Below are 57,267 nucleotides of genomic sequence, written 5' to 3'. Positions count from 1 at the left end.
GGCCGCATCACCCTGGACCAGGACCTGATCCTGTACCTGTTCGGCACCCCCGGCCAGGACCGCTTCTGGTTCATGTGGGACGACCTGGTCCGCGGCGCCATCGGCGCCATCGTCCTGGTCGACACGAGGAGGCTCGCCGACTGCTTCCCCGCCGTCGACTACTTCGAGAACAGCGGCCTGCCGTTCGTCATCGCCCTCAACGGCTTCGACGGCCAGCAGCCCTACTCCCCGGACGAGGTGCGCGAGGCCCTGCAGATCGGCCCCGACACCCCGATCATCACCACCGACGCCCGCCACCGCGCGGACGCCAAGAGCGCGCTGATCACCCTGGTGGAACACGCCCTGATGGCGCGCCTGCGGTAGGCCGGACGCCCGGGCCGCCCCGGTGTGCGCGCCGGCCGCGGGTGGTCGGCGCGACGTGCGTGCGAAGACCCCGCGCCCCTTCTGGGGGGCGCGGGGTCTTCGCGTACCCCACCGACGCCGACGGCCGCGCGCACGGCCTCGCGGACAGCGACCCGCACAGCACCGCGGACCGCCAGGCGGCCAGGCGGACGGGCGGACGGGCGGACGGGCGGACGGGCGGACGCGCGAGCGGACAGCCAGGCGGGCGGTCGGACGGGCGGGCGGCCAGGCGGACGGACGGGCCAGCCAGGCGGGCGGGCTGGCGGACGGGCGGACGGACGGACGCGCGAGCGGACAGCCAGGCGGGCGGACGGACGGGCGGACGGACGGACGCGCGAGCGGACAGCCAGGCGGGCGGACGGACGGGCGGACGGACGGACGCGCGAGCGGACAGGCGGACGGACGGACGCGCGAGCGGACAGCCAGGCGGGCGGACGGACGGGCGGACGGACGGACGGACGCGCGGACGGACGGGCGGACGGACGCGCGGTCGGACGGGCCAGCCAGGCCGGCGGGCTGGCGGACGGGCGGGGGCGGTCGGACGGGCTGGCGGGCGGGGGTGCGGGGGCCGGCGGGGGTGCGGAGGGTTTGGTCGGCGCCGGTCGGGGGCCGCGGTGCGCGCCGGGACCGCGCACGCATGCTCCTCGGCCGGGGATCCGGGCGGGCGGCGTCCGCCCGGGCAGGACGCCGACCACGCCGGCGCGCTGTACGCGGGGGCGCTCCGCACGAACGGACCTCGGCCGGCCTGCCGCCGGTGCCGGACGGATCGGGGATCGGCGGGCCGTCCGGTCGCCGCGCGGGCACGACGAGAAGGGCCCCTCCCGCGGGAGGGGCCCTTCCGGTGCCGGTGGTGTCGCGCGGTCTAGCCGTGCCAGCTGTGCGGTGCGCGGAAGCCGCCCTCGCGTTCCAGGCGGCGCCAGCCCGCCTTCGCGCGGCCCCGGTGGGTCTGGGCCGCGGGGGCGGGGCGGGCCGCGGCGCGGGCCAGGAGGACGGCCGTGATGGCGGCGACCTCCTCGGGCTCGGCGTGGCCCTTCTCGACGCGGATGTCAGGCGTGTTCATGGATGTCGGTCTCCGTGAGAGAGGGGTCCGCGGGGTCGCCGCGGCGGGTCCGCAGGGTCACTGCGGGGGGTTGCCGTGCTTGCGCGAGGGCAGGTCGGCGTGCTTGGTGTGCAGCATCGCCAGGGACCTGATCAGCACCTCGCGGGTCTCCGAGGGGTCGATGACGTCGTCGACGAGGCCCCGCTCGGCCGCGTAGTACGGGTGCATCAGCTCGGCCTTGTACTCCTTGACCATCTTCTGACGCATGGCCTCGGGGTCCTCGGCCTCGGCGATCTGCCGCCGGAAGATGACGTTGGCGGCGCCCTCCGCGCCCATCACGGCGATCTCGTTCGTCGGCCAGGCGTAGGTCAGGTCGGCGCCGATCGACTGGGAGTCCATGACGATGTAGGCACCTCCGTACGCCTTGCGCAGGATCAGCGAGATCCTCGGCACGGTCGCGTTGCAGTAGGCGTACAGCAGCTTCGCGCCGTGCCGGATGATTCCGCCGTGCTCCTGGTCGACGCCCGGAAGGAACCCGGGGACGTCCAGGAAGGTGACGATCGGGATATTGAAAGCGTCACACATCTGGACGAAACGCGCAGCTTTTTCGCTGGCCTCGATGTCCAGGACGCCCGCCAGCACCTGCGGCTGGTTGGCGATGATGCCGACCACCTGGCCGTCGAGGCGGGCCAGGGCGCAGATGATGTTGCGGGCCCAGCGCTCGTGGACCTCCAGGTACTCGCCGTCGTCGACGATCTCCTCGATGACCTTGGCCATGTCGTACGGCCGGTTGCCGTCGGCCGGGACCAGGTCCAGCAGGACGTCGCTGCGGCGGTCCACCGGGTCCGTGCACTCCACCCGCGGGGGGTTCTCGCGGTTGTTCTGCGGGAGCAGCGACAGGAGGTAGCGCACCTCGGCGATGCACGTCTCCTCGTCGTCGTAGGCGAAGTGGCAGACGCCGCTCGTCTCCGCGTGGACGTCCGCGCCACCCAGGCCGTTCTGGGTGATCTCCTCGCCCGTCACCGCCTTGACCACGTCCGGGCCGGTGATGAACATCTGGGAGGTCTCGCGGACCATGAAGACGAAGTCGGTCAGGGCCGGGCTGTAGGCCGCGCCGCCCGCGCACGGGCCGAGCATCACCGAGATCTGCGGGATGACACCGCTCGCCTTGGTGTTGCGCTGGAAGATGCCGCCGTAGCCGGCGAGGGCCGAGACGCCCTCCTGGATGCGGGCCCCGGCCCCGTCGTTCAGCGACACGAGGGGGGCGCCGGCCGCGATGGCCATGTCCATGATCTTGTGGATCTTGGTGGCATGGGCCTCGCCCAGCGCGCCGCCGAAGATCCGGAAGTCGTGCGCGTAGACGAAGACCGTACGGCCCTCCACCGTGCCCCAGCCGGTGACGACGCCGTCGGTGTACGGCTTCTTCGCCTCCAGGCCGAAGCCGGTCGCCCGGTGCCGGCGGAGCTGCTCGACCTCCTGGAAGGACCCGGGGTCGAGGAGCAGCTCGATCCGCTCACGCGCCGTCAGCTTGCCCTTGGCGTGCTGCGCCTCGGTCGCCTTCTCGCTCGGACCGGCCACGGCCTGGGCGCGGATGCCGTGCAGTTCGGCGACCCGTCCGCGCGCGTCCGTCGGCTCGCCGGCCGGCTCACCCGTCGTCTCTTCCAAAACGGTCATGTAGCGACCTTACGAAGGAGACCGCGGAATGCGAGCCGTCCACTCCGTACAGTCTCCGGCCCGTTTTCCTGGTGCCAGTGAACAGAACCATGGCCGCGTGCAGCCGTTCCGACTGCTCAGGAGGCCACGTCGTTGTAGATGTACCACAAAGCCGTCACCTGAGAGCCACCTCACATTCGTGGGTGGAACATGCCACCCCCGGAGTGACACGGAGCCTCAGACGGCGGTCGGCCGAACGGACCTCCACGGTGTCGTCGGCGCGGACGACGGCGCGCACCGGCCGGTCCCACACGAGCTCCAGCGGGGCTCCGGTGCGGGGCGGCTCGCTCGCGCCGATGACGGCCGTGCGTCCCCGGCGGACGACGAGCACGCTCGCGCCGGCGGAGACGGTCAGGGCCCCCACGGTACCCGCCCGCCAGAAGGTGGCCGCGGTCAGGCCCAGCCGGGGCACGGCGACGGCCTGGCGGGCGCAGTCGTTGGCGAGGAGGGCCGGCCAGTGCCGGTCGGCGGCCCGGGCGGCGGTCTCGGCACGACTGGCGCCGGGCAGCAGGACGTAGGCGTAGCGGGCGGCCACCGGGTCGGTGCCGTGGTCGAGCCACAGGGTCTGCCAGCGCCGGGTGCGCCGCTCGCCGCTGCCGCCGGTGTTGATGTCCGACCAGGCGCCGGTGCGGTCCTCGCGGAGGGTGCGCAGGTCGCCGCCGCACGGCAGGATCCATCCGCCGTGGCCCTCCAGGTGGGCCCAGTCCCGGCCGTGCGTGCGGCCGCGCACGAACGCCGGGGCGCCGCCTTCGCCGAGGGTGCGGTTGTCCACGACGGTCTCGACGGGGACGCCGTCGGCGCAGCGGATCCCGGCGCCGAGGCAGACCACCGCGTCGGGCAGGAAGAACCACGACTTGCGGGCCTCCAGAGTGGATCCGAGGCCCTTGAGGTGCTGGCCGACGGCCGCGTGGACGCCGTCGGTGGCGCCGCCGACCCAGCGGACGTCCGGCACGGGGGCGCCCCACTCGCCGCCCGCCCGGTCGGGTAGGCGGCGGGTCGAGACGGTGGTGCCGGGCAGCCGGTACCAGTCGACGGTCGGCCAGTACCAGTCGGTGTACTGGTCGCCACGGCCGCGCGGCCACCAGGAGAGCATGCCGGACCCGGTGTGCCAGCCGCGCGGGTTCTCGCCGTTGCCGCATTCGTAGTGGGCGATGCGGTCGCTGGCCATGGCCAGGGCGGCGGTGAAGCGCGGGGCGCGGTGGACGGCGCGGTCCATGGCCGCGAAGAGGCGGTGGCCGAGGGGTTCGGGGGCCGCCGGTCCGGGCGCCTCGGCGATGGCGTGCAGCCGCGCGAGATCGGCGACGCCGAACTGGGGGGCGGTCAGGACGGGGGTCACGGTGTCGCGTTCGATCCAGCCGCGGACACGGGCGTGCCATCGCTCCCGCTCGGCCGGTCCGGCGGCGGCCGCGAGGAGGGCGATGGCGGCGATCAGCATCTGCCCGTGGTAGTGGTCGCCGCGCAGCACGTGCGGGTCGTCGCCGCGCAGGAGGCCCCGGCTGACGGCGCGGCCGTTGACGCAGTCCATCACCAGGCCGTCGTGGATCAGGGGCGCGTAGGCGTGCTCGACGCTGTCGAGGATGTTCTGCCGGGCGGGGTCGGTCACCTCCCACGGCGACCCGGCGAGCAGGGTGAACAGCCGCCCGAGGCCGTCGAGCAGGACCTGGCCGTAGGTGCCCGAGTAGGCGACCCGGGTGTGCTGGACGAAGGAGCCGTCGGCGTAGAGGCCGTCGCCCTCGGTGACGTACGGGAAGACGGGTGAGAGGGCGTCGCGGGCGAGGGAGACCTTCTCCGGGTCCCGCCCGAGGATGCCGCGCAGGGCGACCGACCGGCACAGGTCGACGCGGTTGGCGCCGGTGGAGGTGCCGGAGTAGTCGGTGAGCGCGGAGTCCGGGACGAAGTGGTCGACGGCCGCGCAGGCCGCCGCGACCCGGGCCGGGCCGAGGGGTTCGCACAGGGCGGCCGTGATGTCCGTCAGCAGGCGGGGGCTGCCGATCTGCCACTCCCACCAGTTGCCGTAGGGGGTGGTCGAGGGGTGGTAGACGGTGGCGGAGAGGTGGTCCAGGCCGCCCAGCACGCCGGCGAGGAGGCCGGGGTCGCCGGTGGAGCCGGTGCCGGCCTGGAGGTACGCCTGGGTCATGGTCCACAGCCGGCCGTAGCTGAAGGTGATGCCGGACGGCGGGTCGAAGGGGTGTCCGGGCCACAGGGAGGCCGAGGCCGGGGCCATGGCGGCCCGGTACGAGCGGGCGCGTTCGCCGAGCCGGGCGAGGCGGGAGGCGTACGGCTCGGCGGCCGGGTCGTACCCCGTGCCGAGGGCGATGCCGAGCCAGCGGCGGCGCAGGGCGTCGTACGGGTCGCCGGCCGCCCGTGCGCCGGGCGCGGGGGCGGCGGCGAGGGCGGCGGCCAGCAGCAGTGCGCGTCGGGTCATGCCCAGGGGGCCGGTCACCGCCGTTCCCCGCCCGGCTCAGCAGCCGCCGCAGTTGTAGTAGAGGACGTCCCAGTGGTTGCCCTCGTCGGCGTAGACGTTGCCGGAGCCGGACTGGTACTGCGGCGCGCCGTCCCCGCGCAGGCCGATGTACGCGAAGGTGTTCTTGACGTACGAGGTCACGCAGGTGTTCTTGCCGTAGTCGAGCTTGTAGCCGTTCCAGTGGGAGTAGGTGCCGGAGGCGTGGCCGGTCTCGGTGCCGCCGGTGATGTTGAGGGCGCAGCCGCTGGCCCGTTTGAGGGTCTGGGCGCCCTGGGCCGTGGCGAGGTTGAGCTGCTCGAAGGACGTACAGCTGGAGTTGTTCCGGTCGGAGCAGTTGCCGGAGGACGACCAGGTGATGCCGACGTCGCGGAACATCTGGGTCGCGGTGGCGTGACTGATCTTGGTGACGGCGAAGGCGTCGGTCGCGGTGCCGACGACGGCGACGCCGGGGGCGACGACGAGAGCGAGCGCGGTCAGGAGGGAGCGGACCTTCATGGGGAGCCTTCCTGCGGTGGGCCGTGCTGCGAGTGGGGTCGGCTGTGCAGGCGGTGCAGGCAGATGGTGCCCGAGAGCTCCCCGGGTGCGCCAGAGGGCGGGAGGGGTGACTCGGGGTGACACTGTGAACACACGACCGATGATGTTGAAAGTTGAACCGGAGGGGTCTACCGTCGGAGTCATCGAGTTCGTTCAACGTTCAACAAGGAGCGCGTCATGGGCATCTTCGACCGCAAGGACACCACCCCCGCCGCCGCCGGCCCCACCGCCACCGGCGCCGACCTGGCCGCACTGACCGGCGACTACACCGTGGACCCGGCGCACAGCACGATCGGCTTCGTCGCCCGGCACGCCATGGTCACCAACGTCAAGGGCGGTTTCCACGACTTCACCGGCACGCTGCACCTGGACGGCACGGACCCCACCCGGTCGACCGCCGCGCTGGACGTCCGGATGGACAGCATCGACACGGGCAACGCCGACCGCGACGGCCACCTGAAGTCCTCCGACTTCTTCCGGACCGACGAGTTCCCCACGATGACGTTCCGCTCCACCGGCGTGGAGGCGCTGGGCGAGGGCGAGTACCGCGTCACCGGCGACCTCTCGCTGCTCGGCGTGACCAAGCCGCTCACCATCGACGTGGAGTTCAACGGCGCCGCGCGGGACCCGTTCGGCAACGAGCGCGTCGGCTTCGAGGGCCGGGCCGAGATCCTGCGCTCCGAGTGGGGCCTGACCTGGAACGCGGCCCTGGAGACGGGCGGCGTCCTGGTGTCCGACAAGATCAAGCTGGTCTTCGACGTCTCGGCGATCCGGAACGCGTGACCGTCCGCCGGGCCGGTCCCGGCCCTCGGCGAGGAGCGTCGAACTCGCGCCGTGCGAAGCCGCCCGGGTTCCGCTCCCCCACCCCCGCTCGTCCGCCGGCACCGGCGGCAGTCTCCCCCGCCGGCCGGAAGAATCCCCCCGGGCGGCGTCCCGGGTCAGAAGCCTCCGCCGAAGTCCCCTCCCCCGCCGCCGCCCCCGTCGAAGCCGCCGCCGCCGTCGCCGAACCCGCTTCCGAAATCTCCGGGGTCGAAGTCCGTGCCGGAGACGTCGCCGCCCTCGAAGCCGCCGGCGTAGTCGCCGCCGGAGTCGCCGTACCCGGCGCCGTAGCCGGCCGCGTAGGACGGGGTGGCCATCATGCTGCCCAGCACCGTGCCGAACAGCAGGCCGGGCAGCAGGCCGCCGCCGAAGTAGCCGCCCGCCCAGGGGCCGTAGGCCGGGCCCGCGTCCCAGTAGGGGCGGCGGCCGTACTCGGTGTCGACCTCGCGGATCACGGGGTCGCGGCCGTCGGCCAGGCGGGTGGCGTCGGCCGCGCAGACCGGCACCTGGCGCTCGGCACCGCCGGGCGGGGTCCAGGTGGCGTCGGTGACGGAGGGGCCGTGGCGGGGGTCGAAGAAGCACGGCGGACGGCGTTCCGGCAGGGGGCGGCCCTCCCGGCGGGCGGCGAGCAGGGCGAGGGAGAAACGGCCGTCCTCCACGGCCTCGGTCACCGGCCGGACGTCCTCCGGCCGCCGCGCCGCGGCCATGCGCTGCTTGGCGGTCTCGTAGGCGTCCAGGGCGCGCTCGTAGTCGGCGCGCATCGCGTCGTCGGCGCCGGGCTCCGAGGGGTGGAAGCTCAGGCGGTCCAGTTCCTCGCCGAAGGCGGTGATGTCCTCGTCCACGACCACCCGCAGCCGGTCCAGGGCGGCCCGCTGCTCCTCCTCGCGGCGGCGGCGGTTGCGGCGGACCAGCGCGTACGCGCCCGCGCCGCCGGCCGCGAGCACGGCGCCCGCCGTGATCAGCGCCGTGCCGGAGACGCCGTCGCCGTCACCGCCCGAGGCGCCCCAGCTCCGCGGGGCGCGGCCGCCCATGTTGGCCAGCGCGCGGTCGGTGAAGTCGGCGAGCTGGGCCTTGGCGTCCTCGCCCTGGACGCCGGAGACCAGGTTCCGCCGGGCCGTGGCGGACATGACGGTGGAGTCGGCGCGGGCGTCGAAGCGGTCGCCGAGGCGGATGCCGTACAGGCCGGTGACGCCGGTGGCCCCGCGCAGGTCGGAGAAGAGCCTCGCGGTGGGATAGCCGGCCGGGAGGACCGCGATGAACAGGGGTTTGTCCGCGTCCTTGATCCGGTCGGCGAGGGTTTCGGCGTCCGCGGCGGACAGCTCGTCGCGGGCCGCCGGGTCGACGTAGACCGGGCTCTGGCGCAGGGCCCGGGCGATCGTGCCGACGCTGGTCTCCGCGCTCGCCGCGGGCGCGAACAGCGTCGCCAGCACCACCACCACAACGGCGAGCAGCAGGGCGGGGAGGCTTCGGGTCCGCGCGACGGCCTTCATACTTCGACGCTACCCGAAGCCTCCCCAAACAGGGCATCCGAGTTTCTTCCGGTGGTCAGACCGCCCGGTAGGCCTCCGTCAGCTTCTGCACCGCCTGTGCGTAGCGGCCGGTCAGCAGCAGGTGGTCGGCGGCGGCGAAGGGCTTCGCCACCGCCTCGGTGAGACGTCCGTCCGCCTTGAGCTGGACCAGCAGCCGCGCCTCGGTGACCAGCGCCCGCCCGGCCCGGTCGTCGCCGTGCCGTTCGGCCGCCGCGGCCCTGACGGCGAGGTCGCGCAGGGTGGCCGCGGAGCCCTTCGGGACGCGGGTGAGGGTGGTCAGGCCCCAGCCGTAGGGGAACTGCGGGTCGTACGACGCGTCGCCGACGTTGACCGGGAGCTGCGCCTCGGACTTCGGCCAGGTGACGGGGAGCTGCCCGGTGAAGGGCCGCCTGCCGTAGAGCACGTCGGCGACGCCCCCGCCCTCGGTGCCGGGCAGCCAGGAGGCGACCAGGGCGTCGATCCCGTCCAGCCGGTCGCCGACGAGCTGCGGGCGGCCGGAGACGATCAGCACCGCGCACTTCATCGCCGCGCAGACCCGGTCCACGGCGGCCCGGTCGGCGGCGGACAGCTCCAGGTCGTGGCCGTTGCCGACGTCGCCGACGCCCTCCGCGTACGGGGTCTCGCCGACGACGACCACGCCCACGTCGTAGCCGCCGGTCGGGGCGGAGGCGTCGCGGGAGTAGGTGACGTTCCCGCCCGCCTCGCGCAGGCCCTCCAGGACGGTCGTGCCGGGGACGGTGTTCCCGGAGGCGCCCTGCCAGGTGAGGGTCCAGCCGCCGGTCTGGTTGCCGATGTCGTCGGCGTTGGACCCGGCGACGTACACCTTCTGCGTCTTCTTCAGCGGCAGCAGTCCGCCCGCGTTCTTCAGCAGCACCTGCGACTCGGCGGCGGCCCGGCGGGCGACCTCCCGATGCTGCCGGGAGCCGATGGCGGCGGCGCCGGCGGTGTCGGCGTACGGGTGCTCGAAGAGGCCGAGGCGGAACTTCTGCGTGAGGATGCGGGAGACGGCGTCGTCGATCCGCTTCTCGCCGATCCGCCCGGCCCGCACCTCCTCGATCAGCGCCGTGGTGAAGTCCTTGTAGCCGTACGGCACCATCATCATGTCCACTCCCGCGCCGACGGAGGCACGGACGCGGGCGGCGTAGTCACCGGGGAGCTGGTCGAGGGCGTTCCAGTCGCTGACGACGAAGCCGTCGAAGCCCATGCGGTGCTTGAGCACGCCGTCGATCATGTCGCCGCGGGCGTGCATCTTCACCGCGCCCCTGCCGTCGCCGGTGATGTCCAGGGAGGAGTACGACGGCATGACCGTGCCGACGCCCCGCTCGACGGCCGTGCGGTACGGCGCCAGGTGGATGTCGTCCAGCTGCTCGCGGGTGACCGTGGTGACGCCCTGGTCGGTGGTGTAGGTCCCGGTGGTCGAGGAGCCGTACGCGGTGCCGCCGTCGGCGACGAAGTGCTTGGCCGTGGCGAGCACCTTGTCGCCGCGCTTCAGGTCCCGCCCGTCGGCACGGCCCTGCAGGCCCTGGACGACGGTCTCCATGGACTCCACCAGCGCCGGGTCCTCGCCGAAGGACTCGTAGGAGCGGCCCCAGCGTTCGTCGCGGGTCACGCACAGGCAGGGCGCGAAGTCCCAGGGGACGCCGGTGGCGCGGACCTCGGCGGCCGTCACCTCGCCGGTGCGCCGGGCGAGCTGCGGATCCCGGGTCGCGCCGATGCCGATGTTGTGCGGCATGATCGTGGCGCCGGCGAGGTTGTTGTGGCCGTGGACCGCGTCGACGCCGTAGACCAGCGGGACCTGGAAGCGCGTCGCGCGGGTGCGGAGCTGGAAGGCGTCGATCATCTCGGCCCAGGCCGCGGGCGTGTTGGGCGTGGGCGTCGAGCCGCCGCCGGAGAGCAGGGAGCCGAGGGCGTAGGCGGTGATGTCGCCCGGCCGGGTCATCGCGCCGCGCTCGGCCTGGGTCATCTGGCCGGCCTTCTCCGCCAGGGACATCCGGCCCACCAGGTCCGCGACCCGTTCGCGGACCGGCAGGCGGGCGTCCAGGTACGGCAGTCCGTGCGCGTCCACGACGACCTGCGGGGTCTCCTCGGGGGCCTTCGCGCCGGTGACGGTGAGCTTCACCGGGACGGTCTCGGCCGGTTCGGCCGCCCGGTCCCGGCGGGTGGGCACCTCGACGGTCCGCGCGGCGCCGGACGCGGTGCCGGCCGGGAAGGTGAGGGTGCCGGAGACGGGCGTGTAGTCCTCGCCGGCCGTCGCGGTGCCCCCTGCCGTGGTGTAGGCGACGGTGACCGGGTCGGTGAGGGGCTGGCCGCCGGTGGTGGCCACGGCGACCTTCACCCTCGCCGTCCGGCCCTCCGGGACCGGGTGCACGGGGGCGTCGGCGGTGACGGAGGCGCGCACCGACTGGTCGGCCCTTCCGTACAGTTCCACGCCGTCCAGGGCGAAGTCGCCCTTCGCGCCGGACGGGAGGGTGACGGAGTAGCCCCACATCGCGGTGAGGCCGAGCACGTGGTCGATGCCGCCGACGGGCTGGTAGTCGGTGCGGTAGGCGAAGTCGGCGAAGGGGAGCTCGATCCGCTTCCAGCCGGTGAAGTCGTCGGTGAAGGAGGCCGTCCACAGCTCGGACGCCTCGCCGTGGGCGCCGCCGTCCTTGAGCTCGAAGGTGATCCGCCTGCCGTTGCCGCGGCCGTCCCACCAGAAGCGGACGCCCCGGTGGGCGGACCAGTCGTGGGCGGGCGCGGTGGCGGCGTAGTCGTGGGTGAAGCCGCCGTAGCCGCTGATGTCGTAGGCGCCGGTGAGGACCTTGCCGCCCTCGGGGGCGTCGGCGCGGTCGGCGAGCCGCAGGGCGGGCGGGTCGTCCGCGTCGCCGCCCCAGGTGAAGATGCCCTCGGCGGGCTGGGAGGCGAAGGGCACCTCGCCCTCGAAGCGGTCGACGGCCGTGGGGGCCGGTTCGTCCGCGGCTCGTGCGGTGGCCGCCCAGGGCAGCAGACCGGCGAGGAGTGCGGCGGAGGCGAGCAGGGCGGTTCTTCGCATGGACCTTCCCTCGGCTCTCTGGTTCACTCATGGCTTAGATCACGCCGTGAGTTAACTCGGGCCGCTGTGCCCCGTCAAGACGGCCCGTCAGCTTCGCCGACCCGGAAGGAAGGGCGACGCACATGAGGAGAACCCCCCGCGCAGTCCGGCTGCTGCTGGCCGGACTGCTCTCCGCCGCAGGCGTCACCGCAGCCGCCGCACCCCCCGCGCACGCGGCCGGTGAGCAGGTCACGGCCTGGCTCACCACCACCGACGACTCCGCGGGACGGCACGTCGTCCGCGGGCTGCAGCCGCAGACGCCGTTCGCCTTCCAGCCCGGCGCCGCCGGCGGCGGCGAGAACATCACCGTCGACGAGAACACCCGCTACCAGACCTTCACCGGCGGCGGCGCGTCCTTCACCGACACCGCGGCCTGGCTGATGAACAGCAGCGGAGCGCTGTCGCAGGCCACCCGCGACGCCACCCTGCGCAAGCTGTTCTCACCGACGGACGGCATCGGCCTGTCCTTCCTGCGCAACCCGATGGGCGCCTCCGACCTCGCGCGCTACGGCTACACCTACGACGACGTGCCGGCCGGGCAGAGCGACCCGTCGCTGTCCAAGTTCTCCCTCGCCCACGACCTCGCGGACGTCATCCCGCTGACCAGGCAGGCGCTCGCGCTCAATCCGTCCCTGACCGTCATGGCCTCGCCGTGGACGGCGCCGGCCTGGATGAAGGACAGCGGCTCCCTCAACGGCGGCTGGCTCAAGGCCGAGGACTACGGGGCGTACGCCTCCTACTTCGTGAAGTACCTCCAGGGCTACCGGGACCAGGGCATCGACGTCTCGTACGTCACCGCGCAGAACGAGCCGACCTGCTGTTCCGGCTACCCGTCGATGAGCTGGAACGCGAGCGGGCTGGCGTACTTCACCAAGAACGAGCTGCTGCCGAAGCTGCAGGCGGCCGGTCTGCGCACCAAGGTGCTGGCGCACGACTGGAACTGGGACGTCTACGACTCCTACGCCGCCCAGACCGTGGACGACGCGGCCGTGCGCGCCCACCCCAACTTCGGCGGCATCGCCTGGCACGGCTACGGCGGCGACGTCGGCAAGCAGACGGCCGTGCACGACCGGTACCCGGCGCTGGACGCCTTCGGCACCGAGCACTCCGGCGGCACCTGGATCGCCGACCAGCAGCGCGAGGACATGAACAACATCATCGACTACACGCGCAACTGGGCGAAGTCGGTGACCAAGTGGTCGCTGGCCGTGGACCAGGACATGGGCCCGCACAACGGCGGCTGCGGCACCTGCACGGGCCTGATCACCGTGCACCGCGGGGACGGCGCGAGCGGCACCGTCGACTACACGGTCGAGTACTACACCATGGGCCACCTGACGAAGTTCGTCCGCCCCGGCGCCCAGCGGATCGCCTCCACCGCCTCCACCGCGGTGCCGAACGTGGCCTGGCGCAACCCGGACGGCAGCAAGGCGCTCATCGCGTACAACGGCTCCTCCTCGGCGCGGACCGTCACGATCGGCTGGGGCTCCCAGCACGCGACCTACTCGCTGCCCGGCCGGACCTCGGCCACCTTCACCTGGTCCGGCGACCAGTCCCAGGGTGGCGCCAGGACCGGCGCGTTCGTCGGGCTCGCCGGCAAGTGCCTGGACGTGGCGGGCGGTTCGGACGCCGACGGGACGGCGGTGCAGCTCTACGACTGCAACGGCAGCGCGGCCCAGCAGTGGACGGCGGCGGCCGACGGGACCGTGCGGGCGCTCGGCAAGTGCCTCGACGTGGCCGCCGGTTCGACGGCGGACGGCGCCAAGGTGCAGTTGTACGGCTGCAACGGAACCGGTGCACAGCGGTGGTCGTACGACGCGGCCACGGGTGATGTGGTGAACACGGCGGCCGGCAAGTGCCTCGACGTCTCGGACAACTCGTCCGCGAACGGGGCCCGGGCCCAGATCTGGTCCTGCACCGGCGCCGCGAACCAGAAGTGGACCCTGCGCTAGGAGCCGGGACGGCACCTGCGGCGCCCGGGGGCCCGGGCGGCGGGGACGGGCCCGTCACCACCGGGGGGACGCGGACGCGGAGGGGCTGCGCGGCGACGCCGGCTCCCCGCTGTCCACCCCGCCCGGGCACCGGCGGGCCGGCACCGCGGCGCAGGGCGTTCGAGCGGCTCGCCGCGGACGCCCGCCGAGCGGGGACGGTGTGGCGTGCTGCGGATCGCACGCCCGCGGACCAAGGTGGAGGCATGACCACACCGCAGGATCTGTTCCTCGTCAGCCTGGAGGTGCCCGGTGAGCGTCCCGTCGAGCAGGGCGACCTGTCGCTGGCGCTCGCGGGGGCCGAGCTGATCGACCTCCTCGGCGTCCGGGCGCTCACCCTGGACGGCGAGCGCATCGTGCCCGGGCCGGCGCCGGTCACGGGTGACCGGATGCTGGACGAGGCGGGGGCGGCGCTCGTCCGGGAGGAACCGTACGAGCGCGTCGAGGACTGGCTGTGGCGGCGCGGCGAGGGCCTGGCCGTGGCCTACCGGGACGCGCTGGACGCCGACGGGCAGCTCACCGGGAAGCGCCGGCACTGGCTGCCGGGCCGGAGCGGGGACACCGTCCCGGCCGACACGCCCGCCCGGCGGCACGCGGCCGACCGCTGGGACTCCCGCGACCCGGTCCTGGCCGGCCTCGCCGCGCCCCTGGGCCTGGAGGCCGACCCGCCGGCCGACGCGGAGCCCGGCGACGGGGCGGTGCTCCGCGTGCTGCTGGCGGTGGGCGACGCGGTGACCGAACTGCAGGCCGTGCGCGAGCGCCGCCGCATCGAGAACATCGCCTTCGACAACATCTGGCGAGCGCCCTGAGGCCACGGCCGCCTCGATGTCGTCCACCTCGGAGGCCATCCGGGTGAAGGTGCCGGGCGAGGCCCCCGTCGAGCGGAACACGACGAAGTCCACGCCCGCGCACCGGTGCAGCAGCCCGCCGGGCCGCTCGTCCACCGGGTGCAGGCCGAGCCCGTCGGCGTAGAAGCGCCGGGCCCGGTCCAGGTCCCGCGCGGGCAGCCGGGTCGCCACGCGGGCCCGGGACAGCAGGTCGCTCTCGTGTGAGGTCATGCCTCCACTGGGGCTACCGCGCCGGTTCCACGCCCGCCCGCAGCAGGCCGTACGTGTACGCGTCCTGCAGTGCCTGCCAGGAGGCGGCGATGACGTTCTCGGCCACGCCGACCGTGGACCACTCGCCCGTGCCGTCGGAGGTGGAGATCAGGACGCGGGTGGTGGACCGGGTGCCGTGCCTGCCCTCCAGGATGCGGACCTTGTAGTCGACCAGGGACAGCTCGGCGAGCTGGGGGTAGATCTTCTCCAGGGCGACCCGCAGCGCGCGGTCGAGGGCGTTGACCGGGCCGTTGCCCTCGGCCGTGGCGACGATCCGCTCGCTCTTGGCCCACAGCTTGACCGTGGCCTCGTTGGCGTGGGTGCCGTCGGGGCGGTCCTCCACGATGGCCCGCCAGGACTCGACGTCGAAGTACTTCAGCGGCCTGCCCTCGGCCTCGGCGCGCAGCAGCAGTTCGAAGGAGGCGTCGGCGGCCTCGTACGTGTAGCCCTGCAGTTCCCGTTCCTTGACCCGCTCGACCACGCGGCCGACCAGTTCCCGGTCGCCGCCCAGGTCCACGCCGAGCTCCTTGCCCTTCAGCTCGACCGAGGCGCGGCCCGCCATGTCGGAGACCAGCATCCGCATGGTGTTGCCGACCAGCTCGGGGTCGATGTGCTGGTACAGGTCGGGGTCGACCTTGATGGCGGAGGCGTGCAGGCCGGCCTTGTGCGCGAAGGCGGAGACGCCGACGTAGGGCTGGTGCGTGGAGGGGGTGAGGTTGACGACCTCGGCGATGGCGTGGGAGATCCTCGTCATCTCCCGCAGGCGGCCCTCGGGCAGCACCTTCCTGCCGTACTTCAGCTCCAGGGCCGCGACGACCGGGAACAGGTTGGCGTTGCCGACGCGCTCGCCGTAGCCGTTGGCCGTGCACTGCACGTGGGTCGCGCCGGCGTCCACGGCGGCGAGGGTGTTGGCGACCGCGCAGCCGGTGTCGTCCTGGGCGTGGATGCCGAGCCGGGCGCCGGTGTCGGCGAGGACGGTGGAGACGACCGCGTGGACCTGCGCCGGGAGCATGCCGCCGTTGGTGTCGCAGAGGATGACGACGTCGGCGCCGGCCTCGGAGGCCGTGCGGACGACCGCCTTGGCGTACTCGGGGTCGGCGCGGTAGCCGTCGAAGAAGTGCTCGCAGTCGACGAACACACGGCGGCCCTGCCCCGTCAGGTGGGACACGGTGTCGCGGACCATCTCCAGGTTCTCCTCGAGCGTGGTGCGCAGCGCCAGTTCCACGTGCCGGTCGTGCGCCTTGGCGACCAGCGTGATCACCGGGGCGCCGGAGTCGAGCAGGGCCTGGACCTGGGGGTCCTCGGCGGCCTTGGCGCCGGCGCGGCGGGTGGCGCCGAACGCGACGAGCTGGGCGTGCCGGAAGTCGATCTCCGCTTGCGCACGGGCGAAGAACTCGGTGTCGCGGGGGTTCGCGCCGGGCCAGCCGCCCTCGATGAAGCCGACGCCGAAGTCGTCCAGGTGCCGTGCGATGGCGAGCTTGTCCGCGACGGTGAGGTTGATGCCCTCGCGCTGCGCGCCGTCGCGCAGCGTGGTGTCGAAGACGTGGAACGAGTCGTCGAGCTCGCTGGTTGCCGTCTCGGTCATGGTCTCAAGGCTCCTGTTGTGGATCTTCGGTCTGTACCGGAATGACCGGCTCCACCGTCCCCCGCCACTCCCCCGCGCTCCGCCTCCCGGCTGAGGGTGGGCCGGAAAACGAAAAAACCCCTCGCGGGTGCGAGAGGTCTGCGCGCGGGTCGAGGACGACGGTGGCCACCCGCACCTGGTCGTACGAGGTGGTCACTGCGGACCGGCGCGCCTGCTGCCAATCATCATGGCGAACGAGAGCACGGGGGCAGTCTGGCACAGCCGCGCCCCCGGCTCACCGAGCGTCTCAGGATGCGGTCGTCAGACTGGACTCACCCGAGTCCTCGACGGCCTTCACCCGGTTCAGATCGAGGTCCTTCGTCTCCCGCATGGTGACGTACACGATCAGTGACACAGCGGCGCAGCCCGCCACGTACCAGTAGAAGCCGGACTCGGCGCCGGCCTTCTTGAACCACAGGGCCACGTACTCGGCGGTGCCGCCGAACAGGGCGTTGGCGATCGCATACGGCAGGGCCACGCCGAGCGCCCGCACGCCGGTCGGGAACAGCTCGGCCTTCACGCAGGCGTTGATGGAGGTGTAGCCGGTGACGACGACCAGCGCCAGCAGGGCGAGGCCGAGCGCGGGCCAGTAGCCGTCGGCGTGCCTCAGCAGCGTCATGACCGGGACCGTCAGCAGCGTGGAGCCGACGGCGAAGGTGATCAGCAGCGGGCGGCGGCCGACGCGGTCGGACAGGGCGCCCGCGAGCGGCTGCAGGCAGGCGAAGACGATCAGCGCGGTGAACGAGACGAGGGTCGCGGTCTGCTTAGGAAGGCCCGCCGAGTTGGAGAGGTACTTGGTGAGGTAGGTGGTGTACGTGTAGTAGGCCACCGTGCCGCCCATCGTCAGGGCGATCACCAGGAACGCCTCCCGCCGGTGCCGCCACAGGGCGCGCAGGGTGCCGCGCTCCCCGGCGTGCGAGGCGTCCGCCGCGTACACCTCCGTCTCCAGCATGGTGCGGCGCAGGTAGAAGACGACGGCCGCGCCGAGCGCGCCGACGACGAACGGGATGCGCCAGCCGTAGCTGTGCAGGGCGTCGTCGGACATGGTGCACTGCAGGACGATCTGCAGGCCGAGGCCGGCGATCTGGCCGGCGGTCATCGACACGTACTGGAAGCTGGAGGCGAAGCCGCGCCGCTCCGGGGCGGAGGCCTCGGTCAGGTAGGTGGCGCTGGCCGCGTACTCGCCGCCCACCGACAGCCCCTGCAGCAGGCGGGCGACGAGCAGGACCAGCGCGCCGCCGTAGCCGGCGACCGCATAGGTGGGGGCGACGGCGATGAGGACCGCCGAGGCCGACATCAGCGTCACGGTCAGGGTCAGCGCCGCCTTGCGGCCCCTGCGGTCGCCGACCCTGCCCAGCAGCCAGCCGCCCACGGGGCGCATGAAGAACCCGACGGCGAAGATGCCGGCGGTGTTCATGAGCTGGGCGGTGGGGTTGCCGCTCGGGAAGAACGCGCCGGCGAAGTACGTGGCGAAGCTGGCGTACACGAACCAGTCGAACCACTCGACCATGTTGCCGGCCGAGCCGACCCAGATCTTCTTCCAGTGTTGTCGTCCCATGCGCCGTTACCTGCCCGGTGGCCCCGGCGGCGATTCCTCGGCGCCGGGCACACAGCCGCCCCGGAAACGCAGGCCGCCCCGGACGCAGGGCGTCCGGGGCGGCCTCGGGCGAGCGGCGGGCGTCAGCCGATCGTGTGCATCCAGCCGTGCTTGTCCTCGGCGATGCCGCGCTGGAGGTCCAGCAGGGCCCGGCGCAGGCGCAGGGTGACCTCGCCGGGCTCCCCGCCGGACTGCCGCCACTCGGCGCCGGCCCGCTTGACGGTGCCGACCGGGGTGATCACGGCCGCGGTGCCGCAGGCGAAGACCTCGGTGAGGGTGCCGTTCTCCGAGTCGCGCTGCCACTGGTCCACGGAGACGCGGCCCTCCTCGGACGCGTAGCCGAGGTCGCGGGCGACGGCCAGCAGGGAGTCGCGGGTGACGCCCTCCAGGATGGAGCCGGTCAGGGAGGGGGTGACGATCCTGTCGCCGTACACGAAGTACAGGTTCATGCCGCCCAGTTCCTCGACCCACTTGTGCTCGACGGCGTCGAGGTAGCAGACCTGGTCGCAGCCCTTGGCGGTGGCCTCGGCCTGGGCGAGCAGGGAGGCGGCGTAGTTCCCGCCGGTCTTGGCGTCGCCCATGCCGCCGGGGACGGCGCGCACGCGGTCCTCGGAGACCCAGATGGACACCGGCTTGACGCCGCCGGGGAAGTACGCGCCGGCCGGGGAGGCGATGACGACGAACAGGTACTCGTTGGCGGGCTTGACGCCGAGCCCGACCTCGGTGGCGATCATGAAGGGGCGCAGGTAGAGGGACTCCTCGCCGCCGTGCGCGGGCACCCAGTCGATGTCCTGCCGGACCAGGGCGTCGCAGGCCTCGATGAACGTCTCGACCGGCAGCTCCGGCATGGCGAGGCGGCGGGCGGAGCGCTGGAAGCGCTTGGCGTTCTGGTCCGGGCGGAAGGTGGCGACCGTGCCGTCGGGCTGGCGGTAGGCCTTCAGGCCCTCGAAGATCTCCTGGGCGTAGTGCAGGACGTGGGTGGCCGGGTCGAGGGGGATCGGCGCGTACGGAACGAGCTGGCCGTCGTGCCAGCCGCGCCCCTCGGTCCACCTGATCGTCACCATGTGGTCGGTGAAGTGGCGGCCGAAGCCGGGGCTGGCCAGGATGGCCTCGCGCTCCGCGGCGGCGAGCGGGCTGGAGGAGGGCTTGAGCTCGATCGTGGGCGTCGTCATGAGTGGTTGTCCTTCACCGGTTGTAGTGACGGGCCGCGCTCACGTCTGTACTGCCAGTCGTCAGTGCTAGGACGTCCGAGCATTCCCTCATACCGCGGCTCCGCGTTCGATTATCGCGCGGGTCCGGCAGCGGACGGAATCAGGGTGAAAGGGCCCAGAGGTTGATGGTGGCACCCGGCGAGGCACAGGAAAAGCCGCCGGGTGCGATGACGACCCGGCGGCTCGGTTGCGGCGCGGCGGGTCAGCCGGCTACGCGTACGGCGAGCGCGTCGCCGATCTCGGAGGTGCTGCGGGCCGGCTTTCCGGCGCGCTCGGTGAGGTCGGCGGCGACCGCCGCGTCGATGCGGTCGGCCTCGGCGTCGTAGCCGAGGTGGCGCAGGAGCAGGGCGACGGACAGGACGGTGGCGGTGGGGTCGGCCTTGCCCTGGCCGGCGATGTCCGGGGCCGAGCCGTGGACGGGCTCGAACATGGACGGGAACTCGCGGCTCGGGTCGATGTTCCCGGAGGCGGCGACGCCGATGCCGCCGGAGACGGCCGCGGCGAGGTCGGTGATGATGTCGCCGAAGAGGTTGTCGGTGACGATGACGTCGAAGCGGGCGGGGTCGGTGACCAGGTAGATCGTGGCCGCGTCGACGTGGACGTAGTCGGTGGTGACCTCGGGGTACTCCTCGGCCACCTTGGTGAAGACGTTCGTCCACAGGTGCCCGGCGAAGGTCAGCACGTTGTTCTTGTGGACCAGCGTGAGCTTCTTGCGCGGGCGGGCCTGGGCGCGGGCGAAGGCGTCGCGGACCACGCGCTCGACACCGTAGGCGGTGTTGACGGAGACCTCGGTGGCGACCTCGTGCTCGGTGCCCTTGCGGATGGTGCCGCCGTTGCCGGTGTACGGGCCCTCGGTGCCCTCGCGGACGACCACGAAGTCGATCTCCGGCTGGCCGGCGAGCGGGGTGGCGACGCCGGGGAGCAGCTTCGACGGACGCAGGTTGACGTGGTGGTCGAAGGCGAAGCGCAGCTTGAGCAGGAAGCCGCGCTCCAGGACGCCGGACGGCACCGACGGGTCGCCGATGGCGCCGAGCAGGATGGCGTCGTGCCGCCTGAGCCGCTCCAGGTCGGCGTCGGTGAGGGTCTCACCGGTGGCGTGGTAGCGCCGGGCGCCGAAGTCGTACTCCTCGGTCTCCAGCTTCACATCCTGCGGCAGGACGGCGGAGAGGACCTTGAGACCTTCGGCCACGACCTCCTGGCCGATGCCGTCACCGGGGATCACTGCGAGATTGAGGGTGCGAGACATGCGGGCACCCTACTCTTCGTCCCAGGGGATGACACGCGGTGTCCGTCATTCGGACGCCCGGGCGACGGACAGGCCCGGCTCTCAGTGGCCGGTCGAACCGCCGTTGTCCCGGCGGTCCAGGGCGCGCTGGAGGGCGGCGGCGGCGTTCTTGCGGTCGGACTCGGTGGTGCGGGACACGTGGCGGACTCGGCGGCGGACGGTCGTCTCGGCCATGGTGATCGGCTCCTTCGGCACAAGGGGGAGGAGAAGTACGACGAGACGCCGGAAGGGGCGGGGAGCGACGGCCGCAGGGGTTGCCTGCACGGGGCCCGGCTCACGACCGCCATTCGCTGGATCGAGCGAGACGTTCGGCTCCTCCCAAGCTAAGGGAGCCGGACCTCGCTGTCTGCACACTTACTCGGACTTCCTACTATCTGAGACGGCGAATCGGGCCGTACGGCTCTGAGCTGCGGCTTCGCCCTCGCGGGGCAGCGGCCGGGGGAAGCGCGGGCGCCGCCGCGCGGCGGCGGCGCCGGCCGGAGTCGTCCGCGCGGCCCGTTCCGCCGTCAGACGACGTCCCCGTCGCGCCAGTCGAAGACCAGTTCCCCGGCCGGGTCGGGCGGCCCGGCGAGCGCCGGCCGCAGGTACACGCCGCCTTCCTCGTCCGGCAGCCGCACGATCCCGTCCGGCGACAGCGCGTGCACCCGTCCGGGCCACCGCTGCCAGCCGCGGGCCGTGTACAGCGGGGCGCCCTCGTCGCTCGCGCAGAGCGCGCCGAGGTCGTAGGCCCGGTCGATCACCCGCTCCAGCGCGGCCGTCACGCGCCCGCCGAGTCCCGTCCGCCGCACGTCGGCCCGTACCGCGACGGCCTCCACGTACCCGGTGCGCAGCCAGCGCCCCCGGTGGCGCACCCGGCGCATCACGACCGCGCCGTGCGCGGCGAGCCCCGCCCCGTCGTGGACGAGGGCGTGCACGCCGCCCAGTCCGTGCTCCCAGTCCTCGTCGGAGAAGTCCCCGCCGAAGGCGCCGTCCAGCAGGGCGCGCACGTGGCGCAGGTCCGCCGGGCCCAGCGCGGCGGTGTGGGCGAGTCGCAGGGTCACGGCCCCAGTGTCGCCGGTGGGCGGGCCGGCCGGGAACACCACGGCGGGCTCGGACGGCGAGGCGGGCGCGGACGGCGACGGCCCGGGAGGCCCGCTCCGTGGCGGGTCTCCCGGGCCGTCGCAAGCGGGCCGCTCAGCCCATGTGCGGGTAGGTGTAGTCGGTCGGCGGGACCAGGGTCTCCTTGATGGCGCGGGTCAGGGTCCAGCGCAGCAGGTTCTGGGGGGCGCCGGCCTTGTCGTTGGTGCCGGAGGCGCGGCCGCCGCCGAAGGGCTGCTGGCCGACGACGGCGCCGGTCGACTTGTCGTTGATGTAGAAGTTGCCCGCGGCGAAGCGGAGCTTCTCCATCGTGTACGCCGCCGCGGCGCGGTCGTTGGCGATGACCGAGCCGGTGAGGGCGTAGTCCGACACCGACTCCATCTGGGTCAGCATCTCGTCGTACTTGTCGTCCTCGTAGACGTGGACCGCGAGGATCGGGCCGAAGTACTCGGTGGTGAAGACCTCGTTCTCCGGGTCGGTGCACTCGATGACGGTGGGACGGACGAAGTAGCCGACCGAGTCGTCGTAGCTGCCGCCGGCCACGATCGTGCAGGCCGGGTCCTGCTGGGCGCGGTCGATGGCCGCCTTGTTCTTGGCGAAGGCCCGCTCGTCGATCACCGCGCCCATGAAGTTGGACAGGTCGGTGACGTCGCCCATGGTCAGGCTGTCGACCTCGGCGGCGAACTCCTCCTTGAAGCCCGAGTTCCAGATGGAGGCCGGGATGTAGGCGCGGGAGGTGGCGCTGCACTTCTGGCCCTGGTACTCGAAGGCGCCGCGGGTCAGGGCGGTCTTCAGCACCGCGCGGTCGGCGCTCGGGTGGGCGACCAGGAAGTCCTTGCCGCCGGTCTCGCCGACCAGACGCGGGTAGGAGCGGTACTTCTCGATGTTGTTGCCGACCGTCTTCCACAGGTACTGGAAGGTCTTGGTCGAACCGGTGAAGTGGATGCCCGCGAGGTCGCGGTGCTCCAGGGCGACCTCGGAGACCGCGATGCCGTCGCCGGTGACGAGGTTGATGACGCCCGCCGGCAGGCCCGCCTCCTCCAGCAGCTCCATGAGGAGCACGGCCGCGTGGGTCTGGGTCGGGGACGGCTTCCAGACCACCACGTTGCCCATCAGGGCCGGGGCGGTGGGCAGGTTGGCCGCGATCGCCGAGAAGTTGAACGGCGTGATCGCGTAGACGAAGCCCTCCAGCGGGCGGTGGTCGAGGCGGTTCCACACGCCCGGGGAGTTCGCCGGGGGCTGCTCGGCCAGGATCTGGCGGGCGTAGTGGACGTTGAAGCGCCAGAAGTCGACCAGCTCGCAGGGCGTGTCGATCTCCGCCTGCTGGGCGGTCTTCGACTGGCCCAGCATGGTGGAGGCGGCGATCGTCTCGCGCCACGGACCGGCCAGCAGCTCGGCGGCGCGCAGGATGATCGCGGCGCGGTCGTCGAAGGACATCGCGCGCCAGGCCGGGGCGGCGGCCAGGGCCGCGTCGATGGCGTCCTTCGCGTCCTGCCGGGTGGCGTGGCGGCCGGTGCCGAGGACGGCCTTGTGGTTGTGCGGCTGGACGACCTCGAACGGCTCGCCGCCGCCCATCCGCTTCTCGCCGCCGATGGTCATCGGCAGATCGATCGGGTTCTCGGCCAGTTCCTTGAGCTTGGCCTCAAGGCGGGCGCGCTCGGGCGAGCCGGGGGCGTAGCCGTGCACCGGCTCGTTGACGGGGGTGGGGACCTGGGTCACAGCGTCCATGGGATCCGTAACTCCTTGTACGTGAGCGGGTGGTTCGGGCTCAGCCCTTGCTGACCATCGAGCGGAGGAAGAAACGCAGGTTGGCCGGCTTCTCCGCCAGACGGCGCATGAAGTAGCCGTACCAGTCGGTGCCGTAGGCGGTGTAGACGCGCATGCGGTGGCCCTCGGCGGCCAGCCGCAGGTGCTCCTCGCCGCGGATGCCGTACAGCATCTGGAACTCGTACTCGCCCGTCTTGCGGCCGGCCTGGTGGGCCAGCTCCTGCGCGATGGCGATCAGGCGGGGGTCGTGGGACCCGATCATCGGGTACCCCTCGCCCTCCATCAGCGTCCGCAGGATGCGCACGTAGGCCTTGTCGATCTCGTGCTTCTGCTGGTACGCGACCTCGGCGGGCTCCTTGTAGGCGCCCTTGACCAGGCGGACCCGGCTGCCGGACGCCGCGAGGCGGCGGGCGTCGGCCTCGGTGCGGAAGAGGTAGGCCTGGATGACGCAGCCGGTCTGCGGGAAGTCCTTCCGCAGCTCCTCGTGGATGGCGAACATCGAGTCGAGGGTGGTGTGGTCCTCGGCGTCCAGCGTCACGGTCGTGCCGATGGCGGCGGCGGCCTCGACCACCGGCCGGACGTTGGCGAGGGCCAGCTCGTGACCGCCCTCCAGGGCCTGGCCGAACATGGACAGCTTGACCGACATCTCCACCCTCTCGCCCAGCTCGAGCGGCTTGAGGTGGTCGATCAGCTCCAGGTAGGCGTCCCGGGCGGCGGCGGCCTGCTCCGGGGTGGTGATGTCCTCGCCGACGACGTCCATCGTCAGCTCCAGGCCCTTGGCCGTCAGGTCCTCGACGATGGGGACGATGTCGGCCACGGTCTCGCCGGGGATGAAGCGGTCGACGACCTGCTTGGTCACCGGGGCCGCCGAGATCAGGCGTCGCATCCGGTCGCTGCGCGACGCGGCGAGAATCACGGGACCCAGCACGGGGCACCTCCACAGACAAGCAGCAGAAACGGCCGGCGCCCGACGGTCCGGGCACGGCACGGAGAACCACCGTGAAACCTAAGGATCCCTCCGATCGTCGGCCATCGACAGCTGTCACGCATCCGTGCCCACGATCTCAGACACCTGTATGAAGCGGCCGGGAAATGGGAGAGAATGCCCGGGTGACCGCCGATTACAAGGGTGACTACCAGGAGCTGGTGGACGAGATCTCCGAGCTGCTGGGCGCGCCGGCGACGCTGGAGAACCGGCACTTCGAGCTGATCGCCTTCGGCGCGTACGACAGCGAGGACGAACTGGACCCGTCCGCGCTGGACCCGGTGCGCACCCGGTCGATCCTGACCCGGCGCTCCACCGCGGCGGTCCGGGCCTGGTTCGAGGGCTTCGGCATCACACGGGCGACGGGGCCGGTGCGCATCCCGCCGAGCCCGGAGGCGGGCGTCTACCGCGGCCGGATCTGCCTGCCCGTCCGCCACCGGGGCGTCGTCCTCGGCTACGTCTGGCTCCTCGACGGCGACCCGGGGCCGACGGACGCCCAGCTCGCCGCCGCCCTGCAGGTGGCCGGCCGGATCGGCGCGCTGCTCGCGGACGAGGCGGAGGCCGGTGCGGGGCTGAGCCGGGAGCTGCGGGCGGTGCTCACGGCGGAACGCGGCTGGCAGCGGGACATGGCGGTGGCCGACCTGCGCACCGCGCTGGGCCCGCGCGCGGACGGCCCGCACACGCTGGTGTGCGTCGCGCCGTGGCCCTCCGCCGACCCGGACGACACCCCGGCCCCGCGAACGGTGCCGCACGCCGCGGCGCTGTGCACGCTCCCCTGGGGTGCGACGGGCCTGAGCCTGGCGGTGCTGGTGCGGCTGCGCACCCCGGACCTGCCGACGCCCGCGCTGACGGCGGCCGGCCGGCTGCTGAAGGAGGCGGAGACGGGGCGAGGGCGTCCGCTGCGGACCGGCCCGGCCGCCGGGGTCGGCGAGCCCCGGATCGGCCTAGCCGAGCTGGGCGCGGTCTGGCAGGAGGCCACGGCCGCCGCGCGCGCCGCGCTGGCCGAGCCGCGGTTCGCTCCGGTCGCCGAGTGGGCGCGGATCGGGCCGTACCGGCTGCTGACCGCGCTGCCGCCGCAGGCCGCGCACGACCGCGTGGTCGGCGCGCTCCTCACCCCCGCCCACCGGGAGCTGGCGCGCACCGCGGAGGTGTACCTGGACTGCGCGGGCCAGGCCGGCCGCACGGCGTCCGAGCTCGGCGTCCACCGGCAGACCCTGTACTACCGCCTCTCCCGGGTGGAGCAGCTGACCGGCCTGGACCTGGACGACGGGGAGGACCGGCTGCTGCTGCACATGGCGCTGAAGCGGGCCCGGCTGCAGGTGCGGTGACCGCACGGGCCGGCGGGCCGGCGGGCGACGCGGCCGGCCCGGTGTCCGGCTGCGGGAGCGGGAGAGGGAGAGGGAGAGGGCGCGCCGGTGATCGTGCCGGTCGAAAGCGCTGCGCTGCCGGCAGCGGGGCGGGCCTAAGACCCTGGGCGTGCCCGTCAGCCGTCGGTGGCGGTTCCGCCCGCGGCCCTGCCCCGCCAGTAGGCCACGTTGTCCCGGATGACCCGCAGGTCCACCTCGTCGAAGCCCAGGGGCTCGAGGTCGTGTTCGAGCAGTCCGGCGTACGCCGCGGCGGCCCCGGCCGCGTCGCCCGCCCTGCCCCGCAGCACGGCGAGGAACCAGCGGGTGGTGAGGGTGTCGGGAGCGCCGGGGCCGAGCGTGCGTTCCTGTTCGGCGAGCCGTGCCTCGTACGCGGCGAGAGTGCCGGGGTGGTCGGCGCTGAGCACGGGCTCCTGGTCGGCGCGCAGCTCGGCGCGGACGGCCGCCGCCCCCGCCGCGTCCCCCGCCCTCTCCCGCCAGTGGGCGAGGCTCTTGCGGGTGGCGAGCGTGGCGGTGTGGTCGGGACCCAGCGTCCGTTCGTGGTCGGCGCGCAGTGCGGCGAAGGCGGCCGCCGCCCCCGCCGCGTCCCCGGACTCCCCGCGCAGCCAGGCGAGTTCGTAGCGGGTGTCCAGGGTTTCGGCGTGGTCGGGCCCGAGGACGCGCCGCTGGTCGGCGAGCAGCTCCGCGAAGGCGGCCGCCGCCCCCGCCGTGTCACCCGTCTGTCCCCGCATCCAGGCCAGGTTGTGCCGGACGACGAAGGTGGCGGGGTCGTCGGCCCCCCTCGCCTGTTCCATGTCGGCGACCAGGTCCTCCAGTGCGGCCATCGCTCCCGCGCGCTCCTCCGCCTGCCACCGCAGATGCGCGAGGCCGGCCCGGGTGGACAGGGTGTCGGGGTGGTCGGGCCCCCGCTCGCGCTCCAGCTCGGCAACCCGCTCCTCCCACTCGGCCGCGGCCGCGGCGAAGAACCGCGGATCCTGCATCAGGTCCACGGGATGCTTCAGGTCCGGCCAGTCGCCGGCGTTCGGGCGCTGGTGGCGGCTGATGCCGGGCATCACGTCGTCCAGGAAGTGCACGCACCACCTGTGGCATGCCTTGCGGTAGGCGACGTCCCGCTCGCTCCACATGAACGGCCCGTACGACGAGGCCAGCGTCTCCTCCCGCATCCGCTGGACGTACATCTGGATGTAGGGAAGCCGCAGGGCGGTGGTCATCAGGCGGCGCGCGCTGTCGTCGTCGCCGCGGCGCAACGTGAGGTCCGCCAGAATCGCCACGGCGGAGTAGTAGGCCTCGCACGCCTCCGTCGCGCGCCTCGCGCTGTGCCAGGCGGTGAGCCCGAACTGGCCCCGCCACCACAGGCGTCGCAGGGGGCGGTGCCGGGCGGGGGGCTTGTTCGCCATCGCCCAGACGCTGAGGAAGTAGTTGAAGCAAGCGGTGAACGTCGACGCGTCGGCGGCGAGTTCCTCGTTCTCCTCGCTCGAGATGCCGAGATGGGGGGCGAGGCGTTCGGAGATCAGCGCCGCGGCCCGCCTGTTCTCCGCGGGCAGCAGGTCCCCGTTGCGGATGTGCGCCAGCTCGTGGGTGAGGGCGAACGCCATCGCCGCGTCGTAGTAGTCGCGCGGCCCCCCTCTCTTCCTTCCGCTGCGTTCCGTCGCCAGGACGAGCATGCTCAGGGGCGGGCCGGCCTCGCCGATCCCCTCCAGCGCCCGCACGTACCGGCTGACGACGAGGTCGAGCGACTCCTGCGCGTGCATCGTGGCCGCTTCCCAGCCGTCGGGAAGCACCTCCGGCGCATAGGGGTGCGCCGTGCTCATCCCCCAGGCGATCTCTCCGCTGAGCTGGACCACGACGGGAGAGATGCCGATGAGGTGACCGGTCGCCTCGCCGGGGTTCTCCAGGACGCGCGACTCCACAGCGGGCGAGGGGAGGCAGAACGCCTCCACGGATCCCGCCATCTCCACCGCCCGGCCGCGCTCCTCCGGGGGGAACGTGGCGAGCAGCCCGTCCAGGAGCCACCGGACCTGGGGCTGCGTGCGGTCGAAGTACATCTGCCAGGCGCGGTCCGGATCCTGCTCGCCGGTGATCCAGCGCAGGTAGGAGAAGTCGGCGAACGCCATGCTCATCTCGCGTGCCTCGGCCATGAGCACGGAATTCTGCTGCTGTGCGAAGAGGATGCTGCGTCCCGCGTCAGGCATTGCCCGGCCCCTGGGCGCCGGCGCCGTCCGCGCCGCGGCCGGGGAGCGCCCCCGTGATGACGTCCGCCAGACCCGCCCCGTCGCGCACGGTCACCTCGCCCGACTTCGAGCGCACCACCACGACACCGCGCGGGAGCGCCGGGTCCTGGCGAACGGTGAGCTGGCGCCCCACCGCGTCGACCACCACTCCCTTGCTCCACGTCTTGCGCAATGTGTTGATCAGGTAGGCGAGGGCGTGCGTCGCCACCGAGCCGATCATCAGCACGTCGCCCAGGGGAACGGTCCCGCGCGCCTCCACACCTCGCCCGACGCTGTCGGCCGCCTCGAACGCCGACCGCGCGGCTGCCCGCGACTCCGCGTCCCCGGGGGCGAACACGTTCACCCGGATCCGCCCCGCTCCGACTTCGCCCATCCCGGCCCCCCCGCCGTCACCGCGATCGCCGTCGAATCGACTGTAACGCAGGCGAGTTCGCCATGCCGACGGGTTGCCGCGGGCACCGCGGCCGGCGCCGGGGGCGGTTCAGGTTCCGGTCGCCGCCTCGATGACCCGGCGCAGTCCCTCGGTGAGCTGTTCGGCGCTGGGCGCCCTCTTCGGGTCGAAGGTCCACTGGGCGATGAGGCCGGTCATCAGGGTCACGTAGAACGTGCCGAGGGTGTCGGCGGTCTCGTCCGGCACCTCCTCCTCCCGCCCGCCCATGAGCAGCGGGATCAGCCCCCGGCCCGCCTCCCGCTGGGCCCGCGCCAGGTGATCGCGCAGCTCGGGCATCTGGTCGCCCATGACCAGGATCTCCATGCTGAGGCGCCACATCGGGTCCCGCAGGGTGCCGATGACGTTCGACCACACCTCCCGGAACCGCTCGACCGACCCGGGCTCGGTGGCGCTCAGCGCGCTCCCGTCGCCCACGAAGGCGTCGCCCATGTCGCCGACCAGCGCGATGTACGCCTGCGCGAGCAGCGCGTCCTTCGAGCCGTAGTGGTAGCCGATCGAGGCCAGGTTGGTCCCCGACGCCTTGACGATGTCGCGTGCGGTGGTGCGCGCGAACCCCTTCTCCAGCAGACAGCGCCTGGCGCCTTCCAGCAGATCCTCACGGTGTCCCATGCCCCCACCCTACCCAGGTCCATACAGGCGTCCTAGACAAGCGACTTATACAAGCGTTCTAGACAAGCGTTTATGACACCCGTACAGTCCTCGCCATGACGAACCCGACCACCCCCGTCCCCGCTGCGCCGACCGGCGCGGCGGGCGCCCCCCTCCGCGCCGGACGGCGCCAGTGGACCGCGCTCGGCGTGCTGATGCTGCCGCTGCTGCTGGTCTCGATGGACGTCTCGGTCCTGTACTTCGCGACCCCCGCGATCAACGCCGACCTGCGGCCGAGCGGCACCCAGCAGCTGTGGATCTTCGACGTCTACGGCTTCGTGCTGTCCGGCCTGCTGATGACGATGGGCGCGCTCGGCGACCGCGCCGGCCACCGCAGGCTCCTGCTGGCGGGCGCGGCGGCCTTCGGCGCCGCCTCGCTCCTCGCGGCCTACGCCGACAGCGCCGCGACGCTCATAGCGGCCCGCGCGATCCTCGGCGTCGGCGGCGCGACGCTGATGCCCTCCACGATGGCGCTGCTGCGCACGATGTTCACCGACCCGGCGCAGCGGGCCAAGGCGATCGGACTGTGGTCCGGCGTGATGACCGGCGGCATCGCCCTCGGCTCGGTGATGAGCGGCCTCCTGGTCGAGCACTTCTGGTGGGGGTCGGTCTTCCTGGTCAACCTGCCCGCGATGGCGCTCCTGCTCGTCCTCGGCCCGGTGCTGCTGCCCGAGTCGAAGAACCCCGGGGCCGGCCGCTTCGACTGGCCGAGCGTCCCGCTGTCCCTGGCCGCCGTGCTGCCCGTGGTCTACGGCCTCAAGGAGATCCCCTCCGAGGGCTGGCACCGGGAGTACGTCGTCTCGATCACCGTCGGCCTGCTCTTCGCGGCGCTCTTCGTCCACCGGCAGCGCACCGGCGCCGCCCCGCTGGTCCCCGCCGCCCTGTTCCGGGGGCACGGCTTCACGCCGGCGCTGGTGCTCAACCTGGTCTGCGCGTTCGGCATGATGGGCTCGGCCGTCTTCACCACGCAGTACCTGCAGTCGGTGCTCGGCAAGGGCCCGCTGGAGGCGGCGCTGTGGAGCCTGCTGCCGTCGGTGCTCATCGGGGTCGCCGGGCCGGTCACCGCCCAGCTCGTCCAGCGGGGCGTCCACCGCGGTCATGTCGTCGCCGCCGGCTTCGCGGTCGGCGCCGCCGGTTTCGCCCTGCTCGCCCTCGCCGGCACCGACTCCCTGTGGCTGGTGCTGGCCGCGGCCGGCGTCCTCGCCTGCGGGGCGGTCATGGTGATGTCCCAGCTGACCGACCTGGCGATGAGCGCCGCGCCGGTGGAGCGGGCCGGCACGGCCTCCTCGCTGATGGAGACCGGCGCCGAGTTCGGCGGCGCGCTCGGCATGGCGGTCCTCGGCTCCATCGGCACGGCGCTCTACCGCCACGCGATGCCGGCCACCGCCCCGGCCGAGGCCCGCGAGACCCTGGGCGGGGCCCTGGCCGGCGCCGCTCATCTGCCCGGCCGGGCCGGCGCGTCCCTCCTGGCCGCAGCGCGGCAGGCGTTCACCGACGGCATGCAGGGGGCGGCGGTCGCGGGCGCGGTGACGCTGGCGCTGGCCGCCGCGGGGGCGGCGGTGACGCTGCGCAGGACCGGGACCGGGCAGGGGTAGGGCACAGGAAAGCGCCGGACGGGCTGAGACCGCTCAGCCCGTCCGGCGCTCCCGCAGACTCAGACCAGGTTCACCGACCGCGCCGACGCGGCCCCGATCTCGGCGGCCACCTCGGCGAGGACGCCGGAGTCCACCGTGTCGTCGACCGTCAGCACGGCCAGCGCCTCGCCGCCGACCGCCGCGCGGGCGACCTGCATGCCGCCGATGTTGATGCCGGCCTCGCCGAGGATGCGGCCGACGGTGCCGACGACACCCGGGCGGTCCTCGTAGCGCAGGACGACCATGTGGTCGGCGAGCGCGAGGTCGACGTCGTAGTCGCCGACCGCGACGATCTTCTGGACGTGCTTGGGGCCGGCCAGCGTGCCGGAGACCGACACCTCCTCGCCGGTGCCCAGGGTGCCGCGCACGGTCACCACATTGCGGTGGTCGGCCGACTCCGAGCTGGTCGTCAGGCGCACCTCCACGCCGCGCTCCTGCGCGAACAGCGGGGCGTTGACGTACGACACCGTCTCGTCGACGACGTCCTCGAAGACGCCCTTCAGCGCGGAAAGTTCGAGCACCTTCACGTCGTGCTGGGTGATCTCGCCGTAGACCTCGACGTCGAGGCGGACGGCGACCTCGCCGGCCAGCGCGGTGAAGATGCGGCCGAGGCGCTCGGCGAGCGGCAGGCCCGGCTTGACGTCCTCGGCGATGACACCGCCCTGCACGTTCACCGCGTCCGGGACCAGTTCACCGGCGAGCGCCAGGCGCACCGACCGGGCGACGGCGATGCCGGCCTTCTCCTGGGCCTCGTCGGTGGAGGCGCCGAGGTGCGGGGTGCAGACGACCTGGTCCAGCTCGAACAGCGGCGAGTCGGTGCACGGCTCCTTGGCGTACACGTCGAGGCCCGCGCCGGCGACCCGGCCCTCCTTCAGCGCCGCGTACAGCGCCGCCTCGTCCACGATGCCGCCGCGCGCGGCGTTGACGATGCGCACGCTCGGCTTGACCTTGCGCAGCGCCTCGTCGCCGATGAGGCCGAGCGTCTCGGGGGTCTTGGGCAGGTGGACGGTGATGAAGTCGGAGACCTCCAGCAGCTCGTCCAGCGACAGCACCTTGACGCCCATCTGCGCGGCCCGCGCGGGCTGCACGTAGGGGTCGTAGGCGACGACCTTCATGCCGAAGGCGGACATGCGCTGCGCGACGAGGGCGCCGATGCGGCCGAGGCCCACCACGCCCAGCGTCTTCTCGGCCAGTTCGACGCCCGTGTACTTGCTGCGCTTCCACTCGCCGTTCTTCAGCGCGGCGTTGGCCTGCGGGATGTTCCGGGCGGTGGCGAGGATCAGACCGCAGGCCAGCTCGGCGGCGGTCACGATGTTGGAGGTGGGGGCGTTGACGACCATCACGCCGGCCTTGGTGGCGGCGGAGACGTCCACGTTGTCGAGGCCGACGCCGGCCCGCGCGACGACCTTGAGCTTCTTCGCGGCGGCGATGGCCTCGGCGTCGACCTTGGTGGCGGAGCGGATCAGGATCGCGTCCACGTCGGCGATGGCCGGAAGCAGCTCGGAGCGGTCCGCTCCGTTGCAGTGCCGGATCTCGAAGTCCGGACCGAGTGCGTCGACGGTGGCGGGCGACAGCTCTTCAGCGATGAGTACGACGGGTTTCGAGCTCACGTGAGTCCTCACATGTGCGATGCGGACGGCCGTCCCGACGGCCGCAGGCGGAGGAGGGGCTAGCCGCGGAAGACGCACGACGCTGTGGGCCTGACGCGTTTGTTCGCAAGTGTAGTGGCGCGGCGGTGGCCGTCATGCCCCTCTACGGAAGGATCACCCGGACGGGCAACTCCACGGTGTACGGGTCCGGGGTGCGGTCCCGTGGCGGCGCCCCCGGGCCGGGGGCGCCGCCACGGGAGCGGGGCTCACGCCTCCTCGTCCACCCAGGACATGAGCTTGCGCAGCTGCTTGCCGGTGGTCTCCAGCAGGTGCTCGGAGTCCTGCCGCTTGTACTCCTCGTACTTCTTCAGACCGCCGTGGTACTCGTCCATCCAGGTGCGGGCGAAGGAGCCGTCCTGGATCTCGGCGAGGACCTTCTTCATCTCGGCCTTGGTGGCGTCGGTGATGATGCGCGGGCCGGTGACGTAGTCGCCCCACTCGGCGGTCTCGGAGATGGACCAGCGCATCTTCTCCAGGCCCCCCTCGTACATGAGGTCCACGATCAGCTTCAGCTCGTGCAGGCACTCGAAGTAGGCGATCTCCGGCTGGTAGCCGGCCTCGGTCAGGGTCTCGAAGCCCGCCTTGACCAGCGCGGCCGCACCACCGCAGAGGACGGCCTGCTCGCCGAACAGGTCGGTTTCGGTCTCCTCGGTGAAGGTGGTCTTGATGACGCCGGCGCGGGTGCCGCCGATGCCCTTGGCGTAGGACAGGGCGAGCGCGAAGGCGTCTCCGGAGGCGTCCTGCTCGACGGCGGCGATGCAGGGCACGCCGCGGCCCTCCTCGTACTGCCGGCGGACCAGGTGGCCGGGGCCCTTGGGGGCGACCATGCAGACGTCCACGCCGGCCGGGGGCTTGATGAAGCCGAAGCGGATGTTGAAGCCATGACCGAAGAACAGCGCGTCGCCGTCCTTCAGGTTGGGGGCGATGGACTCCTCGTAGACCTGGGCCTGGATCGGGTCCGGGACGAGGATCATGATGACGTCGGCCTCGGCGGCGGCCTCGGCCGGGGTCACCACGCGCAGGCCCTGCTCCTCGGCGGCGGCCCTGGACTTGGAGCCCTCGTGCAGACCGACACGCACGTCGACACCCGAGTCACGCAGCGACAGGGCGTGGGCGTGGCCCTGGCTGCCGTAGCCGATGACCGCGACCTTGCGGCCCTGGATGATGGAAAGGTCGGCGTCAGCGTCGTAGAACAGCTCGGCCACTTTGGGTTCTCTCCTTGTGTGCGGGTGGTGCGTCCCACCGTATGACGGCGGGCGGGGCGGAAGTTCCGGGGTCTCGGCATACGGGCGGCCGGCGGTCGCCGGCCGCCCGCGGCCGCGGTCATGCGGTCCGGTCGAGGGCGCGCAGCGAGCGGTCCGTGATGGAGCGGGCGCCGCGGCCGATCGCGATGGTGCCGGACTGGACCAGTTCCTTGATGCCGTACGGCTCCAGCATCTTCAGCATGGCGGACAGCTTGTCGCCGGAGCCGGTCGCCTCGATGGTCACGGCCTCCGGGGAGACGTCGACGGTCTTGGCGCGGAACAGCTGGACGATCTCCACGATCTGGGAGCGGGTCTCGTTGTCGGCGCGGACCTTCACCAGGACGAGTTCGCGCTGCACGGCCTGACCGGGCTCCAGCTCGACGATCTTCAGCACGTTGACGAGCTTGTTGAGCTGCTTGGTCACCTGCTCCAGCGGCAGGTCCTCGACGGTCACCACGATGGTGATGCGGGAGATGTCGGGGTGCTCGGTGACACCGACCGCGAGCGAGTCGATGTTGAAGCCGCGGCGGGAGAACAGGGCGGCGATGCGGGCGAGGATGCCCGGCGTGTTCTCCACCAGGACGGAGAGCGTGTGCTTGGACATGTCTGGTTGCTCTTCCTCGCTCAGTCGTCTTCGTTGTCGCCGAAGTCGGGGCGGACGTCCCGGGCGGCCATGATCTCGTCGTTGGAGGTGCCGGCGGCGACCATCGGCCAGACCATCGCGTCCTCGTGGACGACGAAGTCGACGACGACCGGGCGGTCGTCGACGGCGTTCGCCTCCGCGATGACCTTGTCCAGGTCCTCCGGGCGCTCGCAGCGCAGGCCCACGCAGCCCATCGCCTCGGCCAGCTTCACGAAGTCCGGCACGCGCGTGCCCCTGGCCTCGGGGTTGACGTCGTCGGGGCCGCTGTGCAGCACGGTGTTGGAGTAACGCTGGTTGTAGAAGAGGGTCTGCCACTGGCGGACCATCCCGAGGGCGCCGTTGTTGATGATGGCGACCTTGATCGGGATGTTGTTCAGGGCGCAGGTGGTCAGTTCCTGATTGGTCATCTGGAAGCAGCCGTCGCCGTCGATCGCCCAGACGGTGCGGTCGGGCCGGCCGGCCTTGGCGCCCATCGCGGCCGGGACCGCGTAGCCCATGGTCCCGGCGCCGCCGGAGTTCAGCCAGGTCGCGGGCGTCTCGTACTGGATGAAGTGCGCGGCCCACATCTGGTGCTGGCCGACGCCCGCCGCGAAGACCGTGCCCTCGGGGGCGAGCCGGCCGATCCGCTCGATGACCGCCTGCGGGGAGAGCGAGCCGTCCGCGGGCAGGTCGTAGCCGAGCGGGTAGGTCTCGCGCCAGCGCTTCAGATCGCTCCACCAGGCGGTGTAGTCGCCCCGGTGGCCCTCGCTGTGCTCCTTCTGCACCGCCTGCACCAGGTCGGCGATGACCTCGCGGGCGTCGCCGACGATCGGCACGTCCGCGGCGCGGTTCTTGCCGATCTCCGCCGGGTCGATGTCGGCGTGGACGATCTTGGCGTACGGGGCGAAGCTGTCCAGCCTGCCGGTGACGCGGTCGTCGAAGCGGGCGCCGAGGGCCACGATCAGGTCGGCCTTCTGCAGCGCGGTGACCGCGGCGACGCTGCCGTGCATGCCCGGCATGCCCAGGTGCTGCGGGTGGCTGTCGGGGAACGCGCCGAGCGCCATCAGGGTGGTGGTGACGGGCGCTCCGGTCAGTTCGGCGAGGACCTTCAGCTCGGCCGTGGCGCCGGCCTTGAGGACGCCGCCGCCGACGTAGAGGACGGGCCGCCGGGCGGAGGTGATCAGCTTGGCGGCCTCGCGGATCTGCTTGGCGTGCGGCTTGGTCACCGGCCGGTAGCCGGGCAGGTCCATGACCGGCGGCCAGGAGAAGGTGGTCTGCTTCTGCAGGATGTCCTTGGGGATGTCGACCAGGACGGGGCCGGGGCGCCCGGTGGAGGCGATGTGGAAGGCCTGCGCGATCACCCGGGGGATGTCCTCGCCCTTGGTGACCAGGAAGCTGTGCTTGGTGATCGGCATGGTGATGCCGACGATGTCCGCCTCCTGGAAGGCGTCCGTGCCGATCGACGAGGAGACCACCTGGCCGGTGATCGCGACCAGCGGCACGGAGTCCATGTGCGCGTCGGCGATGGGGGTGACCAGGTTGGTGGCGCCCGGACCCGAGGTCGCCATGCAGACGCCGACCTTGCCGGTGGCCTGCGCGTAGCCGGTGGCCGCGTGGCCGGCGCCCTGCTCGTGGCGGACCAGGATGTGGCGCACCTTGGTGGAGTCCATCAGCGGGTCGTACGCCGGGAGGATCGTGCCGCCGGGGATGCCGAACACCGTGTCGACGCCGACCTCCTCGAGCGAACGGATGAGGGACTGCGCACCCGTGACGTGCTCGGGGGCCTGGTGTCCTCCGGATCGGGGCCGCGGCTGCGGGTGGTGGGCCCCGGTGGCCTGCTCGGTCATCGGCATTCTCTTCTCGATGCTGAGGGTTTTTGCGAGGTTCGGGCGGAGTTCGAGCGCCGCACGGGCGGTGCCCGTGCAACAAAAAACCCCTCGTGCCGTAAGGCAAGCGAGGGGAGCGCGCCGGTGAGGTCGCTGGGGATGCCGGATCGTCCTCCGGTGGGTCCCAGCTCAGCCGACGCGCTGTCCAAGTACGAGAATTCGGGTGCGCATGGCACTGACCCTCCCCCCGGCACGCACCACGTGTCAAGTGGGTGGGACGGGAGTCTCAGCATGTGAACGCAGGGTGCCGCCGCCTCCGAAAACAGCGGGAACGCTCCCTGTGTACACCCCTGCGGCCCTTCCGCTCGCCTCCCTCACACTTCCCGCGAACACCGGTTCGGCCTGGACGTGCGGCACCGGATAATGGCCGGATCCGAGCGCCCGGCGCAGCCGGTACTCGTCCAGCGGACCGGCGAACGCCATGCCCTGCCCGTGGGTGCAGCCCATGGCACGCAGCGCGACCACCTGCTCGGGCAGGTCCACGCCCTCGGCGACGGTCTGGAGCCCGAGATCGCCGGCGATCCGCAGCAGACCACTGGTGATCTTGTGCAGCCGCGCGGACTCGACCACGCCCTCGACCAGGCTGCGGTCGAGCCTGAGGATGTCCACGGGCAGCCTGCGCAGGGCCGTGATGGCCGCGTAGCCGCTGCCGAGGCCGTCCAGCCCGATCCGCACCCCGAGCCGGCTCAGTGCGGTCAGCCGCCGCTCCAGCTCGTCCAGGGAGATGCGCGGATCGATGTCGGACAGCTCGACGACCAGTGCCCCGGGCGGCAGCCCGTGCCGGGTGAGGAGCGCCTCCACGGAGCCGAGCGGCATCGAGCGGTCCAGCAGGCGCCGGGCGCTCATCCGGACGGCCACCGGCACGACGAGCCCGGTGGCGGCCCGCTCGGCGGCCTGCTCCACGGCCTCGCGCAGGACCCAGCGGTCCAGTTCGGCGGTCTTGTCGCCGTCCTCGGCCACCCGCAGGAACTCGGCCGGCGTGAACAGCACCCCCTGCGAGGAGCGCCAGCGCGCCTGTGCGGAGACCGCCGCGATCCGGCCGTCCCGCAAGGACACCACCGGCTGGTGCAGCAGCGCGAACTCGCCGTCGTGCAGCGCGGCGCGCAGGCGCGTGGCCAGCTCCGCCTTGCGGACGACGTCCTGCTGCATCTGCGGCTTGTACAGCTCGACCCGGCCCTTCCCGGCCGACTTCGCGCGGTACATCGCCAGGTCGGCGTTGCGCAGCAGCTCGCCCGCGCCGAGGCCCGGCTCCGCGAAGGCGACGCCGATGGAGGCGTTGACCCGGACGTCGTTGCCGTCGATGGCGTACGGCTGGGACAACGTCGTTCTGAGGCGGTCGGCGAGCTCCAGGATGTTCCGCTCCCGGGCGGCGCGGTCCCGGGTGCCGTCCCCGACGATCAGGGCGGCGAACTCGTCGCCGCCCAGCCGGGACGCGGTGTCCCCTTGCCGGACCGCGTCCTGGAGCCTGCGGGCGGCCTGGACCAGCAGCTCGTCCCCGGCCTGGTGCCCGATGGTGTCGTTGACGGCCTTGAAACCGTCCAGGTCGATGAAGAGCACCGCCGTGCCGCGCAGCGCGGCGCCCCGGTCGGTGGCGCGGCGGCCGGACAGCGCCTGCTGCACGCGCTTGGTGAACAGCGCGCGGTTGGGCAGGTCGGTCAGCGGGTCGTGCTCGGCGTTGTGCTGGAGCTGGGCCTGCAGGCGCACCCGCTCCGTCACGTCCCGGCTGTTGAAGATGAGGCCGCCGTGGTGCCGGTTGACGGTCGACTCGACGTTGAGCCAGCCGCCGTCGCCCGAGCGGAACCGGCACTCGATGCGCGTGGTGGGCTCCTCCAGCGGGCTGGCGGCGAGGAAGCGCCGGACCTCGTGCACCACGCAGCCCAGGTCCTCGGGGTGGATCAGGCCGGCCAGCTCCGTGCCCACCAGCTCCTCGGCGGGCCGCCCGTACACCCCGGCGGCGGCCGGGGAGACGTACCGGAGGATGCCGTTCGGCGCGGCGATCATGATGACGTCGCTGGAGCCCTGCACCAGGGAGCGGAAGTGGTTCTCCTTCTGGGCCAGTTCCTGGGTGAGGGTGATGTTGTCCAGCAGCATGATGCCCTGCCGGATGACGAGCGCCAGCACCACGGCGCCCGCGGTGATCAGCACCACGTGGTCGGGCCGGCGGCCGTTCAGGACGTTGTACAGGATGCCCAGGGTGCACACGGCGGCGGCGAGGTACGGGGTGAGGGCGGCGAGGGAGCCGGTGAGCGGCCGCCCGGACGGGTACCGCCCGAACTCCGCTCCCGGCGCCGGCACGGGGACCCGGGAGTGGCCGGCGCCGCGCTGTCCGGGCACGTGCTCGTGGACGACGCGGGTGCGCCCGTCCGCCGCCCGGGCCCCCTGAGCGCCCCGGCGGCGCGGCGAGGCCCAGGGGGCGTAGGCGAGCAGCAGGGAGCCGGCGAACCAGCCCGCGTCCAGCAGCTGCCCGGAGCGGTAACTGCTGTGCAGCAGCGGCGAGGTGAACAGCGCGTCGCACATCACGGTCAGCGCGAGCGCGCAGATCGCGGTGTTCACCGCCGTGCGGTTGCCCGGGGCCCGGCGGAAGTGCAGCGCGAGGACCATGCTGACGAGCGCGATGTCCAGCAGCGGGTACGCCAGCGACAGCGCGGCGAGCGCCACGCTGCGCCCGTCGAACCTGGCCGCCTGGGCGAGCGCCAGGCTCCAGGAGAGCGTGAGCAGGGAACCGCCGATCAGCCAGGCGTCCAGCCCCAGACAGATCCAGCCCGCCTTGTTGACCGGCCGTTTGGCGAGCACCAGCAGGCCCACGATGGCGGGCGGCGCGAAGCACAGGAAGAACAGGTCGGCGTAGCAGGGAGTGGGCACGTCCACGTCCAGGACGACCTCGTACCATCCCCAGACGGCGTTGCCCAGGGCCGTCATGGTCGCGGAGAGGGAGAACAGCAGCCAGGCGGACCGGAAGCGGACGCGCGGGCCACGGGAGTACAGGAAGCAGGAGACGGCGGCGGCGGCCGCCGCCGCGCTCAGCCCGAAGTCGCCCATCACATCGGCGACCTGCTTCGCGCCCCAGCCGAAGGCGGCTCCGACGGCATAGGCCGCGCAGACGAGGGCGAGAACGAGCTGCTCCATCAGGCGCGCACTCTCGCCGGAGGCCGGCCGGCGGGGCGGCGCCTCCTGCGGGTGCGGTGCGCGCACGGCTTCGTCACGGGGGCTCGTCACCGAGGGCGGCGCACTCACCGGGGCCTCCCGGTGCGTGCTCCCGGGTCCCTGCGGTCCCGGTGCGCCGGGTGCGCCTGCCTGCGGCGGCCGCTGTTCCTGCGCTGGTGATGGCTGTGGTGACCGGTGTGGTGGCCGGCGTGGTGGCCGCGCCTGCGCGCCGCCGTGCGCCAGGGTCGCCGTCGGCGGCTCCGCCGCGTCGGATCGTTGGTCCATAGGCCGTGCATCGCCCGTCGCCCCCCTCACAAAATCTGAAATGTCCATCCCCGGCGCCGATTGGTCAGCGGCGCTGCCCCTGTGCGGGACGATACACCAGGATCGTCACTCAGGGACATAGCTTCTCTACTCTCCGTGACGACCAGCAAAGATGCGGGTACCCCCCGCGCCCGAGGGGTCGCGGAGGGTGCCGGAGGCGGGTCAGACCCCGTCCGCTTCCGGCGTCCCGCTTCCGGTCCCGCCCGCCGCGGCCGTCCCGGCGCCCGTCGTCAGGATCACGTTCCGCAGCGGCTCCCGGTTCACGAACCGGGTCAGCTGGTCGGCGAGCAGCCGCCTGGCGCGCGGCAGGAAGGCCGAGGAGGGGCCGCCCACATGCGGGCTGATCAGCACGCCGGGAGCCTGCCACAGGGGATGGCCGGGCGGCAGCGGCTCGGGGTCCGTCACGTCCAGGGCGGCGGTGATCCGGCCCTTCTCCAGTTCGGTGAGCAGCGCCTCGGTGTCGACGACGGGTCCGCGCGCCACGTTCACCAGCAGCGCCCCGTCCTTCATCCGCGCCAGGAACCCCGCGTCGACGAGCCCCCTGGTGGCGTCCGTGAGCGGGGTGCAGAGGATCACGACGTCCGCGTCCGGGAGCAGTGACGGCAGCTCGGTGATCGGGTGCACAGGACCGCGCGCCGTGGTGCGCTGGGAGCGCGCGATGCGCGCCACCCGCGCGATCTCGAAGGGCACGAGCCGGTCCTCGATCGCGGCGCCGATGCTCCCGTAGCCGACGATGAGGACGTTCTTGTCGGCGAGGGAGGGGTGGAAGGCGTTCTCCCAGCGCTCCTGCCGCTGGGCCAGGACGAAGCCGGGTATGCCGCGCAGCGCGGCGAGGGTCAGGGTGAGCGCGAGTTCCGCCGTGCTCGTCTCGTGCACCCCGCGCGCGTTGCAGAGCCGCACGCCCGGCGGGAGGTCCGACAGCCGCCCCATGACGTCGTCGACGCCCGCGGTGAGCGTCTGGACGACCCGGACGTTCTCCAGGCTCGCCAGCGGGCGCAGCTTGACCGCATCAGGCTTCAGGTACGGCACCACGTACACGGCGCACTCGGCCGGGTCGCCGGGAAACGGCTGCCCGCCGTCCTCACCCCCGTCCCAGAACAGGTACCGGAGGCCCTCGGGAAGCCCCTCGATCTCCTCGGGCGGAACGGGAAGCCACACGTCTGAAGTCATGCGAGGAGGCTATGTCAGGCCCCGCGTGCGCAGAGGTTAGGTTGGTGGCCGGGCAGAGGGAGGTTCACGAGCAGGTGGAGCGCAGGACGATCGGCGCGGGTGCGCTCGCGGTGGGGGCCGTCGGACTCGGATGCATGCCGATGAGCTGGGCGTACAGCGCGTCACGGCGAAGGGGCGACGAGTCGCTGCGCACCGTGCACCGGGCGCTCGACCTGGGCTGCGACCTGCTGGACACCGCGGACATGTACGGCCCGTTCACCAACGAGCTGCTGCTCGGCCGGGTGCTGAAGGAGCGGCGCCGGGACGCCTTCGTCTCCACGAAGGTGGGTCTGCTGGTGGGCGAGCAGCACATCGTGGCCAACGGCCGCCCCGGCTATGTGCGGCGGGCCTGCGACGCCTCGCTGCGACGGCTGCAGACGGACGTGATCGACCTCTACCAGCTGCACCGCGCCGACCCCGAGGTGCCGGTCGAGGAGACGTGGGGCGCGATGGCGGACCTGGTGCGGGCCGGAAAGGTGCGTGCGCTGGGCCTGTGCGCCGTCGGGGTGCGCGGCGGGCGCCGTGCGGGCGGCGGGCTGTACGACGGCACGCTGCGCCAGTTGCAGCGGGTGCAGCAGGTGTTCCCGGTGAGCGCCGTGCAGGCCGAGTTGTCGGTGTGGTCGCCGGAGGCGCTCCGGGCGCTGCTGCCGTGGTGCGAGGCGCGCGGGGTGGGTTTCCTCGCGGCGATGCCACTGGGCAACGGCTTCCTGACCGGCACGCTCACCCCGGGCGAGGGCTTCGAACCGGACGACGTCCGGGCCCGCCACCCCCGGTTCACCGCCGAGATGATGGCGGCCAACCAGCCGATCGTCGCGGGCCTGCGCCGCATCGCCCGCCGGCACGGCGCGGACGTCACCCCGGCGCAGGTGGCACTGGCCTGGGTGCTGGCGCAGGGCCGCCATGTGATCGCGCTGCCCGGCGCGAAGCGCGAGCGGTGGGCCGCGCAGAACGCGGCGGCGGCCGGGCTGCGGCTGACCGGGGAGGACCTGGCGGAGGTGGCCCGGCTGCCGGCGGCGCAGGGGTCCTGGGACTAGGACCCGACCGGGTTCCGCCCGGGGCCGGGCGTCCGAAGCGCTGTCGGCCGTCATCGCCGGTCAGGGATCGGGAACCCGGAGGGGCGCGGTCGGTGTTGGAGAGGGTGAGCGTGCCGTCGGCCCGCCGCGTCGAAGGGACATGATCGTGCGACGACGAGCTGTGACGTCCGTGCTGGCCGCGGCCGCCCTCCTGCTGACGGCGGGCTGCTCCTCCGGCGCGGGCGGAGGACCGGACGCGGCCGCGAGCGCGGCGAGGGGCAGCGCGCCGGGCGCCCCCTCCCCGCGGGCCACCGGGACGACGCCCCCCGCCCGGGGCTCCGCGACGGTGGTGCGCACGGTGGCCGGGGGCCTGAAGTCGCCGTGGGGGCTGGCTCCGCTGCCCGACGGCGGTCTGCTGGTCGGCTCCCGTGACGAGGGCACGATCACCCGGATCGACACGAGGACCGGCCGCAGGACGGAACTGGGCACGGTCTCCGGGGTCTCACCGGCCGGCGAGGGCGGCCTGCTGGGCATCGCCCTCTCCCCCGACTACGCCTCCGACCACATGGTCTACGCCTACTTCACCTCGGCGTCGGACAACCGCATCGTCCGCATGCTGTACGACGAGCACAAGCCGGCCGGGGAGCAGCTCGGCGCCCCGGACACGGTGTTCAAAGGCATCCCGAAGGGCTTCGTGCACAACGGCGGCCGGATCGCGTTCGGCCCCGACGGCATGCTCTACGCGGGCACCGGCGAGAGCGGGCGGCGCGGCCTGGCGCGGGACAGGAAGTCCCTGGGCGGCAAGATCCTCCGCCTCACCCCGGACGGCGAACCGGCGCCGGGCAATCCGTTCCGCGGCTCCCCGGTGTACTCGTACGGCCACCGCAATGTCCAGGGTCTGGCCTGGGACGGCAGACAGCGGCTGTTCGCCTCGGAGTTCGGACAGGACACCTGGGACGAGCTGAACGCGATCGTGCCGGGCGGCGACTACGGCTGGCCGGACGCCGAGGGCAGGTCCTCCACGCCCGGGTTCCGCGACCCGCTCGTCCAGTGGCACACCGACGACGCCTCCCCCAGCGGCATCGCCTACGCCGGGGGTTCGATCTGGATGGCGGGCCTGAAGGGCGAGCGCCTGTGGCGCATCCCGCTGGACGGCACCAGGGCCTCGGCCGCTCCCCAGGCGTTCCTCACCGGCGTCCACGGCCGTCTTCGCACGGTGGCCGCGGCGGGCGACGGCAGGATCTGGCTGGTGACGAGCAACACCGACGGCCGGGGCACGCCGGAGAAGGGCGACGACCGGGTGCTGGAGGTACGGGTCGCCTAGCCCCGCTCACTCCTCCCCGGCCCCGCCTCGGTCGGCGCCGGCGCCGGATCGGGTTCCTGTTCCGGCGCCGGATCGTGTTCCGGTTCGGCTTCCGGTTCCGATTCCGGTTCGGCTTCCTGTTCGGCTTCCTGTTCCTGTTCCTGTTCCGACAGGCGTATCACCGCCTTGCCGGACGCGAGGTCGATGGGACCGCGGCCGGGGTCGTTGTCGCCGACGTCCTCACGGGTCAGTTCGAGCCGGTTCTGCTCGTCCCTGGTGTGTTTGCGGCCGGGCGCGAACAGTTCCTCGAACATGTTGAACACGGCTCCCCCTCACTGCCGGTTGTCTCCAGCGTAGGTCTCAGCCCCGCGTTTCGGCAGCGAGCGTCCCGGCCTCGAACAGTCCCAGCCGGTGCGCCACCGCCGCGGCCTCGCCCCGGCCCGAGACGGAGAGCTTGCCGAGGATGTTGGAGACGTGGACGCTCGCCGTCTTCGGGGAGATGAACAGCGCCTCGGCTATCTGGCGGTTGGTGCGGCCGGCCGCGACCAGGCCGAGGACGTCCCGCTCCCGGCTGGTGAGGCCGAGCGCCGCGGCCGGGTCGGCCGGGGCGGCGCCCTCGCGCGGGGTGCGGGACAGCGTGAGGCGGGCACGCCGGGCGAGCCGGGCGACGGCGTCGGCGAGGGGACGGGCGTCGAGGTGGGCGGCGACCGCGGCGGTCAGCCGGAGCAGTTCCGCGGCGCGGTCGCGTTCGTCGTCACCGCCCACGGCCAGCAGCGCCGCGGCGAGGCGGTGGCGGACCCGGGCCAGGTCGTAGGGGCGGTCCAGGCACTCGAAGGCCGTGACGACCGGGGACCAGGCGTCGATGCCGTCCGCGTCCTCGGCGCGGAGCAGCTCGGCGCGGGCCCACAGGCCGTGGGCGTGCCAGAGCGGGACGCCGGTGGTCAGCGTGCGCACCGCCGTCGAGAGGCGGTCGAGCACCTCGGCGCGGCCGGGCCGGGCGGCGGGCAGGGCGCGGGCGTCGGCCTCGGCGGTGGCGGCGGCCAGCAGCAGCGGCCAGGCGTGGCGGTGGGCGCCGGGCGGGAACCCGGCGTCCAGGGCGTCGAGCAGCACGGCGCGGGCATCGGCGATGCGGCCCTCGGCGGCGGCGACGCCGAGGGCGATCCTGGCCAGCGGCAGGGACTGCTGGGGCACGGGGTCGTGGGTGCCGTACCGGGCGCGGGCGGCGGCGAGGCGCCGGGCGGCCTCGGCGAGATCGCCGCGGGCCAGGGCGAGGCGGGCCAGACGCAGGGCGCCCGCGCCCCGGAGTCCGGCGCCGTGGCCGGCCCGGGCCGCGTGCGCGGCGGCCTCGGCGGCCTCCGTCCACCGGCCGGACGCGTACAGGGCGTCGGACAGGTCGCCCCAGGCCCGTGCCTCGGACCCCGGCAGCCCGTGCCGGCGGCAGAAGTCGATGCCCTCGCGCAGGAGGGGAACCGCCTCCCGGTCCCGGCCGACGCTCCGCAACGCGGAGGACAGGTCGGCGTAGGCGCGGCCCGTCACGCGGTGCATGCCCTCCGCCCGGCTGTCCCGCAGCACCTGCCGCATCTGCGCGAGGCCGGTCGCGGGGTCGCCGGCGTCCACCGTGAGACCGCCCAGGGTGAGCCGGGCGTGCAGTCCGGTCTCGCGGGCGCCCACCATTCGCGCGTACTCCACGGCCCGCTCGGCGGCGGCGAAGGCCTCCGGGCCGGGCCGGTGCCGCATGGACCAGTTGGCGGCGACGGCCAGCACCTCGGCGTGCACCTCGGACGGCGGCAGCCCGCGCACCAGCTCCTGGGCGGTGGCCAGTTCCCGCCAGCCGTCGCCGCGTGCCTGCGCCTGGACCAGCCGGGAGCGCTGCACCCAGAACCAGGCGGCGCGCAGGGGGTCCGGTTCGTCCTCCAGGAGGCGCAGCGCCTGCTTGGTGATCTTCAGGGCGCGTTCCCGTTCACCGCCGAAGCGGCCCGCCACGGCTGCCTCGGCCAGCAGGTCGAGGTAGCGCAGCGGGGTGGTGGCCGGGTCGCGGCCGCTCGGGGGGTACACGTCGGCGCAGTCGGCCGGGCGCAGGGCCGCGCGCACGTCCTGCGGGGCGCGGTCCCACAGTTCCATCGCCCGTTCCAGCAGGCCGAGCTGCTCGGTGTGGGCGTGCCGGCGGCGGGCCACGACGGACGCGGCCAGGACGGCGGGCAGGGCCTTGGCGGGGTCGTGGGCGTGGTACCAGTAGCTGGCCAGCCGCATCACGCGGGCTTCGGCCGGGACGAGCGCGGGGTCGGCCTCCAGGGCCTCGGCGTAGCGGCGGTTGATCCGGGAGCGCTCGCCGGGCAGCAGGTCGTCGGCGACGGCCTCCCGGACCAGTGAGTGCCGGAAGCGGTAGGCGTCGCCGGTCCGGGCGGCGGTGAGGATGTTGGCGCCGACAGCGGCCCGCAGCGCCTCGATGAGGTCGTCCTCGCAGAGCCGGGCCACCGCGGCGATCAGGCGGTACTCCACCGTGGAGCCGCCCTCGGCGACGACGCGGGCGACCCGCTGGGCGTTCTCGGGCAGCGCCTCGACCCGGACCAGGAGCAGATCGCGCAGGGAGTCGGTCAGGCCCGGGCAGCCGCCCTGGCGGGCGGCGACGGCGAGCTCCTCGATGAAGAACGCGTTGCCGTCGGAGCGTTCGTAGATCTCGTCGACCTGGGCGGGGTCGGGTTCGGCGGCGAGGATGCCGGCGATCTGGCGGCCGGCCTCCTCGCGGGTGAAGCGGGCGAGTTCGATGCGGCGGACGGTGCGCAGCCGGTCCAGCTCGGCGAGCAGGGGGCGCAGCGGGTGGCGGCGGTGGATGTCGTCGGAGCGGTAGGTGGCCAGGACGAGGAGCCGGCCGGCGCGCAGGGTGCGGAGGAGGTAGGCGAGGAGGTGGCGGGTGGAGGCGTCGGACCAGTGCAGGTCCTCCAGGACCAGCACGACGGTCCGGTCGGCGGCGACCCGCTCCAGCAGCCGGGCGGTCAGCTCGAACAGGCGGGCCGTGCCCGGTCCGTCGTGGCGGCCGGCGGCGGTCTCGCCGAGGTCCGGCAGCAGCCGGGCCAGTTCCGCCTCCTGTCCGGCCGCCGCGGCGGCGAACTCCTCGGGCAGGGCGTCCCGCAGGACGCGCAGCGCGGTGGAGAAAGGAGCGAACGGCAGTCCGTCGGCGCCGATCTCCACGCAGCCGCCGACGGCGACGACGGCCTGCCGGCCGGCGGCGGCCGCGGCGAACTCCTCGACGAGGCGCGTCTTGCCGACGCCCGCCTCCCCGCCGAGCAGCAGCGCCTGCGGCTCGGCCGCGGCGGCACGGGCGAGCGCGTCGTCGAGCACGCTCAACTCGTCGGCGCGGCCGACGAACACGGGACTGACGGACCTGGTCTCCACGGGCCCGAGCATCGCACGGGACCGGGGTGGGCGGGCGCCGGTTGTCCACAGCCCCGGTGCGATCGTCGCACCGGTAGCGGGGTGAGTCGTCGTGCGGTCCGGACGGGCAGCGCCGGCGGACGAAGGGGCCGTACGGCTCCGCCGGGGACCCGTACGGCCCCGGGACCCCGGAAGGCCGCCCTCCGTACGGCGGCCCTCCGTACGGCCGCCCTCCGCCCCCGTGGTCACGCGGGGCACGGCTGCCGGCGCCGGCGGGGGCGGCCGGTACGGGCTTCGGCGGCCGGGGCGCCGGGGTCGCCGGAGCGCGCACGGCGGGCGGCGCGGCGGGAGCGGACGGCCTCGCGGGCGCGGCGCTCCTGGTCGGCCGCGCGCAGCAGTTCGGCGATCCGGATCCGGTGGAGTTCGAGTCGGAGCACGGCGGGTCCCTCCGGGCTGGGCGGTGTCGTCGCTTCTGCGACACCTCCACCGTCGTCCTCCGGTGGGTCGCGCCGCATCGGGCAGGTGCCGCATCTTCGGCCGGCCGGGAGGGCGGCGCACACGCGTAAGGGGCCTCAGGGAACCGGTGAGGTGCGCACGGACGACCCCCGCGTCCCCTGCCGGCCCGCTCGCCGTGCGAGAGGATTCTCAACGGGCGTCGTGCGCGGTGCGCGTGCGTGCCGCGCTCCACTCCGGCGCGAGCACCGCCCAGATCTCGGTGCTGCTGCGCACCCCCCGGTGCGGGTAGTTCTCGCGGAGCACGCCCTCGCGGGTCATGCCGAGCCGCCGGGCCACCTCGATGCTCGGCGCGTTGGCCGAGGAGACGTACCACTCCACCCGGTGCATGCCGCGCTCCTCGAAGGCCCAGTCGAGCAGCAGCCGCAGGCCGCGCGTGACCAGTCCGCGCCCGGCCGCCGCGGGCTCCAGCCAGCAGCCCGCCTCGCAGACCCCGGTCCGCGTGTCCCAGACCCGGAACAGCAGTCCGCCGACGAGCTCGCCGTCCAGCCAGATGCCGTGCACGCTGCCGGCGTCGGCGGCGCGCTTGTCGGCGTACGACTTCAGCCAGGCACGCGCGCCGTCGAGGTCGCGGACGACGTCCGGCAGACCGACGTGCCGGCCGATGAACTTTCGGCCCCGGTCCATGTGCGCGAGGAGTTCCTCGGCGTGCCACACCTCCAGAGGCCGCAGTTCGGCTCCGTCGTCACCCAGGGATGCCGCGTACATCGCAGTGCTGCTCCTCCCGCAGTTCCTTCGTCGAGACGCTGGAGAGCCTCTCATGCGCGCGCCTCAGTCGAACTGGTCACCGACTGCCATGACCATCGTCCCGGCGATCAGCAGCCACAGGGCCCTGCGGGTACGGCCCCGGGAGCCGAGGGCCGCGGCCAGGGCGCACACGGCGGCGCCCGCGGCGTAGGCGGCGGGGACCAGGGCCGGGGCCGCGCCGGTGGACCGCAGCAGCGCGGCGGCCAGTCCGGCCAGCGTCAGCAGCGCCCCGGTGCCGGTGGCGGTCCAGCGGGCCCGCCGGGCGTCCTCGGCGTACTCCTCCGGGGCCTCCTCGGCGTACTCCTCCGCCTCGTCGGCTATCGCGGGTCCGGCGTCGGAATCGGTGCGTCCACTCATGGCGCGGGAGCGTAGCGCCTTGTGCCGGGGGCCCCGTGACGCGGGGTGACAGGCCGGGGCCGCTCGGGGATCCCCACGACGCGCAGGGGGATGCGCCGGACCCGGCGCATCCCCCTGCGGCTGACGGCTGCTCGGCCCCGCTCAGCCCTCGGCGACGCCCAGCTTCTGGAGGATCAGCTCCTTGACACGGGCCGCGTCGGCCTGGCCGCGGGTGGCCTTCATGACCGCGCCGACCAGCGCGCCGGCCGCAGCCACCTTGCCGCCGCGGATCTTGTCCGCGACGGCGGGGTTGCCGGCGATGGCCTCGTCCACGGCGGCGGTCAGCGCGCCCTCGTCGGAGACGACCTTCAGACCGCGCTTCTCGACGACCTCGTCCGGGGTGCCCTCGCCCGCGAGGACGCCCTCGATGACCTGCCGGGCCAGCTTGTCGTTCAGGTCGCCCGCGGCCACCAGCTCGGTGACCCGGGCCACCTGCGCCGGAGTGATCGCCAGCTCGTCCAGCGCCTTGCCGGACTCGTTGGCGCTGCGCGCCAGTTCGCCCATCCACCACTTGCGCGCGGAGGCCGCGTCGGCGCCGGCGTCGATCGTGGCGACGATCGGCTCCAGCGCCCCCGCGTTGAGGATCGCCTGCATGTCGGTGGCGGTGATGCCCCACTCGGCGAGCAGCCGGGTGCGGCGGGCCAGCGGCAGCTCGGGCAGGCTCGCGCGGATCTTCTCGACCCACTCGCGGGAGGGGGCGACCGGCACCAGGTCGGGCTCGGGGAAGTACCGGTAGTCCTCGGCCTCCTCCTTCGTCCGGCCGGAGGTGGTGCTGCCGGTGTCCTCGTGGAAGTGGCGGGTCTCCTGGACGATCGTGCCGCCGCCGGAGAGGACCGCCGCGTGGCGCTGAATCTCGTAGCGGGCGGCACGCTCCACCGAGCGCAGGGAGTTGACGTTCTTCGTCTCCGAGCGCGTGCCGAACCTGTCGCTGCCCTTGGGCATCAGCGACAGGTTCACGTCGCAGCGCATCTGGCCCATCTCCATGCGCGCCTCGGACACGCCGAGGGCCCGGATGACCTCGCGCAGCTCGCGGACGTACGCCTTCGCCACCTCGGGGGCGCGCTCGCCGGCGCCGACGATGGGCTTGGTGACGATCTCGATGAGCGGGATGCCGGCGCGGTTGTAGTCCAGCAGGGAGTGGGACGCGCCGTGGATGCGGCCCGTGGCGCCGCCGACGTGCGTCGACTTGCCGGTGTCCTCCTCCATGTGGGCGCGCTCGATCTCCACGCGGAAGACCTCGCCGTCCTCCAGCTGTACGTCGAGGTAGCCGTCGAAGGCGATCGGCTCGTCGTACTGGGAGGTCTGGAAGTTCTTCGGCATGTCCGGATAGAAGTAGTTCTTCCGGGCGAAGCGGCACCACTCGGCGATCTCGCAGTTCAGCGCGAGACCGATCTTGATCGCGGACTCGACGGCGGTCGCGTTGACGACCGGGAGCGCGCCGGGCAGACCGAGGCAGACCGGGCAGGTCTGGCTGTTCGGGTCGGCGCCCAGCGCGGTGGAGCAGCCGCAGAACATCTTGGTCTTGGTGCCGAGTTCGACATGGACCTCGAGGCCCATGACGGGGTCGTACGACGCCAGCGCGTCCTCGTACGACACCAGGTCGGTCGTGGTGGTCACGGTGAAACTTCCCTCTCAGCCCAGCAGGACGTCGTCGTCGCCCAGCCGCTTGAGCTCGCGGTAGAGGATGGCGAGGCCGGTGACGATGGCGACGGCGGACACGGTGGCGTCGATCAGGACCAGGGTGTCCTTCTCGGCGCGGGCCTTCTTGAGCCGCTTGGCGACACCGATCGCGCCGAATGCGGTCCCGGCCATGGACAGGTACGTACCGGACTTCGACTTCTTGAAGCCTTTGGCCTTGGTCAGTGCGCTCACAACGACGGAGCCTCCTCCAGCAGCGGGTGTCCCCACTTTTCCACGAAGGCGGCCTCGACGGCGGCGCCCACCTTGTACAGTCGGTCGTCCTGCATCGCCGGGGCGATGATCTGCAGGCCCACCGGGAGGCCGTCCTCCGGGGCGAGACCGCAGGGCAGGGACATGGCCGCGTTGCCGGCCAGGTTGGTCGGGATGGTGCACAGGTCCGCGAGGTACATCGCCATCGGGTCGTCGGCGCGCTCGCCGATCGCGAAGGCGGTGGTCGGGGTCGTCGGGGAGACGATCACGTCGACCTGCTCGAAGGCCCGGTCGAAGTCCTGCTTGATCAGCGTGCGGACCTTCTGGGCGCTGCCGTAGTACGCGTCGTAGTAGCCGGAGCTCAGCGCGTAGGTGCCGAGCATGATGCGGCGCTTCACCTCGGGACCGAAGCCGGCCTCGCGGGTGAGGGAGGTGACCTCCTCGGCGGAGCGGGCGCCGTCGTCGCCGACGCGCAGGCCGTAGCGCAGGCCGTCGAAGCGGGCCAGGTTGGAGGAGCACTCGGACGGCGCGATCAGGTAGTACGCCGACAGGGCCAGGTCGAAGGACGGGCAGTCCAGCTCGACGATGTCGGCGCCCAGCTCCCGGAGCAGCTCGACCGACTCGTCGAAGCGCTGGATGACGCCGGGCTGGTAGCCCTCGCCGCGGAACTGCTTGACCACGCCGACGCGCATGCCCCGCACGCTGCCGTTGCGGGCGGCCTCGACGACCGGCGGGACGGGGGCGTCGATGGACGTGGAGTCCAGCGGGTCGTGGCCGGCGATCACCTCGTGCAGCAGGGCCGCGTCCAGGACCGTACGGGCGCAGGGGCCGCCCTGGTCGAGGGAGGAGGAGAAGGCGACCATGCCGTAGCGGGACACCGCGCCGTACGTGGGCTTCACGCCGACCGTGCCGGTGACGGCGGCAGGCTGGCGGATCGAGCCGCCGGTGTCGGTGCCGATGGCGAGCGGGGCCTCGAAGGCGGCGAGGGCGGCGCTGGAGCCGCCGCCGGAGCCGCCGGGGATCCGGGTGAGGTCCCAGGGGTTGCCGGTCGGGCCGTAGGCGCTGTTCTCGGTGGAGGACCCCATGGCGAACTCGTCCATGTTGGTCTTGCCGAGGATGACGACGTCGGCGGCCTTCAGCCGCTTGGTGAGCGTCGCGTCGTACGGCGGGATCCAGCCCTCGAGGATCTTCGAGCCGACGGTCGTGGGCACGCCCTCGGTGGTGAAGATGTCCTTCAGGGCGAGCGGGACGCCGGCCAGCGGGCCGAGCTTCTCGCCGCGGGCCCGCTTCTCGTCCACGGCACGGGCCTGGGCGAGGGCGCCCTCGCGGTCGACGTGGAGGAAGGCGTGCACCTTCTCGTCCACGGCCTCGATCCGGGCCAGGTGCGCCTCGGTGACCTCGACGGCCGTCAGTTCGCCGGAGGCGATCCGCGCGGCGATCTCGGCGGCCGTGAGCTTGATGCAGTGTTCGATGTCTTTGGCCGTCATGGCGGGTTACTCCTCCCCCAGGATCTGCGGCACCTTGAAACGCTGCTGCTCCTGGGCCGGGGCGCTGGAGAGCGCCTGCTCGGGGGTGAGCGAGGGACGGACCTCGTCCGGGCGCATGACGTTCGTCAGCGGGAGCGGGTGCGAGGTCGGCGGTACGTCTCGGTCGGCGACCTCGCTGACGCGGGCGACCGCGCCGATGATGTCGTCCAGCTGGCCTGCGAAGTGATCGAGCTCTTCGGGCTTCAGCTCCAGACGCGCCAGCCGGGCGAGGTGGGCGACCTCCTCGCGCGTGATGCCAGGCATGCAGCGTTCCTCTGGGGTGAGTGTGTGCGGTTTGGGCCCAATCCTATGGGGCGGGCCCGGGTGTCCGTGAAACGGTTCGCCGGGGCCCGGTCTCAGCGGCGCCGCGCCTGCCAGGCCGCGCTGCTCAGGAAGTGGTTGTCGTACCGCTCCTGGACCTCGCGCAGGCTCTCCGCCGTGGCCTCGCCGAGGCGGATGCGCTGCAGGTGGCGGAAGTACCCGAAGCGCTCGACGCCCGGGGTGATGACGACCAGCAGGTCGGCGGTGCTGCCGGGGGCGGCGGCGAAGGCGTGGGGGCGGTCGGGCGGGACGACGATCAGGTCGCCGCGCGCGGCGGTGACGACGTCGTCGCCGGTGAGGACCTCGGCCTCGCCGTCGAGCAGGTAGAACATCTCGGCCGAGTTGCGGTGCAGGTGCGGCCCGGCTCCGTCGGCGCCCTCGCCGAGGGTGACGCGGACGGTGGACAGCGCGCCGCCGCTGGCGCTGCTGTCGGCCAGCAGTGTGATGGCGACCGGGTCGCCGCCGAGCACCTCGGCCTCGGCGTCCCGGACCAGCACGGTCTCGTCGAACCTCGGAACGAACAGCGACATGGCACATCCCCTTGGCGTGGCGGGCGGACGGCGGTCCGGGGCACGGATCATGTCAGCGGCCGCGGCGGCGCTCCCGGATGCCGGACGGGGAACGGGCCGGCGGGCGCGGGAGTCGCCCGGCCGCGGGCGGGTGCGCCTACTCGGCGGCGGGCAGGGCGGCCCGGGGCCGCTGCCATCCGCGAGAACCCCGGGCCAGCAGCCACGCGGTCGTCTCCTCCGGAGGCATCGCGGCGGCGACCAGCCAGCCCTGCACCGCGTCGCACCCCAGGTCCCGCAGCCGCTCCCAGGTCTCGTCGTCCTCCACGCCCTCGGCGACGACGAGCAGGCCCAGGGAGTGGGCCAGGTCGACGGTGCACCGGACGATCGCGGCGTCCTCGGCGTCGACGGCCAGCCGGGCCACGAAGGAGCGGTCGATCTTCAGCTCGCTGACCGGCAGCCGGCGCAGGTGCACCAGGGAGGAGTAGCCGGTGCCGAAGTCGTCCAGCGACATCTTCACGCCGTGCCCGGTGAGCCCGGCCAGGGTGTCGGCGGCCCGCTGCGGGTCCTCCAGCAGGACGTGTTCGGTGATCTCCAGCTGGAGCGCTCCGGCCGGGACCCCGTGCCGGGCGAGGCGCGCGGCGACGGAGCCCGCGAATCCGGGGGTGTGGACGTCACGCGGGGAGACGTTGACGGCGACGGGCACCCGCAGCCCCTGGGCGCGCCACCGGGCGACCTGGGCGAGCGCGGTCTCCAGGACGTACTCGGTGAGGTGGGGCATCAGCCCCGAGGACTCGGCTATCGCTATGAACTCGTCCGGCGGGACCTTGCCGCGCTCGGGGTGCACCCACCGGACCAGCGCCTCCAGACCGGCGACCTGTCCGTCGAAGCGGACCTTGGGCTGGTAGTGCAGCTCCACCTCGTGCGCGTCCAGGGCGCGGCGCAGGTCGCCCAGCAGGCCGAGGCGGTCCGGGGTGTTGGAGTCCCGCTTGGACTCGTACACCTCCACGCCCGTACGGTCCCGTTTGGCCTGGTACATCGCCACATCGGCCCGGCGCAGCAGTCCTTCGGCGTCGAGCGCGTGGTCCGGGAAGACGGCGACGCCGGCGCTGGCCTCCAGGACGAGGGTCAGACCGTCGAGGTCGAGGGGGGAGCTGAGGGCGGCGACGAGGCCGCGGGCGACGCGGGTGGCCGACGTGGTGGAGTCGGCGACGGGCAGTAAGACGGCGAACTCGTCGCCGCCGAGCCGGGCGGCCTCCGCGCCGCGCGGCAGGGCGAGCCGCAGCCGGTCGGCGATCTGGAGCAGCAGCCGGTCCCCGGCGAGATGACCGAGGGTGTCGTTCACCGACCGGAAGCGATCGAGGTCGATCAGCATGAGGGCGGAGCGGGCGTCGATGCGCTCGGCGTCGTCGAGGGCGGTCCAGATCCGCTCCAGCAGCCACTGCCGGTTGGGCAGCCCGGTGAGCGGGTCGCGCAGCTGCTCCTCGGCGCGGGCGCGGGCCATCCACAGGGTGGAGTCCAGGGCGATGAGGGGGATGGCGAACAGCGGGAGCAGGACCGGCCGGGCGTCGGCGACGACGCACAGCAGGGGCGCGATGCCGAGCAGCGCGACGGCGGTCAGGCCCTGTCTGACCAGCGCGGTGCGGGCGACGGTGGGCACCCCGCCGTCGCGCGGGGCGTGCAGGTACCACAGCAGGCCGCGGCTGACGGCGAGGTAGGCGACGGCGACCAGGGCGACCTGGGGGGCCGTGGCGATGCTCCAGGTGCCGGGCCGCCAGGGCTCCTCGACGCTCGGCACCCGGCCGAACGCGCCGAGCAGCAGGGCGCCGGCGCCGATGCCGAGGATGTCCACCGCGCCGTGCTGCAGCCCTTGGCGCCAGCGGTGCCGCCGGGCGATGCCGACCAGGACGACCACGGTGAGGCTGACCAGGCCGGCGGGCACCCAGCCGTACAGCAGCAGTGCGGCGAGGGTGAGCGCGGCGCCCGATCCGGTGCCGCCCCACCAGCGGGCGCGGCCCAGCATGACGAGGTGGCCGACGATGACGCCGGTGAGCAGGGCCAGCGACCAGCCGGCCGTGCCGCCGGGGAAGAGGGCGTGCCGGCCGGAGTAGGCGCGGTAGAAGCCGGCGCCCAGGACGCATGAGGCGGCGAGGACGGACACGGGCAGCGCCGGCCAGGACGTGTGCCGTTCGCTGTCGGCGGCCGCCGGGCCCGGGGCGGGCCGGACGGCCACGGGGACCGGGACATGGGCCTCGGCGGCCCGGGACGCGTCCGGGCGGCGCGGCCGGGCGGGCGTACGCCCGTCGGCGCGCGTGCTCCACCGGTTCCCCCTCCGCACGCCCGCACGGCGGCGCAGGCGCAGCCATGAGTCCGGGGCGGCGCTCTCGGTCGGTTCCATTCCCGTCCCTCTCACAGCCGGCGGTGCCCACGCCACGCGGCCCGATGCCGGACAACCATCAGCGGCTCCGCGTCGAAGAAACCTGCCCCGTGCCTTCGGCGGGCACGGGGGTGCTCCAGCCGCAGCCGGGCACGGCAGGCGCACACCTCAACAGTAGGCCGCGGAAGGCTTCCACGGGCAGCGGTCTTCGACGGTTGCCCGAATGCGCCCGGGCCACCCGTATGCATCTGATATGCGCCGATCGGGTGGCCTTCAACCGCTACTCTCCGGTCGTCAGCGCGACTTCCGCGGCGGCTTCCGGGCCCTGTTCCAACAGGACCTCGAAACCTTCCTCGTTCAGAACGGGAACCTTCAGTTGCATGGCCTTGTCGTACTTCGATCCGGGGTTATCACCCACAACGACGAATGAAGTTTTTTTGGAGACCGATCCGGTCACCTTCGCGCCCCGGCTCTGCAGCGCCTCCTTGGCGCCGTCCCGCGTGTGGTTCTCCAGCGTGCCGGTGACGACGACCGTGAGCCCCTCCAGCGGGCGCGGACCGTCGTCCTCGCCGGACGAGGCGTCCTCCAGCGGCACTCCGGCGGCCTTCCACTTGCGCACGATCTCGCGGTGCCAGTCCTCGGCGAACCATTCCTTGAGCGCCGCGGCGATGGTCGGGCCGACGCCCTCGGCGGCCGCCAGCTCCTCCTCGGTGGCCTGTTCGATGCGGTCGATGGAGCGGAACTCGCGCGCGAGCGCCTGCGCGGCCACCGGTCCCACGTGGCGGATGGACAGCCCGTTCAGGAAACGCGCCAGCGGGCGGGACTTGGCGGCCTCGATGTTCGCCAGCAGCGCGAGGGTGTTCTTCTTCGGCTCGCCCTTCTGGGTGGCGAAGACCCGGGCGACCTTCTCCTCGCCGGTTCTGGGGTCGCGCTTGGGCAGGCCGCTGTCGGGGTCGAGGACATAGGCCCTGATCGGCAGCAGCTTCTCGACCGTCAGGTCGAACAGGTCGCCCTCGTCCACCAGCGGCGGGTCGGCCGGCTCCAGCGGCTGGGTGAGCGCGGCGGCGGCCACGTCGCCGAAGTGCTCGATGTCCAGGCACTCGCGGCCCGCGAGGTAGGAGACGCGTCCCCGCAACTGGGCCGGGCAGGTGCGGGCGTTGGGGCAGCGGAGGTCGATGTCGCCCTCCTTCATGGGCCGCAGCGGCGTGCCGCACTCGGGGCACTCGCCCGGCATCACGAACTCCCGCTCGCTGCCGTCCCGCAGGTCGGCCACCGGGCCGAGGATCTCCGGGATGACGTCACCGGCCTTGCGCAGGACGACGGTGTCGCCGATGAGGACGCCCTTGGCCTTGACGACCTCCTGGTTGTGCAGGGTGGCGAACTCCACCTCGCTGCCCGCGACCGTCACCGGCTCCACCTGGGCGTACGGGGTGACCCGGCCGGTGCGGCCGACGGCGACCTTGATGTCGATGAGCTTGGTGTTCACCTCTTCGGGCGCGTACTTGTAGGCGATCGCCCAGCGGGGCGCCCGCGCGGTGGAGCCGAGCCGCCCCTGGAGGCGGATCTCGTCCAGCTTGACCACCACACCGTCGATCTCGTGTTCGACCGAGTGGCGGTTCTCGCCGTAGTGCGCGATGAACTCCCGGACGCCGTCGAGGTCGTCCACCACCCGGTTGTGCCGGGAGGTGGGCAGGCCCCAGCTCTTCATCAGGTCGTACGCCTGGGAGAGCCGGGCCATGCCGGTGAAGCCCTCCAGGGCGCCGATGCCGTGGACGACCATGTGCAGCGGGCGGGTGGCGGTGACCCGCGGGTCCTTCTGGCGCAGCGAACCGGCGGCGGCGTTGCGCGGGTTGGCGAACGGCTTGTCGCCGGCCGCGACCAGCCGCTCGTTCAGCTCCAGGAACCGCTCCATCGGGAAGTAGACCTCGCCGCGGATCTCCACCAGGTCGGGGACCTCGTCGCCCCGGAGGCGGTCCGGGACGTCCGCGATGGTGCGGACGTTCGGGGTGATGTCCTCGCCGGTGCGGCCGTCGCCGCGGGTGGCCGCGCGGGCGAGACGGCCCTTGACGTAGGTGAGGTTGACCGCGAGGCCGTCCACCTTCAGCTCGCACAGGAAGTGGTACTCCTGCTCGCCCAGCTCCCTGGCGATGCGGTCGGCCCAGGCGGCCAGCTCGCCGTCGTTGAAGGTGTTGTCGAGCGACAGCATCCGCTCGCGGTGCTCGACCGCGGTGAACTCCGTCTCGTACGACCCCGCGACCTTCTGGGTGGGCGAGTCCGGGGTGCGCAGTTCCGGATACTCCTCCTCCAGGGCCTCCAGGGTCTTCAGGAGCCCGTCGAACTCCGCGTCGCTGATGACGGGAGCGTCCTTCACGTAGTACCGGAAGCGGTGCTCCTCGATCTGCTCCGCAAGCTGCGCGTGCTTCTCGCGGGCCTCGGCGGGCACCGCCGTCGTCTCCGCCTGCTTGTCGCCGGCCACCGTGTCGTCCTCCCGTTACTCCGGATCGTCCGCGAGTGATCTCGCCGCCCGGACGCAGTGGGTGAGCACCTGGCGTGCGTAGGCGGGTGAGGCACCCGCCAGACCGCACGCCGGGGTGACCGTGACCGCCTCCGCGAGCAGCCCCGGATGCAGCCCCAGCCTGCGCCACAGCGTCCTGACACCCATGACGCTACCTGCAGGGTCCGACAACGAACCGTCC

General features: G+C 73.2%; 44 protein-coding genes and 1 pseudogene (1 of these 45 only partly in view). 8 read left to right on the top strand and 37 right to left on the bottom strand.

Features of this window, described 5'->3' with window-relative positions:
- Window positions 1–363, top strand: a 363-nt coding sequence (locus ABZ261_RS20000) for an ATP/GTP-binding protein (protein WP_356860902.1), incomplete at its 5' end; no start/stop codon positions are given.
- A 901-nt stretch (window positions 364–1,264) separates the two neighbouring features.
- Here ABZ261_RS20000 and ABZ261_RS19995 read toward each other — a convergent pair.
- From ABZ261_RS19995 to ABZ261_RS19980, 4 genes are all read right to left on the bottom strand, one after another.
- Window positions 1,265–1,462, bottom strand: a complete 198-nt coding sequence (locus tag ABZ261_RS19995; protein ID WP_356860901.1) for an acyl-CoA carboxylase subunit epsilon — start codon at window positions 1,460–1,462, stop codon at window positions 1,265–1,267.
- Window positions 1,463–1,519: 57 nt separating this feature from the next.
- The gene (locus tag ABZ261_RS19990) at window positions 1,520–3,115 is read right to left on the bottom strand and encodes an acyl-CoA carboxylase subunit beta (protein ID WP_356860899.1); all 1,596 of its coding nucleotides are present in this window, start codon (window positions 3,113–3,115) and stop codon (window positions 1,520–1,522) included.
- Between the two features lie 154 nt (window positions 3,116–3,269).
- Window positions 3,270–5,579, bottom strand: coding sequence for a polysaccharide lyase 8 family protein (locus ABZ261_RS19985; RefSeq protein WP_356860908.1), 2,310 nt, complete (start codon window positions 5,577–5,579; stop codon window positions 3,270–3,272).
- Window positions 5,580–5,615: 36 nt separating this feature from the next.
- Entirely contained in the window at window positions 5,616–6,113 is a 498-nt protein-coding gene (locus ABZ261_RS19980) for a hypothetical protein (RefSeq protein ID WP_356860897.1), read from the bottom strand.
- 216 nt (window positions 6,114–6,329) lie between these two features.
- Between ABZ261_RS19980 and ABZ261_RS19975 the strand changes: the two genes are divergently transcribed.
- A complete protein-coding gene (locus ABZ261_RS19975) occupies window positions 6,330–6,935 on the top strand; it encodes a YceI family protein (protein WP_356860895.1) in 606 nt (201 codons plus the stop codon).
- Window positions 6,936–7,090: 155 nt separating this feature from the next.
- Here ABZ261_RS19975 and ABZ261_RS19970 read toward each other — a convergent pair whose 3' ends face one another.
- Entirely contained in the window at window positions 7,091–8,461 is a 1,371-nt protein-coding gene (locus ABZ261_RS19970) for a hypothetical protein (protein ID WP_356860893.1), read from the bottom strand.
- 55 nt (window positions 8,462–8,516) lie between these two features.
- Window positions 8,517–11,531, bottom strand: coding sequence for a glycoside hydrolase family 3 N-terminal domain-containing protein (locus ABZ261_RS19965; RefSeq protein WP_356860891.1), 3,015 nt, complete (start codon window positions 11,529–11,531; stop codon window positions 8,517–8,519).
- 122 nt (window positions 11,532–11,653) lie between these two features.
- Between ABZ261_RS19965 and ABZ261_RS19960 the strand changes: the two genes are divergently transcribed.
- The gene (locus ABZ261_RS19960; protein WP_356860889.1) at window positions 11,654–13,522 is read left to right on the top strand and encodes a ricin-type beta-trefoil lectin domain protein; all 1,869 of its coding nucleotides are present in this window, start codon (window positions 11,654–11,656) and stop codon (window positions 13,520–13,522) included.
- Window positions 13,523–13,764: 242 nt separating this feature from the next.
- Window positions 13,765–14,367 carry a GPP34 family phosphoprotein gene (locus tag ABZ261_RS19955; RefSeq protein ID WP_356860887.1) on the top strand — a complete coding sequence of 201 codons (603 nt, stop codon included), beginning with the start codon at window positions 13,765–13,767 and terminating at the stop codon, window positions 14,365–14,367.
- Here the strand turns inward: ABZ261_RS19955 and ABZ261_RS19950 are convergent.
- The 9 genes and pseudogenes from ABZ261_RS19950 to ABZ261_RS19910 all read right to left on the bottom strand — a co-directional run.
- Window positions 14,368–14,616, bottom strand: a pseudogene (locus tag ABZ261_RS19950) (VOC family protein); the annotation flags it as partial.
- 13 nt (window positions 14,617–14,629) lie between these two features.
- On the bottom strand, window positions 14,630–16,240 hold the full coding sequence (cimA, locus tag ABZ261_RS19945) for a citramalate synthase (RefSeq protein WP_356860885.1): 1,611 nt from the start codon (window positions 16,238–16,240) through the stop codon (window positions 14,630–14,632).
- Between the two features lie 286 nt (window positions 16,241–16,526).
- Window positions 16,527–17,837, bottom strand: a complete 1,311-nt coding sequence (locus tag ABZ261_RS19940) for an MFS transporter (protein WP_356860883.1) — start codon at window positions 17,835–17,837, stop codon at window positions 16,527–16,529.
- Between the two features lie 122 nt (window positions 17,838–17,959).
- On the bottom strand, window positions 17,960–19,048 hold the full coding sequence (locus ABZ261_RS19935) for a branched-chain amino acid aminotransferase (RefSeq protein ID WP_356860881.1): 1,089 nt from the start codon (window positions 19,046–19,048) through the stop codon (window positions 17,960–17,962).
- Window positions 19,049–19,289: 241 nt separating this feature from the next.
- Window positions 19,290–20,333: a 3-isopropylmalate dehydrogenase gene (locus ABZ261_RS19930; protein ID WP_356860879.1), complete on the bottom strand. Its 1,044-nt coding sequence runs from the start codon at window positions 20,331–20,333 to the stop codon at window positions 19,290–19,292.
- Window positions 20,334–20,414: 81 nt separating this feature from the next.
- A complete protein-coding gene (locus tag ABZ261_RS19925; RefSeq protein ID WP_005479955.1) occupies window positions 20,415–20,546 on the bottom strand; it encodes a hypothetical protein in 132 nt (43 codons plus the stop codon).
- Window positions 20,547–20,878: 332 nt separating this feature from the next.
- Window positions 20,879–21,412, bottom strand: a complete 534-nt coding sequence (locus tag ABZ261_RS19920) for a GNAT family N-acetyltransferase (protein ID WP_356860877.1) — start codon at window positions 21,410–21,412, stop codon at window positions 20,879–20,881.
- A 133-nt stretch (window positions 21,413–21,545) separates the two neighbouring features.
- The gene (gene pruA / locus ABZ261_RS19915) at window positions 21,546–23,177 is read right to left on the bottom strand and encodes an L-glutamate gamma-semialdehyde dehydrogenase (protein WP_356860875.1); all 1,632 of its coding nucleotides are present in this window, start codon (window positions 23,175–23,177) and stop codon (window positions 21,546–21,548) included.
- 40 nt (window positions 23,178–23,217) lie between these two features.
- Window positions 23,218–24,144, bottom strand: coding sequence for a proline dehydrogenase family protein (locus tag ABZ261_RS19910; protein WP_356860873.1), 927 nt, complete (start codon window positions 24,142–24,144; stop codon window positions 23,218–23,220).
- A 182-nt stretch (window positions 24,145–24,326) separates the two neighbouring features.
- Between ABZ261_RS19910 and ABZ261_RS19905 the strand changes: the two genes are divergently transcribed.
- Window positions 24,327–25,529: a helix-turn-helix domain-containing protein gene (locus ABZ261_RS19905; protein ID WP_356860871.1), complete on the top strand. Its 1,203-nt coding sequence runs from the start codon at window positions 24,327–24,329 to the stop codon at window positions 25,527–25,529.
- 155 nt (window positions 25,530–25,684) lie between these two features.
- Here the strand turns inward: ABZ261_RS19905 and ABZ261_RS19900 are convergent, their stop codons facing one another.
- The 3 genes from ABZ261_RS19900 to ABZ261_RS19890 form a co-directional block, all read right to left on the bottom strand.
- Window positions 25,685–27,757, bottom strand: a complete 2,073-nt coding sequence (locus ABZ261_RS19900; RefSeq protein ID WP_356860869.1) for a tetratricopeptide repeat protein — start codon at window positions 27,755–27,757, stop codon at window positions 25,685–25,687.
- Complete coding sequence (locus ABZ261_RS19895; protein ID WP_356860867.1) at window positions 27,750–28,169, bottom strand: hypothetical protein; 420 nt, start codon at window positions 28,167–28,169, stop codon at window positions 27,750–27,752. The genes ABZ261_RS19900 and ABZ261_RS19895 overlap by 8 nt, the downstream gene beginning before the upstream one ends.
- A 108-nt stretch (window positions 28,170–28,277) precedes the next feature.
- Complete coding sequence (locus ABZ261_RS19890) at window positions 28,278–28,856, bottom strand: TetR/AcrR family transcriptional regulator (protein WP_356860865.1); 579 nt, start codon at window positions 28,854–28,856, stop codon at window positions 28,278–28,280.
- A gap of 95 nt (window positions 28,857–28,951) precedes the next feature.
- On the opposite strand from ABZ261_RS19890, the gene ABZ261_RS19885 reads away from it, so the two are divergent.
- On the top strand, window positions 28,952–30,490 hold the full coding sequence (locus ABZ261_RS19885; protein WP_356860863.1) for an MFS transporter: 1,539 nt from the start codon (window positions 28,952–28,954) through the stop codon (window positions 30,488–30,490).
- A 59-nt stretch (window positions 30,491–30,549) separates the two neighbouring features.
- Here the strand turns inward: ABZ261_RS19885 and serA are convergent, their stop codons facing one another.
- From serA to ABZ261_RS19855, 6 genes are all read right to left on the bottom strand, one after another.
- Window positions 30,550–32,139 carry a phosphoglycerate dehydrogenase gene (gene serA, locus ABZ261_RS19880; protein WP_356860861.1) on the bottom strand — a complete coding sequence of 530 codons (1,590 nt, stop codon included), beginning with the start codon at window positions 32,137–32,139 and terminating at the stop codon, window positions 30,550–30,552.
- A 245-nt stretch (window positions 32,140–32,384) separates the two neighbouring features.
- Window positions 32,385–33,383 (bottom strand): ketol-acid reductoisomerase, encoded by a 999-nt coding sequence (gene ilvC / locus ABZ261_RS19875; protein ID WP_356860859.1) that lies wholly within the window; start codon window positions 33,381–33,383, stop codon window positions 32,385–32,387.
- A 118-nt stretch (window positions 33,384–33,501) separates the two neighbouring features.
- Window positions 33,502–34,026, bottom strand: a complete 525-nt coding sequence (gene ilvN / locus ABZ261_RS19870) for an acetolactate synthase small subunit (protein ID WP_356860857.1) — start codon at window positions 34,024–34,026, stop codon at window positions 33,502–33,504.
- A gap of 20 nt (window positions 34,027–34,046) precedes the next feature.
- Window positions 34,047–35,891 (bottom strand): acetolactate synthase large subunit, encoded by a 1,845-nt coding sequence (locus tag ABZ261_RS19865; RefSeq protein WP_356860855.1) that lies wholly within the window; start codon window positions 35,889–35,891, stop codon window positions 34,047–34,049.
- Between the two features lie 243 nt (window positions 35,892–36,134).
- Window positions 36,135–39,164 (bottom strand): EAL domain-containing protein, encoded by a 3,030-nt coding sequence (locus tag ABZ261_RS19860; protein ID WP_356860853.1) that lies wholly within the window; start codon window positions 39,162–39,164, stop codon window positions 36,135–36,137.
- 396 nt (window positions 39,165–39,560) lie between these two features.
- Window positions 39,561–40,568, bottom strand: coding sequence for a 2-hydroxyacid dehydrogenase (locus ABZ261_RS19855; protein ID WP_356860851.1), 1,008 nt, complete (start codon window positions 40,566–40,568; stop codon window positions 39,561–39,563).
- 74 nt (window positions 40,569–40,642) lie between these two features.
- Between ABZ261_RS19855 and ABZ261_RS19850 the strand changes: the two genes are divergently transcribed.
- Entirely contained in the window at window positions 40,643–41,641 is a 999-nt protein-coding gene (locus tag ABZ261_RS19850) for an aldo/keto reductase (RefSeq protein WP_356860906.1), read from the top strand.
- A gap of 139 nt (window positions 41,642–41,780) precedes the next feature.
- Window positions 41,781–42,944, top strand: a complete 1,164-nt coding sequence (locus ABZ261_RS19845; protein ID WP_356860849.1) for a PQQ-dependent sugar dehydrogenase — start codon at window positions 41,781–41,783, stop codon at window positions 42,942–42,944.
- On the opposite strand, the gene ABZ261_RS19840 is transcribed toward ABZ261_RS19845, so the two are convergent.
- From ABZ261_RS19840 to ABZ261_RS19780, 13 genes are all read right to left on the bottom strand, one after another.
- A complete protein-coding gene (locus ABZ261_RS19840) occupies window positions 42,941–43,246 on the bottom strand; it encodes a DUF6191 domain-containing protein (protein WP_356860847.1) in 306 nt (101 codons plus the stop codon). The two genes, ABZ261_RS19845 and ABZ261_RS19840, sit on opposite strands and share 4 nt — an antisense overlap.
- Window positions 43,247–43,283: 37 nt before the next feature.
- Window positions 43,284–46,328 (bottom strand): AAA family ATPase, encoded by a 3,045-nt coding sequence (locus ABZ261_RS19835; RefSeq protein ID WP_356860845.1) that lies wholly within the window; start codon window positions 46,326–46,328, stop codon window positions 43,284–43,286.
- A 212-nt stretch (window positions 46,329–46,540) separates the two neighbouring features.
- Complete coding sequence (locus ABZ261_RS19830; RefSeq protein ID WP_356860843.1) at window positions 46,541–46,732, bottom strand: hypothetical protein; 192 nt, start codon at window positions 46,730–46,732, stop codon at window positions 46,541–46,543.
- 208 nt (window positions 46,733–46,940) lie between these two features.
- Window positions 46,941–47,516 (bottom strand): GNAT family protein, encoded by a 576-nt coding sequence (locus ABZ261_RS19825; protein ID WP_356860841.1) that lies wholly within the window; start codon window positions 47,514–47,516, stop codon window positions 46,941–46,943.
- A 63-nt stretch (window positions 47,517–47,579) separates the two neighbouring features.
- Window positions 47,580–47,912, bottom strand: a complete 333-nt coding sequence (locus ABZ261_RS19820) for a hypothetical protein (protein ID WP_356860840.1) — start codon at window positions 47,910–47,912, stop codon at window positions 47,580–47,582.
- Between the two features lie 141 nt (window positions 47,913–48,053).
- Window positions 48,054–49,568 (bottom strand): Asp-tRNA(Asn)/Glu-tRNA(Gln) amidotransferase subunit GatB, encoded by a 1,515-nt coding sequence (gene gatB, locus ABZ261_RS19815; protein WP_356860838.1) that lies wholly within the window; start codon window positions 49,566–49,568, stop codon window positions 48,054–48,056.
- A gap of 15 nt (window positions 49,569–49,583) precedes the next feature.
- Window positions 49,584–49,823, bottom strand: coding sequence for a hypothetical protein (locus ABZ261_RS19810; protein ID WP_003993134.1), 240 nt, complete (start codon window positions 49,821–49,823; stop codon window positions 49,584–49,586).
- Window positions 49,820–51,328, bottom strand: coding sequence for an Asp-tRNA(Asn)/Glu-tRNA(Gln) amidotransferase subunit GatA (gene gatA / locus ABZ261_RS19805; RefSeq protein ID WP_356860836.1), 1,509 nt, complete (start codon window positions 51,326–51,328; stop codon window positions 49,820–49,822). Before gatA ends, ABZ261_RS19810 begins: the two co-directional genes overlap by 4 nt.
- Before the next feature lie 6 nt (window positions 51,329–51,334).
- A complete protein-coding gene (gatC, locus tag ABZ261_RS19800; protein ID WP_356860834.1) occupies window positions 51,335–51,631 on the bottom strand; it encodes an Asp-tRNA(Asn)/Glu-tRNA(Gln) amidotransferase subunit GatC in 297 nt (98 codons plus the stop codon).
- Between the two features lie 92 nt (window positions 51,632–51,723).
- Entirely contained in the window at window positions 51,724–52,218 is a 495-nt protein-coding gene (locus ABZ261_RS19795; protein WP_356860832.1) for a cupin domain-containing protein, read from the bottom strand.
- Window positions 52,219–52,354: 136 nt separating this feature from the next.
- Window positions 52,355–54,592 (bottom strand): bifunctional diguanylate cyclase/phosphodiesterase, encoded by a 2,238-nt coding sequence (locus tag ABZ261_RS19790; protein WP_356860830.1) that lies wholly within the window; start codon window positions 54,590–54,592, stop codon window positions 52,355–52,357.
- Window positions 54,593–54,851: 259 nt separating this feature from the next.
- Window positions 54,852–57,047, bottom strand: a complete 2,196-nt coding sequence (gene ligA / locus ABZ261_RS19785) for an NAD-dependent DNA ligase LigA (RefSeq protein ID WP_356860828.1) — start codon at window positions 57,045–57,047, stop codon at window positions 54,852–54,854.
- Window positions 57,048–57,062: 15 nt separating this feature from the next.
- Window positions 57,063–57,267, bottom strand: partial view of a methionine synthase gene (locus ABZ261_RS19780; protein ID WP_356860826.1) — the 3' portion only. 803 nt of this gene lie beyond the right edge of the window; 205 of the gene's 1,008 nt are visible here — the last part of the coding sequence; the start codon falls outside the window, past its right edge; the stop codon is at window positions 57,063–57,065.

The sequence above is a fragment of the Streptomyces sp. NPDC006193 genome (assembly GCF_040613915.1).
Classification (GTDB): Bacteria; Actinomycetota; Actinomycetes; order Streptomycetales; family Streptomycetaceae; genus Streptomyces.
The sequence above is the reverse complement of the archived record's forward strand: the minus strand, read 5'-3'. Positions and strand labels throughout refer to the sequence as shown.

Bases quoted from the DNA above. Each gene is read 5' to 3' on its own strand.
- pruA (WP_356860875.1), bottom strand. From the start codon at position 23,177: ATGGACGCTGTGACCCAGGTCCCCACCCCCGTCAACGAGCCGGTGCAC.
- ABZ261_RS19825 (WP_356860841.1), bottom strand. From the start codon at position 47,516: ATGTACGCGGCATCCCTGGGTGACGACGGAGCCGAACTGCGGCCTCTG.
- ABZ261_RS19820 (WP_356860840.1), bottom strand. From the start codon at position 47,912: ATGAGTGGACGCACCGATTCCGACGCCGGACCCGCGATAGCCGACGAG.
- ilvN (WP_356860857.1), bottom strand. From the start codon at position 34,026: ATGTCCAAGCACACGCTCTCCGTCCTGGTGGAGAACACGCCGGGCATC.
- ABZ261_RS19995 (WP_356860901.1), bottom strand. From the start codon at position 1,462: ATGAACACGCCTGACATCCGCGTCGAGAAGGGCCACGCCGAGCCCGAG.
- ABZ261_RS19925 (WP_005479955.1), bottom strand. From the start codon at position 20,546: ATGGCCGAGACGACCGTCCGCCGCCGAGTCCGCCACGTGTCCCGCACC.
- ABZ261_RS19835 (WP_356860845.1), bottom strand. From the start codon at position 46,328: ATGCTCGGGCCCGTGGAGACCAGGTCCGTCAGTCCCGTGTTCGTCGGC.
- ABZ261_RS19940 (WP_356860883.1), bottom strand. From the start codon at position 17,837: ATGGGACGACAACACTGGAAGAAGATCTGGGTCGGCTCGGCCGGCAAC.
- ABZ261_RS19865 (WP_356860855.1), bottom strand. From the start codon at position 35,891: ATGACCGAGCAGGCCACCGGGGCCCACCACCCGCAGCCGCGGCCCCGA.
- ABZ261_RS19855 (WP_356860851.1), bottom strand. From the start codon at position 40,568: ATGACTTCAGACGTGTGGCTTCCCGTTCCGCCCGAGGAGATCGAGGGG.
- gatC (WP_356860834.1), bottom strand. From the start codon at position 51,631: ATGCCTGGCATCACGCGCGAGGAGGTCGCCCACCTCGCCCGGCTGGCG.
- ABZ261_RS19790 (WP_356860830.1), bottom strand. From the start codon at position 54,592: ATGGAACCGACCGAGAGCGCCGCCCCGGACTCATGGCTGCGCCTGCGC.
- ABZ261_RS19845 (WP_356860849.1), top strand. From the start codon at position 41,781: ATGATCGTGCGACGACGAGCTGTGACGTCCGTGCTGGCCGCGGCCGCC.
- ABZ261_RS19985 (WP_356860908.1), bottom strand. From the start codon at position 5,579: ATGACCCGACGCGCACTGCTGCTGGCCGCCGCCCTCGCCGCCGCCCCC.
- ABZ261_RS19885 (WP_356860863.1), top strand. From the start codon at position 28,952: ATGACGAACCCGACCACCCCCGTCCCCGCTGCGCCGACCGGCGCGGCG.
- ABZ261_RS19970 (WP_356860893.1), bottom strand. From the start codon at position 8,461: ATGAAGGCCGTCGCGCGGACCCGAAGCCTCCCCGCCCTGCTGCTCGCC.
- gatA (WP_356860836.1), bottom strand. From the start codon at position 51,328: ATGACGGCCAAAGACATCGAACACTGCATCAAGCTCACGGCCGCCGAG.
- ABZ261_RS19890 (WP_356860865.1), bottom strand. From the start codon at position 28,856: ATGGGACACCGTGAGGATCTGCTGGAAGGCGCCAGGCGCTGTCTGCTG.
- ABZ261_RS19975 (WP_356860895.1), top strand. From the start codon at position 6,330: ATGGGCATCTTCGACCGCAAGGACACCACCCCCGCCGCCGCCGGCCCC.
- ABZ261_RS19900 (WP_356860869.1), bottom strand. From the start codon at position 27,757: ATGCCTGACGCGGGACGCAGCATCCTCTTCGCACAGCAGCAGAATTCC.
- ABZ261_RS19895 (WP_356860867.1), bottom strand. From the start codon at position 28,169: ATGGGCGAAGTCGGAGCGGGGCGGATCCGGGTGAACGTGTTCGCCCCC.
- ABZ261_RS19990 (WP_356860899.1), bottom strand. From the start codon at position 3,115: ATGACCGTTTTGGAAGAGACGACGGGTGAGCCGGCCGGCGAGCCGACG.
- ABZ261_RS19960 (WP_356860889.1), top strand. From the start codon at position 11,654: ATGAGGAGAACCCCCCGCGCAGTCCGGCTGCTGCTGGCCGGACTGCTC.
- ABZ261_RS19795 (WP_356860832.1), bottom strand. From the start codon at position 52,218: ATGTCGCTGTTCGTTCCGAGGTTCGACGAGACCGTGCTGGTCCGGGAC.
- ABZ261_RS19930 (WP_356860879.1), bottom strand. From the start codon at position 20,333: ATGTCTCGCACCCTCAATCTCGCAGTGATCCCCGGTGACGGCATCGGC.
- ABZ261_RS19955 (WP_356860887.1), top strand. From the start codon at position 13,765: ATGACCACACCGCAGGATCTGTTCCTCGTCAGCCTGGAGGTGCCCGGT.
- ABZ261_RS19935 (WP_356860881.1), bottom strand. From the start codon at position 19,048: ATGACGACGCCCACGATCGAGCTCAAGCCCTCCTCCAGCCCGCTCGCC.
- cimA (WP_356860885.1), bottom strand. From the start codon at position 16,240: ATGACCGAGACGGCAACCAGCGAGCTCGACGACTCGTTCCACGTCTTC.
- ABZ261_RS19965 (WP_356860891.1), bottom strand. From the start codon at position 11,531: ATGCGAAGAACCGCCCTGCTCGCCTCCGCCGCACTCCTCGCCGGTCTG.
- ABZ261_RS19980 (WP_356860897.1), bottom strand. From the start codon at position 6,113: ATGAAGGTCCGCTCCCTCCTGACCGCGCTCGCTCTCGTCGTCGCCCCC.